This is a genomic window from Klebsiella sp. GN_Kp190, from assembly GCF_040061795.1.
GTDB lineage: Bacteria > Pseudomonadota > Gammaproteobacteria > Enterobacterales > Enterobacteriaceae > Klebsiella > Klebsiella michiganensis.
Genome location: NZ_JBEAFN010000033.1, coordinates 1 through 57342 on the forward strand (window position 1 = coordinate 1; position 57342 = coordinate 57342).

Annotated in this window: 51 protein-coding genes and 1 pseudogene (1 of these 52 only partly in view); 18 read left to right on the top strand and 34 right to left on the bottom strand. The window is 58.1% G+C overall.

What is annotated here, in order from left to right; all coding sequences use genetic code 11:
- The first annotated feature begins 358 nt into the window (after window positions 1-358).
- Window positions 359-2464, top strand: a complete 2106-nt coding sequence (cstA, locus tag ABLU67_RS20460) for a pyruvate/proton symporter CstA (RefSeq protein ID WP_046878153.1) — start codon at window positions 359-361, stop codon at window positions 2462-2464.
- A gap of 55 nt (window positions 2465-2519) precedes the next feature.
- Entirely contained in the window at window positions 2520-2717 is a 198-nt protein-coding gene (locus ABLU67_RS20465) for a YbdD/YjiX family protein (RefSeq protein ID WP_348852514.1), read from the top strand.
- On the opposite strand, the gene ABLU67_RS20470 is transcribed toward ABLU67_RS20465, so the two are convergent.
- The 3 genes and pseudogenes from ABLU67_RS20470 to ABLU67_RS20480 form a co-directional block, all read right to left on the bottom strand.
- Complete coding sequence (locus tag ABLU67_RS20470) at window positions 2714-3118, bottom strand: helix-turn-helix domain-containing protein (protein WP_004100084.1); 405 nt, start codon at window positions 3116-3118, stop codon at window positions 2714-2716. The two genes, ABLU67_RS20465 and ABLU67_RS20470, sit on opposite strands and share 4 nt — an antisense overlap.
- Entirely contained in the window at window positions 3099-3392 is a 294-nt protein-coding gene (locus ABLU67_RS20475) for a type II toxin-antitoxin system RelE/ParE family toxin (RefSeq protein WP_348852515.1), read from the bottom strand. Before ABLU67_RS20475 ends, ABLU67_RS20470 begins: the two co-directional genes overlap by 20 nt.
- A 186-nt stretch (window positions 3393-3578) precedes the next feature.
- Window positions 3579-4666, bottom strand: a pseudogene (locus tag ABLU67_RS20480) (oxidoreductase).
- A gap of 160 nt (window positions 4667-4826) precedes the next feature.
- Here ABLU67_RS20480 and ABLU67_RS20485 point away from each other — a divergent pair.
- The 4 genes from ABLU67_RS20485 (at window position 4827) to ABLU67_RS20500 (ending at window position 9771) form a co-directional block, all read left to right on the top strand.
- Window positions 4827-6329: a sugar ABC transporter ATP-binding protein gene (locus ABLU67_RS20485; protein ID WP_102803497.1), complete on the top strand. Its 1503-nt coding sequence runs from the start codon at window positions 4827-4829 to the stop codon at window positions 6327-6329.
- Window positions 6326-7324: an ABC transporter permease gene (locus tag ABLU67_RS20490; protein ID WP_049071013.1), complete on the top strand. Its 999-nt coding sequence runs from the start codon at window positions 6326-6328 to the stop codon at window positions 7322-7324. Before ABLU67_RS20485 ends, ABLU67_RS20490 begins: the two co-directional genes overlap by 4 nt.
- Before the next feature lie 144 nt (window positions 7325-7468).
- Window positions 7469-8533 (top strand): sugar ABC transporter substrate-binding protein, encoded by a 1065-nt coding sequence (locus tag ABLU67_RS20495; RefSeq protein ID WP_014228368.1) that lies wholly within the window; start codon window positions 7469-7471, stop codon window positions 8531-8533.
- Window positions 8530-9771: an LVIVD repeat-containing protein gene (locus ABLU67_RS20500; RefSeq protein ID WP_004848703.1), complete on the top strand. Its 1242-nt coding sequence runs from the start codon at window positions 8530-8532 to the stop codon at window positions 9769-9771. Before ABLU67_RS20495 ends, ABLU67_RS20500 begins: the two co-directional genes overlap by 4 nt.
- 116 nt (window positions 9772-9887) lie before the next feature.
- Here ABLU67_RS20500 and mtnK read toward each other — a convergent pair whose 3' ends face one another.
- Window positions 9888-11087 (bottom strand): S-methyl-5-thioribose kinase, encoded by a 1200-nt coding sequence (gene mtnK, locus ABLU67_RS20505; RefSeq protein WP_348852516.1) that lies wholly within the window; start codon window positions 11085-11087, stop codon window positions 9888-9890.
- A gap of 102 nt (window positions 11088-11189) precedes the next feature.
- On the opposite strand from mtnK, the gene mtnA reads away from it, so the two are divergent.
- On the top strand, window positions 11190-12218 hold the full coding sequence (gene mtnA / locus ABLU67_RS20510; RefSeq protein WP_014837785.1) for an S-methyl-5-thioribose-1-phosphate isomerase: 1029 nt from the start codon (window positions 11190-11192) through the stop codon (window positions 12216-12218).
- A gap of 46 nt (window positions 12219-12264) precedes the next feature.
- Here mtnA and ABLU67_RS20515 read toward each other — a convergent pair whose 3' ends face one another.
- From ABLU67_RS20515 to codB, 7 genes are all read right to left on the bottom strand, one after another.
- Entirely contained in the window at window positions 12265-13533 is a 1269-nt protein-coding gene (locus tag ABLU67_RS20515) for a histidine-type phosphatase (RefSeq protein ID WP_102803496.1), read from the bottom strand.
- A gap of 25 nt (window positions 13534-13558) precedes the next feature.
- The gene (locus ABLU67_RS20520) at window positions 13559-14920 is read right to left on the bottom strand and encodes an MFS transporter (protein WP_025106422.1); all 1362 of its coding nucleotides are present in this window, start codon (window positions 14918-14920) and stop codon (window positions 13559-13561) included.
- Between the two features lie 300 nt (window positions 14921-15220).
- Window positions 15221-16030: an inositol monophosphatase gene (locus ABLU67_RS20525; protein WP_032694342.1), complete on the bottom strand. Its 810-nt coding sequence runs from the start codon at window positions 16028-16030 to the stop codon at window positions 15221-15223.
- A gap of 121 nt (window positions 16031-16151) precedes the next feature.
- Window positions 16152-17141 (bottom strand): LacI family DNA-binding transcriptional regulator, encoded by a 990-nt coding sequence (locus tag ABLU67_RS20530; RefSeq protein ID WP_014228374.1) that lies wholly within the window; start codon window positions 17139-17141, stop codon window positions 16152-16154.
- Between the two features lie 145 nt (window positions 17142-17286).
- Complete coding sequence (gene codA / locus ABLU67_RS20535) at window positions 17287-18525, bottom strand: cytosine deaminase (protein WP_049101547.1); 1239 nt, start codon at window positions 18523-18525, stop codon at window positions 17287-17289.
- The gene (locus ABLU67_RS20540; RefSeq protein ID WP_009653171.1) at window positions 18522-19757 is read right to left on the bottom strand and encodes a PucR family transcriptional regulator ligand-binding domain-containing protein; all 1236 of its coding nucleotides are present in this window, start codon (window positions 19755-19757) and stop codon (window positions 18522-18524) included. Before ABLU67_RS20540 ends, codA begins: the two co-directional genes overlap by 4 nt.
- Window positions 19758-19759: 2 nt before the next feature.
- Window positions 19760-21022: a cytosine permease gene (gene codB / locus ABLU67_RS20545; RefSeq protein WP_348852517.1), complete on the bottom strand. Its 1263-nt coding sequence runs from the start codon at window positions 21020-21022 to the stop codon at window positions 19760-19762.
- 518 nt (window positions 21023-21540) lie between these two features.
- Here codB and ABLU67_RS20550 point away from each other — a divergent pair.
- Genes ABLU67_RS20550 through ABLU67_RS20560 form a run of 3 tightly spaced genes read left to right on the top strand, consistent with a single transcriptional unit; the run spans window position 21541 to window position 24698 of the window.
- Window positions 21541-22152 carry a methylthioribulose 1-phosphate dehydratase gene (locus tag ABLU67_RS20550; RefSeq protein ID WP_014837792.1) on the top strand — a complete coding sequence of 204 codons (612 nt, stop codon included), beginning with the start codon at window positions 21541-21543 and terminating at the stop codon, window positions 22150-22152.
- 24 nt (window positions 22153-22176) lie between these two features.
- A complete protein-coding gene (locus tag ABLU67_RS20555; RefSeq protein ID WP_102803494.1) occupies window positions 22177-23673 on the top strand; it encodes an FGGY-family carbohydrate kinase in 1497 nt (498 codons plus the stop codon).
- The gene (locus ABLU67_RS20560) at window positions 23670-24698 is read left to right on the top strand and encodes a 2-hydroxyacid dehydrogenase (protein WP_032748675.1); all 1029 of its coding nucleotides are present in this window, start codon (window positions 23670-23672) and stop codon (window positions 24696-24698) included. The genes ABLU67_RS20555 and ABLU67_RS20560 overlap by 4 nt, the downstream gene beginning before the upstream one ends.
- A gap of 38 nt (window positions 24699-24736) precedes the next feature.
- Here ABLU67_RS20560 and ABLU67_RS20565 read toward each other — a convergent pair whose 3' ends face one another.
- Genes ABLU67_RS20565 through ABLU67_RS20585 form a run of 5 tightly spaced genes read right to left on the bottom strand, consistent with a single transcriptional unit; the run spans window position 24737 to window position 30207 of the window.
- Window positions 24737-25681 carry a sugar kinase gene (locus ABLU67_RS20565; RefSeq protein WP_025106414.1) on the bottom strand — a complete coding sequence of 315 codons (945 nt, stop codon included), beginning with the start codon at window positions 25679-25681 and terminating at the stop codon, window positions 24737-24739.
- 11 nt (window positions 25682-25692) lie between these two features.
- Window positions 25693-26694 (bottom strand): ABC transporter permease, encoded by a 1002-nt coding sequence (locus ABLU67_RS20570; protein WP_004848729.1) that lies wholly within the window; start codon window positions 26692-26694, stop codon window positions 25693-25695.
- Window positions 26694-27680 carry an ABC transporter permease gene (locus ABLU67_RS20575; protein ID WP_102803492.1) on the bottom strand — a complete coding sequence of 329 codons (987 nt, stop codon included), beginning with the start codon at window positions 27678-27680 and terminating at the stop codon, window positions 26694-26696. The genes ABLU67_RS20570 and ABLU67_RS20575 overlap by 1 nt, the downstream gene beginning before the upstream one ends.
- Complete coding sequence (locus ABLU67_RS20580) at window positions 27677-29182, bottom strand: sugar ABC transporter ATP-binding protein (RefSeq protein ID WP_047725149.1); 1506 nt, start codon at window positions 29180-29182, stop codon at window positions 27677-27679. The genes ABLU67_RS20575 and ABLU67_RS20580 overlap by 4 nt, the downstream gene beginning before the upstream one ends.
- A 44-nt stretch (window positions 29183-29226) precedes the next feature.
- A complete protein-coding gene (locus ABLU67_RS20585) occupies window positions 29227-30207 on the bottom strand; it encodes a sugar ABC transporter substrate-binding protein (protein ID WP_004848735.1) in 981 nt (326 codons plus the stop codon).
- Between the two features lie 606 nt (window positions 30208-30813).
- Between ABLU67_RS20585 and ABLU67_RS20590 the strand changes: the two genes are divergently transcribed.
- Window positions 30814-33123 (top strand): molybdopterin-dependent oxidoreductase, encoded by a 2310-nt coding sequence (locus tag ABLU67_RS20590; protein ID WP_348852518.1) that lies wholly within the window; start codon window positions 30814-30816, stop codon window positions 33121-33123.
- 156 nt (window positions 33124-33279) lie between these two features.
- On the opposite strand, the gene ABLU67_RS20595 is transcribed toward ABLU67_RS20590, so the two are convergent.
- Both ABLU67_RS20595 and mtnC read right to left on the bottom strand, forming a co-directional pair.
- Complete coding sequence (locus tag ABLU67_RS20595; RefSeq protein ID WP_004848741.1) at window positions 33280-33822, bottom strand: acireductone dioxygenase; 543 nt, start codon at window positions 33820-33822, stop codon at window positions 33280-33282.
- Complete coding sequence (mtnC, locus tag ABLU67_RS20600; RefSeq protein WP_014837800.1) at window positions 33819-34508, bottom strand: acireductone synthase; 690 nt, start codon at window positions 34506-34508, stop codon at window positions 33819-33821. Before mtnC ends, ABLU67_RS20595 begins: the two co-directional genes overlap by 4 nt.
- A gap of 194 nt (window positions 34509-34702) precedes the next feature.
- On the opposite strand from mtnC, the gene ABLU67_RS20605 reads away from it, so the two are divergent.
- Window positions 34703-35848 carry a pyridoxal phosphate-dependent aminotransferase gene (locus ABLU67_RS20605; RefSeq protein WP_163520840.1) on the top strand — a complete coding sequence of 382 codons (1146 nt, stop codon included), beginning with the start codon at window positions 34703-34705 and terminating at the stop codon, window positions 35846-35848.
- Here ABLU67_RS20605 and ABLU67_RS20610 read toward each other — a convergent pair whose 3' ends face one another.
- From ABLU67_RS20610 to ABLU67_RS20620, 3 genes are all read right to left on the bottom strand, one after another.
- Window positions 35849-36478, bottom strand: a complete 630-nt coding sequence (locus tag ABLU67_RS20610) for a ParB/RepB/Spo0J family partition protein (RefSeq protein ID WP_047724253.1) — start codon at window positions 36476-36478, stop codon at window positions 35849-35851.
- Window positions 36463-37686: a DUF3440 domain-containing protein gene (locus ABLU67_RS20615; protein ID WP_224385070.1), complete on the bottom strand. Its 1224-nt coding sequence runs from the start codon at window positions 37684-37686 to the stop codon at window positions 36463-36465. Before ABLU67_RS20615 ends, ABLU67_RS20610 begins: the two co-directional genes overlap by 16 nt.
- 104 nt (window positions 37687-37790) lie before the next feature.
- Window positions 37791-38702 carry a LysR family transcriptional regulator gene (locus ABLU67_RS20620; RefSeq protein WP_048261238.1) on the bottom strand — a complete coding sequence of 304 codons (912 nt, stop codon included), beginning with the start codon at window positions 38700-38702 and terminating at the stop codon, window positions 37791-37793.
- An 869-nt stretch (window positions 38703-39571) separates the two neighbouring features.
- Between ABLU67_RS20620 and ahpC the strand changes: the two genes are divergently transcribed.
- Entirely contained in the window at window positions 39572-40135 is a 564-nt protein-coding gene (gene ahpC / locus ABLU67_RS20625) for an alkyl hydroperoxide reductase subunit C (protein WP_002894394.1), read from the top strand.
- Between the two features lie 169 nt (window positions 40136-40304).
- Window positions 40305-41870 carry an alkyl hydroperoxide reductase subunit F gene (gene ahpF / locus ABLU67_RS20630; RefSeq protein WP_004848755.1) on the top strand — a complete coding sequence of 522 codons (1566 nt, stop codon included), beginning with the start codon at window positions 40305-40307 and terminating at the stop codon, window positions 41868-41870.
- Window positions 41871-41946: 76 nt separating this feature from the next.
- Here the strand turns inward: ahpF and uspG are convergent, their stop codons facing one another.
- The 4 genes from uspG to dcuC all read right to left on the bottom strand — a co-directional run bounded on the left by uspG (window position 41947) and on the right by dcuC (window position 45401).
- Window positions 41947-42375 carry a universal stress protein UspG gene (gene uspG / locus ABLU67_RS20635; protein WP_004100140.1) on the bottom strand — a complete coding sequence of 143 codons (429 nt, stop codon included), beginning with the start codon at window positions 42373-42375 and terminating at the stop codon, window positions 41947-41949.
- 199 nt (window positions 42376-42574) lie between these two features.
- Window positions 42575-42985, bottom strand: a complete 411-nt coding sequence (gene rnk / locus ABLU67_RS20640; RefSeq protein WP_032748687.1) for a nucleoside diphosphate kinase regulator — start codon at window positions 42983-42985, stop codon at window positions 42575-42577.
- 155 nt (window positions 42986-43140) lie between these two features.
- A complete protein-coding gene (rna, locus tag ABLU67_RS20645; RefSeq protein ID WP_049084005.1) occupies window positions 43141-43935 on the bottom strand; it encodes a ribonuclease I in 795 nt (264 codons plus the stop codon).
- A 92-nt stretch (window positions 43936-44027) separates the two neighbouring features.
- A complete protein-coding gene (gene dcuC, locus ABLU67_RS20650; protein WP_014228392.1) occupies window positions 44028-45401 on the bottom strand; it encodes an anaerobic C4-dicarboxylate transporter DcuC in 1374 nt (457 codons plus the stop codon).
- A 296-nt stretch (window positions 45402-45697) separates the two neighbouring features.
- On the opposite strand from dcuC, the gene pagP reads away from it, so the two are divergent.
- Window positions 45698-46267 carry a lipid IV(A) palmitoyltransferase PagP gene (gene pagP / locus ABLU67_RS20655; protein ID WP_049084006.1) on the top strand — a complete coding sequence of 190 codons (570 nt, stop codon included), beginning with the start codon at window positions 45698-45700 and terminating at the stop codon, window positions 46265-46267.
- Window positions 46268-46462: 195 nt separating this feature from the next.
- Window positions 46463-46672: a transcription antiterminator/RNA stability regulator CspE gene (gene cspE, locus ABLU67_RS20660; RefSeq protein WP_004100146.1), complete on the top strand. Its 210-nt coding sequence runs from the start codon at window positions 46463-46465 to the stop codon at window positions 46670-46672.
- Window positions 46673-46736: 64 nt separating this feature from the next.
- On the opposite strand, the gene crcB is transcribed toward cspE, so the two are convergent.
- Window positions 46737-47120, bottom strand: a complete 384-nt coding sequence (gene crcB, locus ABLU67_RS20665; protein ID WP_025106403.1) for a fluoride efflux transporter CrcB — start codon at window positions 47118-47120, stop codon at window positions 46737-46739.
- Between the two features lie 91 nt (window positions 47121-47211).
- Here crcB and ABLU67_RS20670 point away from each other — a divergent pair, with 91 nt between their 5' ends.
- Window positions 47212-48000, top strand: a complete 789-nt coding sequence (locus ABLU67_RS20670; RefSeq protein WP_049079604.1) for a deaminated glutathione amidase — start codon at window positions 47212-47214, stop codon at window positions 47998-48000.
- 127 nt (window positions 48001-48127) lie between these two features.
- A complete protein-coding gene (gene tatE / locus ABLU67_RS20675) occupies window positions 48128-48331 on the top strand; it encodes a twin-arginine translocase subunit TatE (RefSeq protein WP_004130411.1) in 204 nt (67 codons plus the stop codon).
- Window positions 48332-48557: 226 nt separating this feature from the next.
- On the opposite strand, the gene lipA is transcribed toward tatE, so the two are convergent.
- The 8 genes from lipA to mrdA form a co-directional block, all read right to left on the bottom strand.
- Window positions 48558-49523 (bottom strand): lipoyl synthase, encoded by a 966-nt coding sequence (gene lipA / locus ABLU67_RS20680; protein WP_004848774.1) that lies wholly within the window; start codon window positions 49521-49523, stop codon window positions 48558-48560.
- Between the two features lie 187 nt (window positions 49524-49710).
- A complete protein-coding gene (locus ABLU67_RS20685) occupies window positions 49711-50664 on the bottom strand; it encodes a YbeF family transcriptional regulator (RefSeq protein ID WP_046876568.1) in 954 nt (317 codons plus the stop codon).
- Between the two features lie 137 nt (window positions 50665-50801).
- Window positions 50802-51446, bottom strand: coding sequence for a lipoyl(octanoyl) transferase LipB (lipB, locus tag ABLU67_RS20690; RefSeq protein ID WP_014228397.1), 645 nt, complete (start codon window positions 51444-51446; stop codon window positions 50802-50804).
- 100 nt (window positions 51447-51546) lie between these two features.
- Window positions 51547-51810, bottom strand: a complete 264-nt coding sequence (gene ybeD / locus ABLU67_RS20695) for a DUF493 family protein YbeD (RefSeq protein ID WP_004100153.1) — start codon at window positions 51808-51810, stop codon at window positions 51547-51549.
- A 106-nt stretch (window positions 51811-51916) separates the two neighbouring features.
- Window positions 51917-53116: a D-alanyl-D-alanine carboxypeptidase DacA gene (gene dacA / locus ABLU67_RS20700; RefSeq protein ID WP_014228398.1), complete on the bottom strand. Its 1200-nt coding sequence runs from the start codon at window positions 53114-53116 to the stop codon at window positions 51917-51919.
- Window positions 53117-53259: 143 nt separating this feature from the next.
- Window positions 53260-54360, bottom strand: a complete 1101-nt coding sequence (rlpA, locus tag ABLU67_RS20705; RefSeq protein ID WP_025106399.1) for an endolytic peptidoglycan transglycosylase RlpA — start codon at window positions 54358-54360, stop codon at window positions 53260-53262.
- 10 nt (window positions 54361-54370) lie between these two features.
- A complete protein-coding gene (mrdB, locus tag ABLU67_RS20710) occupies window positions 54371-55483 on the bottom strand; it encodes a peptidoglycan glycosyltransferase MrdB (protein ID WP_004100156.1) in 1113 nt (370 codons plus the stop codon).
- A protein-coding gene (gene mrdA / locus ABLU67_RS20715; RefSeq protein WP_004130417.1) for a peptidoglycan DD-transpeptidase MrdA crosses the window boundary here: on the bottom strand, window positions 55483-57342 show its 3' portion. Its footprint extends 42 nt past the window's final position; only the last 1860 of its 1902 coding nucleotides appear in the window; its start codon lies beyond the right edge, outside the window — the gene reads right to left on this strand; its stop codon occupies window positions 55483-55485. Before mrdA ends, mrdB begins: the two co-directional genes overlap by 1 nt.

Consider the following 57342-nt stretch of genomic DNA (forward strand, 5'->3'; position numbering starts at 1 on the left):
CGGTAGCCCGGGTAAGGCGTTTACGCCGCAACCCGGGGATACGCCGGGATGAATGTATCGGTGCGGCTTCTTCCCGGGTCGCGCTGCGCTGACCGGGCTACGGGTTCACCGTCGTCTGCGGACCGGTAGCCCGGACAGGCGCGTCAAGCGCCGCCTCCGGGGAAGCAGGATGCGATGCAGTGACAGATTATCCCTCCCCGTTTTCATCCATTTTCCTGCCAGAAGTGATCTCGCTTGCAATGTGAGATAAATCCTTGCCGTCAGGCGACATCTGCAACGTTTCAAAGTTGTTAAAACTTCCATTGTGTTCTAGAAACAACTTGTAACATCCTGATTACCCTACCTGTGGAACACAATGATGAATAATTCAGGGAAATACCTCATCTGGACACTGCTCTCCGTTATCGGAGCCTTTGCCCTGGGCTATATCGCGCTAAACCGGGGTGAACAGATTAACGCGCTGTGGATTGTCGTCGCGGCAGTCTGCGTCTATCTGATCGCCTATCGCTTTTACGGCCTGTATATCGCTAAAAACGTGCTGGCGGTCGACCCGACGCGCATGACTCCGGCGGTGCGTCACAACGACGGCCTCGACTACGTTCCAACCGATAAGAAAGTGCTGTTCGGTCACCATTTTGCGGCCATTGCCGGCGCGGGGCCGCTGGTTGGTCCGGTGCTGGCGGCGCAGATGGGCTATCTGCCGGGAATGATCTGGATCCTCGCGGGCGTGGTGCTGGCCGGAGCGGTACAGGACTTTATGGTGCTGTTCGTCTCCACCCGTCGCGACGGACGTTCGCTCGGCGAGCTGGTGAAAGAGGAGATGGGCCCGACCGCCGGCGTACTGGCGCTGGTAGCCTGCTTTATGATCATGGTGATTATCCTCGCGGTACTGGCGATGATCGTGGTGAAAGCGCTGACCCACAGCCCGTGGGGGACTTACACCGTGGCCTTTACCATCCCGCTGGCGATTTTCATGGGGATCTATATTCGCTATCTGCGCCCCGGGCGCATTGGCGAGGTGTCGGTGATTGGCCTGGTGATGCTGGTGTTCGCCATCATTTCCGGCGGCTGGGTAGCGGAAAGCCCGACCTGGGCGCCGTGGTTTGACTACACCGGCGTACAGCTCACCTGGATTCTGGTGGGCTACGGGTTTATCGCCGCGGTGCTGCCGGTCTGGCTGCTGCTGGCGCCTCGCGACTACCTCTCCACCTTCCTGAAAATCGGCACCATCGTCGGTCTGGCGATTGGTATTCTGATTATGCGTCCGACGCTGACGATGCCGGCGCTGACCAAATTTATCGATGGCACCGGCCCGGTATGGAGCGGCAGCCTGTTCCCGTTCCTGTTTATCACCATCGCCTGCGGCGCGGTTTCCGGCTTCCATGCCCTGATTGCCTCCGGCACGACGCCGAAGATGCTGGCTAATGAAGGCCAGGCCTGCTTTATCGGCTACGGCGGCATGCTGATGGAGTCCTTCGTGGCGATTATGGCGCTGGTGGCGGCCTGTATTATCGACCCGGGCGTCTACTTCGCGATGAACAGCCCAATGGCGGTGCTGGCTCCGGCGGGCGTGACCGATGTGGTAGCGTCGGCGGCGCAGGTGGTGAGCAGCTGGGGCTTTACCGTAACCCCGGATACGCTTAACCAGATTGCGACCGAAGTGGGGGAACAGTCGATTATCTCCCGTGCGGGCGGCGCGCCGACGCTGGCGGTGGGCATGGCCTATATTCTGCACGGTTCGCTGGGCGGCCTGATGGACGTCTCCTTCTGGTATCACTTCGCGATTCTGTTCGAGGCGCTGTTTATCCTGACCGCGGTGGATGCCGGCACGCGCGCGGCGCGCTTTATGCTGCAGGATCTGCTCGGGGTGATTAACCCGAGCCTGAAGCAAACCAGCTCGCTGCCGGCGAACCTTCTCGCCACGGCGCTGTGCGTGCTGGCGTGGGGCTACTTCCTGCATCAGGGCGTGGTTGACCCGCTTGGCGGCATCAACACGCTGTGGCCGCTGTTTGGTATTGCCAACCAGATGCTGGCGGGGATGGCGCTGATGCTCTGCGCGGTGGTACTGTTTAAGATGAAGCGCCAGCGCTATGCCTGGGTCGCGCTGCTGCCGACCTCCTGGCTGCTGATCTGTACCCTGACCGCGGGCTGGCAGAAGTCGTTCAGCACCGATACCAAAGTGGGCTTCCTGGCGATTGCCAACAAGTTCCAGGCGATGATTGACAGCGGCAATATTCCGCCGCAGTACACCGAGTCGCAGCTGGCGCAGCTGGTGTTTAACAACCGTCTGGATGCCGGGCTGACCATCTTCTTTATGGTGGTGGTGGTCGTGCTGGCGCTGTTCTCGATTAAGACCGCGCTGGCGGCGCTGAAAGAGGACAAACCGACGGCGAAAGAGACCCCTTACCAGGCGATGCCTGCTGATGCTGATAGCCTGGTGACCCAGGCGAAACGCGCCCACTAAGCCATGACGTTATCGCCCTCTTTTGCGAGAAGGGGGGCGATGATGGGAGTTGAAAATGTTCGATAACCTTTCGAAAGCCGGAAAATATTTAGGCCAGGCGGCGAAAATGATGATCGGCGTCCCGGATTACGACAACTACGTGGAGCACATCCGCGCGACCCATCCGGAACAAACGCCGATGACCTATGAAGAGTTTTTTCGCGAGCGTCAGGACGCGCGCTACGGCGGTAAAGGCGGCGCGAAGTGCTGTTAACCCTCTTTCGGCAGATACAGGCTGATCTGCTCCTGGGTGCAGCCGTATATTGCCGCCAGCTTTTCGCGGGTGCGCTTTTGCGGGCGGGAATCGATAGCTTCTAGCTGGGATACCGCCGACTGGCTAATCCCGAGCTTATTGGCCACCTCCTGCTGCGACAGGCCGCGCAAAATGCGCCAGGCCGCCTGCAGGCTGACTTTCTCTTTATCCATGATGTCGCAGACGTCACCCGGCAGCATCACGTTGTCGTAGATATCGTGTTCTACCGGAATATCTTCAAGATCGGCTTCCGTTTCATCATCCAGCTCGGCTAGCTGCAAACACATCTGGAAGTATTCGTCGTAGGGGATCACCGCGTACTGCGCTTTCCCTTCATCATCCTTAATTATCTGAACAGCCATATGGCATATTCTCCTCATGCAAATAGGTTGTTGAGGTTCTGCGCTTAACGGACACGATAAACAGGTCGCTCAGCGTCAGCCCCTGACGTGTGAAAATGACCCGATAATCCCCTACCCGAAGACGGTAATGATTCTCTGGTTTAGATAACTTTCTGACATCGGGCCGAGGAGCCGTACGGTCACCTAAATCAGCTAGCCTGCATTTGATTCTCTGCTGATAGCGATAATCGATATTTGCCAGTGCCTTTTTTGCCACTTTTGACCAGATGAGCATGCTATGTACCTCCACTGTACACCTCAGTTGAACATAAGAAAATAATAAGTTTATAAGATAAGTTTGTTATTTTCTTATGAGGGTACCCTAACGCAGAATCGTCTTCTGGCGAAGGCAGAAACATCGGCTTTGCGAGGCGGCTCGAAAGCGCCTCCGCCGGGCGGCAGAGGCGAATAAAACGGGGGATTAACCGGCGAAACGTTCGACCTTCTCAAACGCCGCGCGCAGGGTTTCGACGTTCAGTTCAACCGGCAGAAAATGGATGGACTCCACCGGGCGCAGGGTATGGGCAATCACCTTATCCAGCTGTTCGCGGTTGTTGATGTCCACCTCCAGCGCCGCCAGCGTAGTCGGCAGATTAAAGCGCCGGTACGCCTGCACCAGCTGCGCCAGCACGTCGTCCTGGCCGAGCAGGGCGCTCTGGACCAGAATGCCGTAGGCGACTTTGGTCCCGTGAAGATACTTCTCGGTCTGCGGCAGTACCGTCAGCCCGTTGTGCACCGCGTGGGCGGCGGCGACGCGGGTATAGCGCTCGCCCAGCCCGCCGACCATACCGCCGCCGGCGATAACCGCATCCACCACGTCGCGAAACGCCTGGGTCAGCTCGCCGCGCTGCTGGTCGGCCAGCGCGGTTTCGCTGCTTTCCAGCAGAACATCGCGGATCGCCAGCGCGCCGTTGATACCCAGGCGCACGGTGAGCGGCAGCGTCTCCGGCTGCGGAGCCAGCACCACCGCTTCATACCATTTCGCCAGCGTATCGCCGATGCCCGCCAGCAGATATTCCGCCGGCGCGTTAAGAATAATGTGCGGCTCCACCAGCACCAGAAAGTTGGCGTCGTCGAAGATTTCAAACTGCAGCGCCTGACCGGCATCGTTATACCACACCGACAGCGGCGTCCACGCCGCGCAGGTGGCGGCGATGGTGGGGATGGCCACCACCGGCAGGCCGAGGCGACGGGCCAGCGCCTTCGCGGTATCGAGCAGCGCGCCGCCGCCCACGCCAATCACCACCGATCGATCGTCGCCGGATGCGCGGGCCAGCTCGCTGACGTCGCTTTCGCTGCAGTGGCCTTTAAATAATATTTTTTGGCGCCAGGCGCGTTAAACGCTGCCGGCAGGAAAGCCTGCGCGCCCGCGATAGCCCGCTCGCCGTAAACCCACACCGCGCGTGAAAGCTGTTCTTCGCTGTAAAAATCCTGCAGCCGGGCAAGGCTGCCGGGATGGGAATAGTAGTTGGCGGGGCCGGGGACCACGCGGATATCGCTGTGACTCATCAATGTTGTCCTTGTGCTGTTTCGCTAACCCGATGTTATGTCTGGACATCCGGATGGCTAATATTATTTCGCTTTATCTTATGCCTTTTATGCATTTGTCAGTCAAGGAGAGCTATGAAAAATTCGTTAAATCAGAACATTAATCGACAGGGTGCAGGGGATGACCGGCAATCGCCTTGAGATGCAAAATATTAGCCTGGCCTTTTCCGGCTTTCGGGCGCTCAGCAACGTGGCTTTCACCCTGACGGGGGGATCGGTGCATGCGCTGACCGGCGCCAACGGCGCGGGTAAGTCCACGCTCATGGCGGTGCTGTGCGGCACGCACGCCCATTACGAAGGCGAGGTGGTGATTAACAACCAGTCGGTAAGCATTCGCTCGCCGCGCGATGCCAAACTGCTGGGGATCCATCTGGTGCAGCAGGAGGTTGACGTGGCGCTGGTCCCGGGCCTGAGCATCGCGGAAAACATCATGCTCGACAGGCTGGCGGAGCCGGGGATCGCCTTCCGCTGGGGGCGGCTGCGCCAGCTGGCGCGCGAGGCGCTGGCTCAGCTTGACGTCAGCCTCGACGTACGCCGCTCCATCGACAGCTGTACGCTGGCGGAAAAACAGCAAATCCTGCTGGCCCGCGCGCTGTCGCATCACTGCCGCTTTCTTATCCTCGATGAACCGACCGCGCCGCTGGACCAAAACGAAAGCGAGCGCCTGTTTGCGGTGGTTCGCCGCCTGCAGCGGCAGGGCATTGGTATCGTGTTTATCTCGCACCGCATTCATGAATTAAAAGCGGTCTGCGACACCCTGACGGTGCTGCGCGACGGCCGGCTGATTGAGAGCGGGCCGATGGCCGACCTGAGCGGCGAGCAGATCGTCGAGAAGATGCTCGGGCATGAGCTGAGCGATATCTTTCCGCCGAAGCGGCCGCCGCATAGCGATGAGGTGCTGCTACAGGTTGAAGGGCTGCACGACGAAGGGCTGCTGCAGGATATCTCGTTGCGTCTGCGCAAGGGGGAGATTCTGGGGATCGCCGGACTGGCGGGCGCCGGGAAAACCGAGCTGTGTAAGGCGCTTTTTGGCGCCAGCAAAAGCCGTTTGACCCGCGGCGAACTGAACAGCCAGCCGTGGCGACCGCGCGACCCGGCGGACTCGGTGGCGCGCGGTCTGGCGCTGGTGCCGGAAGAGCGGCGCAAAGAGGGCATTTTTATCGAAGAACCGGTGGCGATGAACCTGGCGGTCAGCGCCGATAGCAGCTTCTCCCGCTGGAGCCTGTTTGGCCATCGTCAGGCCTGGCGCTGGGCGGAAGAGATGATCGCCCGGGTGGGCATTCGGACATCGGGTCCGGCGCAAACCCTGCGCCGTCTCTCCGGCGGCAATCAGCAAAAAGTGGCGATAGGCAAATGGCTGCGCGGCAACGCCAACGTCCTGATTTTCGATGAGCCGACCAAAGGGGTCGACGTCAAAGCCAAAACGGATTTATTCAATGTGATCGACGGCCTGGCGCGGGAAGGCAAAGGGGTGATTTACGCCTCGGGCGAATTCGCCGAGCTGGTCGGCCTGTGCGATCGCATCTGCGTGCTGTGGGACGGGCGCATCGTGGCGGAAATTGCGGGCGCGGAGGCCCGGGAAGAGAACATTCTTTATTACTCCACCGGAGGAGCAGCAGCGTGAGTAAGGCCCTGGCAGTTAACGCGACGGTATCGGGCCGTCAGCGATTTTTCGATTTTCTCTACAAATGGGGCATGTTGCTGACCGTCGTCCTGCTGATCGCCGTTTTTGGCCTGGCGTCGGACAACTTCCTCGACCCGTTTAACATCATCAACATCCTGCGTTCCATCGCCATCGTGACGGTGATCGCCATCGGCGTATCGATATCGCTGACCATCGGCGGTTTCGATTTGTCCGTGGGCTCCACCGCCTCGCTGGCCAATGCGCTGGTGATTTCGCTGTTTGTCTGGCACGGCTTCGGCACCACCGAGGCGATCCTTATCACCCTGGCGCTCTGTACCTTAGTGGGGCTGTTTAACGCGTTTCTGATCGTGATCCTGCGTATTCCCGACATGCTGGCGACGCTTGCCAGCCTGTTCGTGATTCAGGGCGTGGCGATGACCTACAGCTACGGCGGGTCGATCACCGAAAACATGGTGCTGCCGAGCGGCGATATGGCGGAAGGCGCGATTCCGGCGGCGTTCGGTTCGCTGGGGCAGGTGCCAACGATAGTGATCATTATGCTGGTGGTGACCGTTATCGCTCAGCTGGCGCTCTCTTTTACCACCCACGGACGGCGGATGTACGCCATCGGCGGCAACCCGGAAGCGGCGCGCCTCTCCGGCCTGCGCATCACCCGTTACAAAGTGGCGGCGTACGTCATCGCCTCTCTGCTGGCGGGGCTCGGCGGCATTCTGCTGGCGTCGCGCATCGGCTCATCGCAGGTGAACGCCGGCGGCGGCTACCTGATGGATGCGGTGGCGGCGGCGTGGATTGGCTTCTCGCTGGCCGGTTCCGGTAAGCCGAACGCGCTCGGTACGCTGGTGGGGGCGGTCATTTTAGGCGTGCTTTCCAACGGCCTGGTGATGCTCTCGGTGCCCTATTACGCGATGGACATTATTAAAGGGCTGGTGCTGGCTGGCGCGCTCGCACTGACTTATTTTCAGCGCCGCATCTAAAATTTTACCCGTCATTCTTCAAATTGCAGGTGTGTTGGCTGCGTTCACTCACCCGAATCACTTACTTATGTAAGCTCATCGGGATTCGTTTACTTGCCGCCGTCCTGCAATTCGAATTATTTAGGGTAACAAAAAGGAAACACTATGAAAAAGATAACATTTTCACTCATCGCGCTGGGGTTGTTCAACGCTGCAGCGGCCTTTGCTGAAACCCCGACGCCGCTTCCGGCTGCCATTGCTGAACACAGCGGGCCGATTCGCATTGCGGTGATCCGCAACCTGGGCTCCGACGATAACACCACTCAGTTTGTCTCCGGAGCGATCCAGGAGGGGAAAAAGCTCGGCTTTAAAATCAGTACCTTCCTCAGCAACGGTGATGACGCCAAATTCCAGGACTTCGTTAACCAGGCGATTAGCCAGAAATACGACGGCATTATCCTTTCTCAGGGGCGCGATCCCTACGCCACCGCGCTGGTGAAAAAAGCGGTGGACGCCGGGATCAAAGTCTCGGTTTTCGATACCGCGGTAAACGGCCAGATCCCGGGCGTCACCGTCACCCAGCAGGATGATGCTTCGCTGACCGAGCTCTCCTTTGGCCAGCTGGTGAAAGATTTCAACGGCAAAGCCAATATCGTCAAACTGTGGGTCGCGGGTTTCCCGCCGATGGAGCGCCGCCAGGCGGCCTACCAGACGCTGCTTAAACAAAACCCCGGCATCAAAGAGCTGGAATCCATCGGCGCGGTCTCTTCCGACGTGCAGGGCGATACCGCCAACAAGGTCGGCGCGATCCTGGCGAAATACCCGAAAGGTAAAATTGATGCAATCTGGGGAACCTGGGACGCCTTCAGCCAGGGCGCCTATAAAGCGCTGAAAGAGAACGGCCGCACCGAGATCAAACTCTACAGCATCGACATTTCCAACCAGGATCTGCAGCTGATGCGCGAATCCGGCAGCCCGTGGAAGGTGAGCGTAGCGGTGGATCCGAAGCTTATCGGCGCCACCAACGTGCGCCTGATCGCCAATAAGATTGCCGGGGAACCGACGCCTGCGACCTACGACTTTAAGGCGGCGGCGATCCCGCAGGCGCTGCTGGCGGCGCAGCCGGGGGCGGTTAACGTCGCCTCGCTGGGTAAAATTATCCCGGGCTGGGGCCAGACCGAAGACTTTATCGCCCCGTGGTTCGCTACCCTGGAAGCGAAAAACAAATGAGTGTTTTGCCAACACCAGAATACAGCCGCAATATGCGGCTGATCGGGCATAGCGATCAGGGGGGACGCCCGGACGGCGTTCAGCTGATGGTCCATCGTGGTTTTGCCTATATCGGCCATATGGTCTCGCAGGGCTTTTCCGTGGTGGACGTGCGCGACCCTAAACATCCGCAAACGGTCAACTACATCGCCGCGCCGCCCGGTACCTGGAACGTCCATTTACAGGCGCACGATGATCTGCTGCTGGTGATCAACGCCCGGGATTTGTTCGCCGATGCCCGCTTCGCCGACGAGAAGGTGTACTACACCCGTTCGGTGGGCGAGACGGTCAGCGACGTACGGGATAGGGGCTGGAGCGCCGGGCTGCGGATTTTTGATATTTCCACTCCGGATAAACCGCGAGAGATCGCTTTTCTGTCGCTTAACGGCATCGGTATCCACCGAATCTGGTACGTCGGCGGACGCTGGGCCTACGTTTCCGCGCTGATTGACGGCTTTAGCGACTACATTTTCCTGACTATCGACCTGGCCGACCCGCGCAAGCCGGAGGTCGCCGGGCGCTGGTGGCTGCCGGGGATGAACCAGGCGGCGGGGGAGACCGCGCAGTGGCCGGAAGGTAAGCGCTATGCCCTTCATCATGCGATTATCGCCGGCGACACCGCCTACGGCAGCTGGCGCGACGGCGGCCTGACCCTGCTCGATGTGCAGGACCGCACCCAGCCGAAGCTGATTAGCCACCGTAACTGGAGCCCGCCGTTTGGCGGCGGCACCCACACCGCGCTGCCGCTCCCGGATCGGGATCTGCTGGTGGTGCTTGATGAGGCGGTGCTGGATAACCAGCAGGATGGCGAGAAGCTGATCTGGCTGTTCGACATTCGCGACCCGACGAATCCGGTGAGTATCGCCACTTTCCCGCAGCCGGACGAAGCTGACTACGTGGCGAAAGGGGCGCACTTTGGCCCGCATAACCTGCATGAGAATCGTCCCGGCAGCTTTGTCAGCTCAACGCTGATTTTCGCCACTTATCAGAACGCGGGCGTTCGCGCTTACGATATTTCCAACCCTTATCGACCGGTGGAAACCGGGGCGCTGGTGCCCGCCGCGCCGGCGAAAATGATGGATACCCGCCCCGGTCGCCCGCGGGTGATCCAGTCCTGCGACGTGTTCGTCGACGCGCAGGGAATTATTTACAGCACCGACTATAACGGCGGGCTGTCGGTGATTGAGTATCTGGGGTAGGGGATTGTGGGTTGTTGCCTTCCCGGGTTGCGGCGTAAACGCCTTACCCGGGCTACCGGATCGCAGCCCGTAGCCCGGCTAAGCGCAGCGCGAGCCGGGAAAGGCTGGACGGAGATTCAACCGTACTGGCGAATTCGCGCAATCAGCTCATCCACGCTGTCGATACGCCCGGCAATCACAATCAGCGCTTTACCCAGCGTGATAGCGTGGCGCAGGCATTCATGGCGCATGGCGTCGTCCGGGATAGCGTCGATATCCGCCACGTGCGACAGCCCGACGCTGCGGCGAATCAGTTCGGTGCCGCAGAAGCCCACCGCGTCGGCCCACACTTTCTTCAGGAACGCGGAGGCATAGCCGGGCCAGGCCAGCGCGGCGTCGCGGGATCTCTCCGCCGCCAGCGCCTGAAAACGCTCGGCAAAGGTGGTCCAGAACTGCTGGATATCGCTGAGGCGCTGTTCGCGAGCGGCGGCGGCATCGCGAATGCCCAGATGCCCCGGCAGACCGCAATAGTTGAGCAGCAGGTTGCCGATGGCGGTGCCGATATCGAAGCCAATCGGGCCGAAAAAGCCGAACTCGGCGTCGATGGCCTTAAAGCTGCCTTCGGCGACGAAAATCGAGCCGCTGTGGATATCGCCGTGCAGCAGCGCTTCGGCATGGGAAAAGAAGCGATGCTTGAGCGCGGCCACCGCCAGCTTCAGCTGGGCATCGTCGCGCAGGGCGGCGACATCGGCTTCCAGCGCGGCTGGATAGCTGTTGCGCTCGTGAACCTGATACGGGTCGTTAAAGAACAGATCCTCGGTGATTTCGCACATCTCGGGATTAATAAATTGCGCCACCTGGGCCTTTTTCTCGTGAGGAGGCAGATAAAAGTCGCTGGTGTGGAACAGCGTCTGGGCCAGGTATTCCCCCAGCTGGCTGGCGGCCTGGGGGTAGTAAACGTTGTTGATCAGCTCCCCGCGCCAGATGCGGTGATCGGAGAGATCTTCCATCACCATCACCGCCAGCTCGGGATCGAAATGCACAATCCGCACCGTGTGTTGCGGGCAGTGCTGATAGTGAGCCACCAGGGTTTGTGCTTCAAGGCGCGCGCGGTCAAGGGTCAGCGGCCAGGATTCTCCCACGCAGCGCACGTAGGGCAGCGCCTGCTTAACGATAATCCGGCTCACGCCCCTGATATCGAAAATTTTAAACACCAGGTTGAGGTTGCCGTCGCCCACTTCCTGTGCGGACACCAGTTTTGACGGATTGTCGATACCGCCAAATTGTTGGGCGTAAGCCACCGCATCGCTGGCCGTGAAAGTATGGTATTGCGACATTGCCTCGATCCTCAAAATTCTGATTAAGCCGTTCAGACGTCTATACTTCTGGATTTCATCCTGACACAATGTGATACAACAACGCAACAGGGATTTAACTAAATGCAGACACTACAGACCACCAGCCTGCGGGTAAGCGAAAATCAGCTCTTTATTCTTGACCAGCAGGCTTTACCGCAGGAAAAACGCTGGCTGGCGGCGGATAACGTGGCGCTGCTGGTGGACCATATTCACGCCCTGCGGGTACGCGGCGCGCCGCTGATTGGCCTGTCGGCCAGCCTGCTGCTGGCGCTGCTGGCGCAGCGCGGCCTGACCCGCGAGGCGCTATCTGAGGCGCTGGAGACGCTGCGCGCCGCGCGTCCGACGGCGGTAAACCTGATGAATAATCTGGATCGCATGAAGCTGGCGCTGGCGGAGGAGCGCTTTCCACAGGCTCTGGAAGCGGAAGCGCTGCGCCTGATCGAAGAGGATAAACAGCTTTGCGCCAGCATCGCCGAGGCGGGCAGCGCGCTGGTGACGCCGGGCAGCCGCCTGTTGACCCACTGCAATACCGGCGGCCTGGCGACGGCGGGCGTCGGCACCGCGCTGGGGGTGATTGCGCTGGCGCATCAGCAGGGAAAGGTGGCGAACGTCTGGGTGGATGAAACGCGCCCGCTGTTACAGGGCGGACGTTTGACCGCCTGGGAGCTGGGTGAACTGGGCGTGCCGTATCGGCTGATTACCGATTCGATGGCCGCCAGCCTGATGGCGCAGGGCCAGGTCGACGCGGTTTGGGTGGGCGCTGACCGTATTGCCGCCAACGGCGACGTGGCGAATAAAATCGGCACCTATTCGCTGGCGGTGCTGGCGAAGTATCATCAGATTCCCTTTTACGTGGCCGCGCCGCAGACTACCCTGGACCGCCATTGCCCGAACGGCGCGGCAATCCCGATTGAGCAGCGGGCGGCTGCCGAAGTCACCGGCGTCGCCGGCAGCTTTGGCGCGGTGCAGTGGGCGCCAAAAGAGGCTGCGGTTTACAATCCGGCGTTCGACGTCACGCCCGCGGCGTTAGTGAGCGGCTGGGTGCTGGACAGCGGCGTGGTGACCCCGGAGCAGGTCGCCGCCGGGGCGTTTGCGCCAGAAAAGGCCTGAACCTGAGCGAAAAAGGCGAAGCGACCTCCCTCGCTTCGCCTTCAACTTATGGCAGCACCATCTCTACCGCCGGAGCGGACTGCCGGTCGATATGCTTGCCAAGCGCCGTCAGCGCCGCCTGGTACGGGCACAGCGTCCCGACGGCGGTGGTCCGGCAGCCCGCCTGATGCCACTCCTGGCGCAGCAGCGGATGCTGGCTATCCGGCGTTTGCAGGCGGCGTAAATCGTCCAGACTTTGCGCCTGGAAGTAAACGCGCAGGTAGCGTTTTCCGCTATGGGTGTCGCGCCAGCGTTCCAGTACCAGGCTGCTGCCCGGCGGGATATTGCCGCGGCTGTACCCCGGCAGCTGCCAGCTAAAGTCCATTAATGTACGCACCATGGCGATATTGGTATCGTGCGCCACCAGCAGCAGCCAGCGCACGTTCGGCGCGGCGCCCTCTTTTACCCCTTCGAGCATGGCGTTGAGCAGAATCGAGCCGCGTTTTTGCGCGGTATAAAACACATCGTTGCTCAGATCGTAGTTCTCCGTCAGCAGCGGCAGCAGGGCGGTGACCTGGCTGGCGCGGGTAATATTGCCCCACGCCAGCTGGCTGAGAGGCAGGTTCTCGCTCCAGCCCAGACGCAGCGTCTCAACCATATTGGCCATCACGCTCAGCCCGCTAATCGAGGTTTTGCCGCTTTTGCTCTGCTCCACCTGCCACGGCAGGTCAAATACCGGGCAGGGCTTATCGGGCGCGCAGACGGCGTTTTTCAGCAGCTGAATCACCGGAGCCAGCGCCTGCCGACGCTGCGCCAGATCGCCGGCCGTCTTCTTCACTTCCGCCAGCTGGCGGGCGGGATCGGTTTGCGTGGCGGCAAATTTATCGGTCTGAAACAGCGGGTCGGCGTCGCCGCTGACGTGATGAATCATTACGCCGCAGCCGGGAAAGGCGCCGTCCACCAGCGCCTGGGCGGTGGCCCGCGTGCGCTGCAGGGGGCTGGCGCGCACGTAAATCTCTCCACTCGCCGGACAGCCCGCCGCCAGTAGTCCGAGCTGACGATAGCGTGCGCCTTCATCACGACCTTTATTGACGACGGCGGCATAGCCGTGGCCGGTCAGCTCGCCGTCGTGAGTGGTCCACTGCGTCCACGGACGCTGGGTCGCGGCTTCGATGGCCTCCCGGTTGCCCTCCGTCGGCGGACGAATGCCGTGGCGGCTGAGCTCAACCACTTTTTCCAGCGTAAACTGCGCGGCGGCGTGGCCCGGCGCGGCCAGCAGCGGCAGGGCGCAGGCGAGCAGCAGGCGTAGCAAAACCTGATGTCGTACAGGCATCATAAAATATTCCTTATAAGTTAAAAGGTTATGACGAGAATGAGGTCTGACGCTCTGTCGCGTGTCGCCTGGCGACAATCGCGGCGGTGGTAAAACAGAATAGCGCGGACATCAGGCCGGTGCCTACCCAAAACAGCGATAGCGTACTGAAGTCATACAGCGTTTTGCCATTTTCGATTATCGATGTTTTATCGATGATGATGCCGGTCAGAAACTCGCCGAGTCCCGCCCCCGCGTAGCTGGCAATACCGATGGTGCCGAGCGCGGCGCCCGCGGCTTTACGGGACGAAATATCGACGGCGATCAGTCCGCCAAGGAAGCAGGTCAACGCCCCGATGGTAGCGCCGAAGATAATCATCGCCAGAATATCGGTGTAGTAGCCGTGCGGCGACCAGAGCATCAGCGCGAAGCCGGCGGTGTTGAGCAGGCTGATAAAACCGGCCATCACGCTGCGGTTGCGCGGGAAGAAGCGGTCGGAGAGCATCCCGGCGATAATCGTTCCGGCAATACCCGCGATAGCGTTGACCCCGATAATCCCGGACGCTTCGAGAGTAGAGTAGGCTTTATCCTGCTCCAGGAAGAAGATCCCCCATGAATTCACCGCGTAGCGGTCGATATACATAAACGCCGAGGCCAGCGCCAGCGCCCACAGGGCCGGGTTGCGCAGCGCCAGCAGCTGGTTTTTAAACACCGAGCCGCGGGCTTCCGTCTCCTCCTGCGGTTCGTCGCGAATCACGTTGATTGACGGGAAGCCGCAGCTTTGCGGCGAGTCGCGCATAAACAACAGCATCAGCACCACCCCGGCGGCGCCGAGCGCGGCGGTCGACAGATAGCCCATCTGCCAGCCGAATCCGGCAATCACCGCCGCGATCACCATATAGGTCATCGCTTCGCCGATGTTATGCGCCGTCGACCAGATGGCGTAAAAGGTGCCTCGTTCTTTACAGCCGTACCAGCGCGCCAGCGATACCACGCACGGACCGACGCCCATCGACTGCGCCCAGCCGTTAATCCCCCAGAAGATAGCCAGCAGCATGGCGTTGCTGGTCATCCCCATCATCAGGTTCATCCCGGCGCTCAGCAGCAGCCCAAGGCTCATATAGCGCACCACGTTGGCATGATCGGCGATAAAGCCGTTGACCAGCTTGCCGATGGCGTAGCTGAAAAACAGCGTTGAGCCGATCATGCCCAGCTCCGTCGGGGTAATGCCAAGCTCCACCAGCGCGCTTTTGGCGACGGTGAACGACAGCCGGCAAACGTAGAACGTGACGTACGCCAGGGTCATGGTAATAAAGGTTTGCCAGCGCACGCTGCGAAAGCGCCGCTCATCGAACTCTCCGCCCGCTTTGGGCGGCGAAGCGCGAAAAAATGCGATAATTCTTCCAGACATAATGGTATCTCCGAAGGTCGGAGGCCTGACTGATTAGTGTGGTTCGTCCATGAGGTTTAACCCGTCATACTTCAAGCTGCATATGCGTTGGCTGCGTTCGTTCACCCCAGTCACTTACCAGAGTAAGCTCCTGGGGATTAATGAGAGGCTCCTGCCTCTCACCGGAGGCCAGCCTTCGGCTGGTCAAATTCGTTCCCGACGAATTTGTCGCTCACTTGCCGCCTTTCTGCAACTCGAATTATTTAGGGTTGATTGTCGTTGTGTAGAGTACATAATCAGATAAAGCCTGACCCGATGCGGTTAAGGTAAGGGGTGACAAAGCATGTTTTTTAATTGTGGATAGAGCGTCTTGCTGGCCAGCAGCAGCGGATTACCGTGACGAATCCCGTCGTTTGCCAGGTAGTCGTTGCTGAGGCCGCCCGCTTCGCGCATCAGCACCAGCCCCGGCAGCCCGTCCCACGGGTTCATATGCGGTTCGTAGTAGCCGATAAGCCTGCCCGCCGCCGCCCAGGCGCTCATCAGCGCCCCGGAGCCGTTGCGGATAAACATCCCGCCGTCGCTCAGCAGCGCATCGAGGAAGGGCAGAAAAACCGCAGGCGTCACGCGGTGCGAGGTGCCGACGCCCATCACGCCCTCTTTGACCGTCGCTGCCGGATGCGGCGCGATAGGCGCATCGTTAAGCCACGCGCCCTGGCCTTTCAGGGCGTGGAACAGCTCGCGATGGTTGGGGTCGTACACCACGCCGATAACCGGTTCGCCGTCTGCAATGATGGCCAGCGACAGGCACCAGGTGTGCAGGCCGTTAAGAAAACAGCTGGTGCCGTCGATGGGATCGACAACCCACAGCACGCGCGCGTCCGGCATCTGCGTCCCGCTCTCCTCGCCGAGAAAACCGTCCTGCGGGAAGGCGTCGGTAATGCGCTGCTTAACAAACGCTTCGACCCGTTTATCGGCGACGCTGACCACGTCCTGCAGATCGTCGCCTTTATGATCCACCGTCAGCCGGTCGCGCTGTTGATAGTATTCGAACGCCAGTTCAGCACCGGCCTTCGCCAGTTCGCAGGCTAAACGGTAGCGGGCCTGCAGTTCATTTGATTCCAGTGATTTCATCATAACTCCCTATTTTGCACACGTGTGCAAATTGCCTGAAAAAAACGGCCCCGAAGGGCAAAATGAGTGTGGATGGATTAAAAATATTATTCTGTGATCGCTCCGGCATAAAATGAATTTTTCATTTCGCGCTTTGACGAACGATCAGTTTCACCGGCACTTCGCGATGGCGTGACGGCAGGCTGAATTTGGCGATCCGCGTGACCAGCAGATCCACCGCGTGGTGGGCGAGCAGGGCGGTATTCTGCTGCACGGTAGTCAGCTGATAGGGCTGCCAGTCCGCCTGGGGAATATCATCGAAGCCGATAATCGCCGGTAGCGAAGCGGCGGGGTTGTCCGCCCGCAGGCCGTCCAGCGCGCCGAGCGCCAGCATATCGGTGGCGCAGAACAGCGCCTGCAGCTGCGGATGCGCGGCAAGCAGCTGCCTGGCGGCGGCAAAGCCCGCCTGATAGCCGCTGCTGTCGCAGAAGTGCGCGGCGACCTCCATACCCTGGGTATGGGCAACAAACGCTTCGTAGCGCTGGCGGGTGCTGAAGTTATCCAGGCTTTCGCCGATAAACCCGGCCTGGCGCCACTGGCGCTGGGCAAACAGGTCGGCCACCAGCTTCGCGCCCTGCGCGTTGTCGCTGCACACGCGATCGCAGCCGGCCAGCTCGGCGTGGCGGTTGATAAGGGTCACCGGGATTTTTCGCTCCAGATACTCCTCCGCCAGCGACAGCGGCGGCGCCCCGGAGGTGATAATGACCCCCGCGACGTGATAGCTCAGCAGCTGCCTGAGCGACGGGGCGAGCTGCTGCGGATCGTCGGCGTTCATCAGCAGCGGCATAAAACCGTTGAGCGCCAGCTGGTGGACCAGCGGCGACAGCAGCTTGCTGCGGAAGGGGTTATCAAAGCCGGCGGTGACGATGCCGATAAAATTGCTGCTGCCGGTGTTCATCGTGCGGGCGATAATGTTGACCTGATAGCCCAGCGTTTCCGCCGCGGCGAGGACCTTCTGGCGGGTTTTTTCCGCCACCGATGCGCCGGGCGTAAAGGTGCGGGAAACCGCGGAACGGGAGACGCCAGCGAGTCGGGCAACGTCCTCTGCCTTAATCCATTTTTTTTCGCTCATAGTATCAGGGTACGGGTTATCCTCAGTGAGCCCGCGCCGACGCTGGAACCCATGGCCGGCACGGAAAAAGTCGTTAAAAGGTACCACATAAATCCCCGGGCGAGCAGTGGGTTGACGCGGCATCGCGGCCGCGTCAACGTCAGGCTTATGCCGGATAGCGAATCTGCTCCGCCTGGCGCTGCAAAATAACTTTGCCGTGACGAATGGAGGTCAGCACTTTGGCCTGGCGGCGCAGCGCGTCGTAGTCGTTTTCCGCATCGAGGATCAGCAGGTTCGCCGGGCGTCCTTCGGCAATGCCGTAGTTGTCGCCGAGGCACAGGGTGCGGGCGCTGTTATCGGTAATCAGATCGAGGCAGCGCTGCAAATCTTCGTATCCCAGCATATGGCAGATATGCAGCCCGGCGTCGAGGATGCGCATGATGTTGCCGTTGCCCAGCGGGTACCACGGATCCTGAATGGAGTCCTGGGCAAAGCAGACGTTGATCCCGGCGCGGTCCAGCTCTGCCACCCGCGTCACGCCGCGGCGTTTCGGCCAGCTGTCGAAGCGCCCCTGCAGGTGAATGCTTTCGGTCGGGCAGGAGATAAAATTGATGCCAGACGCTTTAAGCAGACGGAACAGCTTCGAGCAGTAGGCATTGTCGTAGGAGCCCATGGCGCAGGTATGGCTGGCGGTGACCTGCGCGCCCATGCCGCGCACCCGGGCCTCTTCCGCCAGCACTTCCAGAAAGCGCGACTGCGGGTCGTCGGTTTCATCGCAGTGCACGTCCACCAGGCAGCCGTGGCGCTCGGCCAGGTCCATCAGAAAAACCAGCGAGCTGACGCCCTTATCGCGGGTATTTTCATAGTGCGGAATGCCACCCACCACGTCGGCGCCCATTTCGATGGCGCGGGTCATCAGTTCGCGTCCGCCGGGGAAGGACTCAATGCCCTCCTGCGGGAAGGCGACGATCTGCAGATCGATAAGATGGGCCGCCTCTTTTTTCACTCTCAGCATCGCCTCAAGCGCCGTCAGGGAAGGGTCGGTGACATCAATGTGGGTGCGCACGTGCTGCACGCCGTTGTCGCGCAGCATGCCGATGGTTTTCAGCGCCCGCTGGCATGTATCTTCGACGGTGACGCTCGCTTTGCGCTGGCTCCAGCGGGCGATGCCCTCAAACAGGGTACCGCTCATATTCCACTCCGGCTCGCCCGCCGTCAGGGTGGCGTCAAGATGGATATGCGGTTCGACGAACGGCGGGATGACCAGCTTTTGCTCAGCGTCGATATCGTCGGCGTCAGCCGCCTGCGCCGCGGCCTGCGCGGTGATGCTTTTAATCAGGCCGTCCTGTAAGTCGAGGGTATAGAGCGCTTCTTGATGGCGCAGGCGCGCGTTGATAATTTTCATGGTTGTTCCCGTAAATGATTTTGCGACATACGCCAGATCGCTAAGGCGACCGAGGCGTTGAGATGAAACTGCGGGTGGCTGACCGGATAGCCGGTCAGCTTTTCAATACGCTGAATGCGTTGATGCAACGTGTTGCGGTGAATGCCCAGCCGCTCGGCGGCTCTGACCACGTTGCCGCTCTCCTGAAGCAGCGTTTCCAGGGTCTCCATCAGCAGCCAGGGACTTTTGCGATCCGGCTCAATCAGACAGCCGAGGGTGTCGTGCATAAAGTCGCTCAGCAGCGCGGGGTCGCTAACGGCGGAGAGCAGCTTGATAAACCCCAGCTGCTGGTAGTCGCTGATGCGCTGGGCCGGACGCAGGTTATCGCTGAGGTCCAGCGCCTGACGCGCCTGCGACAGCGCGCGCTGATATCCCTGCAGCTGCTGCACCGGCGCCGAAAGGCCGCACAGCAGCGATAGCCCGTCGTCGCCCTCCGCCAGCGCGATCAGCCACGCCTGGAGCCACGTTTTTTGCTGATAAAACTCGCCTTCCTCATCCGGAAGCAGAAAGAGAAACATATTGCTGCGCTCGACCAGCGGAAAGGGATTGCCCTGCTGATTGAGCTGCTGCTGCAGCCGCTGGCGTACGGTGCGGCGGGCCTGCTGCAGCCAGGCTTCGGCCTGCTCCGGCGGAAACTGGCGAAACAGGCGCGGTATCCCCTCAAGGCGCAGCGCCGCCACCCGCAGCGGGCGGGTAAAATCCAGCTGCTGGTGGAGCGCCCGCTGATGCAGGATTTGCAGGTCGGGATAGTCGCCGGTTAACAGCTGCAGCAGAATATCGCGCTGCGATTGCAGGGCGTTTTCGCTGCGCACCAGCGCGGTACCGATGCGTTCGGTCACGATCACCATTTTCAGCAGATAGGGCTGTTCGATCAGCGGAATGCCCAGCTCGTCGGCCAGCGCAATCAGGCGCGGCGGGATCGCCTGAATGTACGCGTCGCCGGTGAGGATCACCATCCCGGCGATCCCGCGCTGCTTGCCCTCCATCAGCAAATGGATCAGGTTTTCTTCATCGCGGGGATGGTTGATCCCGGTGATAAACACCAGCTCCCCGCCCATGATCCATTCGGCGATATTTTCATTTTCCGCCACGTAGTACCAGCGAACCGCCAGCTGCAGCCCCTGCTTACCGGCGCGCAGGCGCATGGCGGAGAGCCCCTCCAGGGCGAGGATTTCGCTGACCGTCAGGCTCACGGCTACTGCTCCGCGACCGAATCAGCGGCGGGCTGACGTTTGCTCAGACGCGTCAGCGCGATATAGACCAGCGCGGAAACGGTAATGCCAACCAGCGGGGCAATCCACGGTGACAGGTAAGCCACCACCGCGCCCACCGCGTAGGCGCTAAGACCCAGCCAGTTAAAGCGCGGCAAACGGGCGGTGTGCAGCAGCGGATAGCGGCCGCCGCGATAAAACCAGTAGTCGGCGAGGATCACGCCGCCGATGGGCGGAATGATGCTGCCCAGCAGCACGAGGAAAGGGATCAGCATTTCATACATACCGCCAATGGCCAGCAGAATGCCGACCCCGGCGGCAACCACGGTCAGGGTGCGGCGACGCTCGCTGCGCAGCAGATGGCAGGCGGCGGCCGAGACGTTGTAGATCGTTGGCCCCTGAATCGTCAGCAGGTTGAGGCACAGCATTATCACCGCGGCGACCGACAGCCCCTGCAAAATCAGCACTTCCACGATATCGGCCTGCTGGTAGACGATGGCGCACCAGGCGCCGGCGATAATCATCAGCCCGTTGCCGATCAGGAAGCTGCTCATGCTGGCGACGATGGCGGTGCGGCTGGAGTTGGCCAGCCGCGTCCAGTTCGTCGCCTGGGTCGCGCCGCTGGCAAAGGTGCCGAATACCATGGTAATGGCCGCCGACCAGGTCATGGTTTCACCCGGTTCGATTTGGGTCATCGCCTGCCAGCCGCCGGCGTGATGGGCGGCAAGGTACATCGACACCACCAGCAGAATAAACATCAGCGGTACCGATACGCGCGACAGCGCATCCAGCCCCTTATAGCCCACCAGCGCGGTGACGCAGAACAGGATGCCGAACAGGATCATCAGCGGAATCGTCATCGCCGCAGGCAGGGCGAGGATTTTGACCAGCGAGATGGCGACCGTCGCGGTTCCCCAGGCGTACCAGCCCAGCTCGGCGAAACCGAGAATAAAATCGGCGAGCTTGCTGCCGATTTCACCGAAGCAAAAACGGCCCATCAGCACGGTATTTAGCCCGCTGCGCGCGGCAATCCAGCCGAGCGAGGCGGCGTACAGGGCCAGCAGAAAGTTACCGATAACCGCAATCCACAGCAGGTTAACGATGGAGAAAGAGACGCCAAGCTTGCCCCCCGCGAACATGGTGCCGGTGAAAAAAGTAAAGCTGAACAGAACCATCGAGATGGAAAAAACGCCCTTGCGCCCGGCGGCGGGCACTTCGACGAGCGGAAAATCATTGCTGTTTGACATGGTGGAACCTCTGAGTGGCTATCCAAATAGCGATGGCAGAGGGGTAGCAAGAGGTGTGCCAGAAAAAGCGGGGCAGGGGTAACACAATGGGGTGGGCAGTATGCACATAAAACGGCGTTAAACGGCCGTTGTTTGCCATAAATGTGTGCACAGTGCCATGTTTTGCACCGCCGTGGGGCAGTGGGATGTGACTCCTGCCCCCGCATTTTGTCGGACGACGGCTGGCGTCTTACCCGACCTGGGGGGCAGGTCAGAATCGACAAATGATGCCAATTTTACGCCGTTTCCCGGCGGCACGATCCCCCATCTTTTTAACCGCCCGCAGGCGGTAATTTTTGCGTCATGAAAATGCTCAGTTGTATTGTTGTTAAAAACAGTAATTTCATATGCTTTTCTGATATAACCATTATCAATGTAAGTCTTTCCTGAAATATTGTTCGCTTACGCCGGCGGTGTTAGTATCGGGTAAATAGCCATTTAGACGGCTAAATACAACATCGCTAAACTAAGGAACTGCTATGTGGCAAGAAAGACTCGCGCAACTGGTCACCACCTGTCATTGGATCGGCGCGAAAGGCTGGGCACCGGCCACCGGCGGCAATATGTCGGTGCGTCAGGATGAGACCTGGTGCTGGCTGAGCGAGTCGGGGCGCGATAAAGGCAGCCTGACGACGGAGGATTTCCTGCAGGTGGAGATCGCCAGCAATAAAGCGCCTTCCGGACGTAAACCCTCTGCTGAAACCGGCCTGCATACCCTGGTGTATCGCCTGTTCCCGGAAGCGAATGTCGTGCTGCACGTGCATACCGTCAACGCGACCGTGCTGTCGCGGATTGAAAAAAGCGCCACCCTGGCGCTGCAGGGCTATGAGATGCAGAAAACCCTGACCGGCCAGCACAGCCATCTCGATACCGTGCCGGTCGCCATTTTTGATAACGACCAGAATATCGATGCCCTGGCGGCGCGCATTGAAGATTATGCGCAGACCCACCCGCTGCGCTACGGCTTCCTGCTGCGCGGCCACGGCCTGACCTGCTGGGGCAAAGACATTCACGAAGCCCGTCGCCAGCTCGAAGGACTGGAATTTTTGTTCGAATGTGAACTGATGCGCCGCCGCTACGAGCGCGACTAATTTCTCTTCACCAACGGGTCAGGCATGGATTTTTATCTCGGAATCGATATCGGCACCTCGCGCGTGAAAGCGGTGCTGTTTGATGAACGCTTTCAGGCGTGCGCCAGCGCGGCGCAGAACACCGGCCCGCGGCTGTCGGCCAACGGTCACGCCGAGCAGGATATGGCCCAGCTGTGGCAGTCGGTGGTGGCGATTTTACGCGATATCGCCCGGTATCCGGCGCTGCAAAGCGGGCGTTTACGCGCCATCGGCCTTGCCGGGCAGGGCGAAGGGGTCTGGCTCAGCGACGCCGAAGGCGAACCGGTCGGGCCGGGTATCCTGTGGAGCGACACCCGCAGCCGCGACCTGATGAGCGAACTGCTCAGTCGCCCCGGTTTTGACCGTCGCTTCTTTGACGATACCGGTACCCATCTGCAGCCCTGCAATACCAGCATGCAGCTGTGCTGGCTCAAGCATCACCAGCCGGAGCGGCTGGCGGCGGCCCGCTATCTGTTTTTCGCCAAGGACTGGATCCGCTTTCGCCTCACCGGCGTCGCGGCGCTGGATCTTACCGATGCCAGTACCTCTTTGCTGAATCAGCAGAGCGGAAAGCTATCCACGGTGGTGCTCAATGAGATGGGCCTGGCAGATTTACAATCTCTGTTCCCACCGCTGCTGGCGCCGGACGTGCAGGCGGGCGCGCTACGTGAAGAGGTCGCGGCGCTCACCGGGCTGCCTGTGGACACGCCGGTGGCGGCCGGCGCGCTGGATGTGTGCAGCGCGGCGCTGGGCTGCGGCGCGGTCAACGATGGCGATATTTATACCATTCTTGGCACCACCTGCTGCACCGGTATCGTCTGCCACGGTCGCCAGACGGTCAACGAGGGGACGCGCTACGTCACCCATACCGAAGCGGGCAGCTTTATTAACCTTTTTCCGATGCAGGCCGGGACGCCGAACATCGACTGGCTCCAGCAGCAGATTGCGCTGGAGCCGGATTTACAGCAGCTGGAACAGCATATCGCCAGCGTTGAGCCCGGCAGCGGCGGCGTCTTCTGGCAGCCCTACCTCAACGGCGAACGCGCCCCGTTCTTTAGCCCCGAGGCGCGGGCCGGTTATTTCGGCATTAGCCAGCACACCACCCGCGCGGAGTTGCTGCGGGCGGTGTTTGAAGGGCTGGCTTACGCTATCGTCGACTCGCTTCAGGGCTACCCGCAGGGCGGCGAACTGTACCTGACCGGCGGCGGCGCGGCTTCGGCAACCTGGCTGCAAATCATTGCCGACTGCACCGGCAGAACGGTGGTTTCCAGTCCTTTCAACGAGCTTAGCGCGCGCGGCGCGGCGATTCTGGCGGCGCGCAGCGTCGATGCCCTGAGCCGCTATCCGGCGCTGGAGCAGACCCGCTATCGACCCCATCCGCAGGCGCACAGCCGCTACGCCGCGCTCTATCCGGTGTATCGACTGCTGCGCGAGCAGATGCTCCCGGTGTGGCAGGCCCGCCGCGAGGCGCTTCAACGTATTTCTCAGGAACAACGCATATGAAAATTGTTTTTACCGCCGAACACGCCGGCGACCTCAGCGCTTTTCAGCAACTGGGCGAACTGCGGGTAGAAGGCTGGGCGCTGGGCAAGCCGAAGCTGAGCGCAGGCCAGCTGATCGAACTGGCCCACGACGCCGAGGTGCTGGTGACCAGCTACGATGAGGTGACGGAAGCGGTGATCGCCGCCTGCCCGCGTTTACAGGTGATCGCCTGCACCCGCGCCAATCCGGTGAACATCGATACCAAAGCCGCCCAGGCGCGCGGTATCCGCGTGCTCTATACGCCGGGGCGCAACGCGGACGCCGCCGCCGAGCTGACGCTGGGGCTGATGCTGAGCCTGGCGCGGCATATTCCGCAATCCCACGCGGCGCTGAAGCGCGGCGAATTCACCCACGCCGAAAACGCCGCGCAGGCCACCCAGAGCGGGCTGCGCCGCGATGTAGTGTGGGACGTTAGTCCGCAAAGCCCTTATGAAGTCTTTAAAGGCAGCGAGCTGCGCAACAAAACCCTGGGGCTGATTGGCTACGGTAATATTGGCCGCCGGGTGGCGCGTATCGCCCGCGCCTTTGGCATGGCGGTACTGGTGGTGGACCCGTTTGTCGCCGCCGAGGATATCAACGAACCGGGGTTGCAAAAGACGACCCTTGAGGGGCTGTTCCGCGAGGCGGATATCGTGAGCCTGCATCTGAGCAGCGGCCCGCACAGCGATGGGCTGGTGAACGCGCCATTGTTGAACAGCATGAAGCCGGGCGCGCTGCTGATCAATACCTCGCGCGCGGCGGTCGTGGACGAAGACGCGCTGATTCACGCGCTGCGCCACGGCCCGCTGGGCGGCGCGGCGCTGGATGTCTACCATCGCGAGCCGCTGTGGCGCGACCATCCGTTTGTCACCGAGTTTGATAACGTGATTATTACGCCGCATATCGCCGGGGCGACGCGGGAGAGCATTGCTAAACATACGGCGATGATTGCCGCCGACCTCCAGCGCTATGTCGCCGGAGAGCCGCTGCTTTATCAGTGGCGTTAAGCCGCGCTTGCCGCCGCGCAATGCGGCGGCGAAGCTTGTTATCCGCGACGGTGGGTCGCCATAAACTCCTGCGTATGCTGCCAGTCCACCACGCCGGCATCCGATCCCATGCCGGTCGCCACCAGCGCGGCGACGGCGGAAGCCACCTCGCACGCCGCTTTGACGCTTAACCCCCGGGCCAGCGCGGCAATAAAGCCGCCGCAGTAGCTGTCGCCGCAGCCGGTCGTATCCACGGCATCGACCCGGAACGGCGCGATATGCTCGACGGCGCCGTCGCGGGTCAGCAGCCAGGAGCCGTTTTCGCCGTCCTTCAGAATGCAGGTTCCGACGCCAAGCGCAAAGAAGACGCGGGCAATCGCTTCCGGCTGGGTCTCCCCGGAGAGATACGCCGCTTCTTCAAGGGAAGGCATAAAGTAGTCCACCGACGGCAGCAGCGGGCGCAGCAGATCCAGGGTGCGCGCGTCGGGGGCGATTAAATCAAAGCTGGTGGTGACGCCGCGGGCTTTCGCCGCCCGCAGCAGCAGCGCGCTTTGCCCGCTATCCATCGCCGCCAGCAGGCCGGTGCCGCCGTGGTGCAGGAACCGGCAGTCGAGGATCGCGTCAAACTCTTCTTCGCGGATAAAAAGCGCATCGGAAGCGCCCCGACAGTGCAGCGCCGGGCGCTCGCCGTTGGGGCGGATGGGCAGGATCGTCGCCGACGTTTCCTGCTGCGCCGTGCGCTGGACCAGCGAGCAGTCGATCCCCAGACGCGCGTAGCTGGCGAGGATAAAATCGGCTTTTTCATCTTCACCGAGGCAGGCCACCGCGGCGGTGCGAATGCCCAGCTTCGCGGCATTAATATTGGCTCCGGCGGCGGTTCCGGCGGGGTTAAGACGAATTTGTTCGATAAAGGCTACCCCGCCGCGCGGCGGGATGTCGATCACCGGGCGACCGGCGATATCAAGAATAGTCAGGCCGACAAAGACGGCGTCAAAAGCTGCCATAGGTGCTCCGCTTAACGATGGGTCTGGCGCAGACGCGCCTGCCAGAAGGAGAGGGCCAGCGCGACCACCAGAATCACGCCCACCAGCGCATCCTTCACCAGGTAGTTCAGCCCCATCAGGTTCAGGCCGTTATCAATAATCGCGAGAAACAGCACCCCGCCGAGGGTGCCGGCGATGCTGACCCGGCCCAGCCGGTTAAAGGCGGTGCCGATAAAGACCGCGGCGATGGCGTCCATCAGGTAGGCCTGGCCGGCCAGCGGCGTAAACTGGCGCAGGTTGGCGGAGAGAATGACGCCGCCGACGGCGCACAGCGCGGAGGCCGCCACCAGCACCCACAGCATGGTCCGGCGGTCGCGGATCCCGGCGATACGCGCCGCTTCGCCGTTCTGGCCGATAGCGCGCACGTACTTGCCAAACAGCGTGCGTTCGGTCAGCAGCCAGGCTACCAGCCACAGCGCCAGCACAATCACCACCGGCGTCGGAATACCGGCGATATTGCCGACCGCCAGATCGTGATACTCCGGCGCCATCCGGCGGTAGGAGATAGAGCCGCCGCCGTCGGTATAGATACGCTCGGCGCTGCTGGCGATAAACCAGGTGCCGAGGGTGGCGAGGAACGGACGAATCTGGCAGACAAGGATCAGAAAGGCGTTCAGCAGGCCGATAATCACCCCGCCGAGCAGCGCGCAGCCCACCGCCGCCTGCCACGGCAGGTGCCAGGTCTTCAGCGCCACCAGCGCAAAAGCGGCGCCGAAATCCAGCGCCACGCCGACGGAGAGGTCAATCGCCCCGGCGCTAACGATAAGGGTCATCGCCATCGCCACGATCAGCAGAATCGCGCTGCCCTGCAGCAAATTGGCCCAGTTATCGAAGGTCAGAAATACCGGGTTCGCCCAGCCGAACAGGGCAATCGCCAGCAGGGTAATGACGCCGAATCCTGCTCGCGATAGCCACGCCAGCGGACCGCTGCCGGTTTGCCCCGTTGAGGGGGTCTTGAGCGTCAGTTGGCTCATTAATGGCCTCCTTTATGTCTGACCGCCGAAGCTGCCAGCACCACGAGGATCAGGCCGCCTTTGATCGCGCCCATCCAGAAAATATTCACTCCCAGCAGGCCGAGCCCGTTAGAGAGCGCGTTGACCAGCACCGCGCCGAGCAGCGCCCCCCAGATGGTGACCACGCGCCGCCGCGAGAACGCCGCGCCGATAAAGGTCGCGAGGACGGTTTCCAGCAGCAGCGGCGTCGCCGTGCCGCTGGAGCTGCCTGAGCCCTGGCTGAGCAGCGGCAAAATCGCCAGGCCGGCGGCGATGCCCGCCAGCAGCCAGACGATAATGGTCAAACGGCGAACGTTGAGTCCGCTCATCTGCGCCATATCGCGGTTACCGCCCACCGCCTGTAAATGCTGGCCGAAGCGGGAGTGGTGGAGCAAAAACTGAAACAGCGCGAATACCGCCAGCAGATAGATCAGCGGCCAGGGAATGCCGAACAGATCGTTATCGCGAAAGGCCACCATCAGCGGGTCGCTCACCGCGATGCGCCGCTGGCCGGTCAGCAGGTCGGTCAGCCCGGTGAAGGCCACCGAAGTTGACAGGGTCGCCAGCAGCGGCGGCAGGCCCGCCGCCAGCACCAGCGTGGCGTTGACGGCGCCGCAGGCCAGGCTAACGGCGAGCAGCAGTAACAGCAGCGCCAGGTAAGGGGTGTTCCACTCCGCCATGCCGAGGCTGAGCAGCGCGACGCCGAGCACCGCGATGGCGGGCAGCGACAGGTCGATGCCGCCGGAGACCACATCATCGCCGCCGACGGCAATCACGCAGACCAGGCCGAAGCAGAGGATCGCCAGCGGCACGCTTTGCACCAGCATCATGCTGATATTTTGCCAGCTTAAAAAGAAAGGCGACTGCAGGCTGAGCCAGACCAGCAGCGCAAAAAAGAGAATCAGGGGAAATTTTTCGATAAGCGTCGTGATGCCCGGAAGGGGGCGGCGCTGGATACCTGCACTCATACCTGTTGTTCCTGTCCACCGTTAATCGTCACCAGCAGCGCGTCCAGCGTCAGCCCCCGGGTCGGGAGATTGGCCACCAGCTCGCCGCGCCACATCACCAGGATGCGGTCGCAAAGGCCCAGCAGCTCCGGCGCGTCGCTGGATGAGACCAGTACGCCGCGACCGCGATCCGCCAGCTCGCGGGTGCGCTGATAAATATCGCGGCGCGCGCCGATATCCACCCCGAGAGTGGGTTCATCAAGAATAAAAAGCCGCGCATCGGTGCCCAGCCAGCGGGCGAGAATCGCCTTTTGCTGGTTGCCGCCGCTCATAAAGCGCACCGGAAGCTCCGGACGGCCGGGGCGGATAGAGAGCTGGTCGATCCAGCTGCGCGCTTTTTCCAGCGCCCGGCCGCGGTGCTCCCAGCCGAAAGTGGCGGTCTCCGGTAGCGAGGCCAGATTGATATTGTCGGCGGTGGTGAAGGGGAGAATCAGCCCCTGATGGCGGCGGTCGCGCGGCACCAGGGCCAGTCCGGCCCGGGTTGCCTGATACGGCGTCCGCAGCCGCTTCGGCTGGCCGTCAACGCTTATCGTGCCGCTGCGGGCGCGGCGTAGCCCGTAAAGCAGATCGATCAGCACGTCGCGCCCGGCGCCCAGCAGTCCGGCGACGCCGACGATCTCTCCCGGCTGAATATCAAAGGTAATATCGCGTAACTGCTGCCCGTCGCTGAGATGGCGAACCGACAGTACCGGGGCAGCGGCATCGACCTGATGCGCGCTGCTCTGGCGCGGGGTATAGAGCTGTTCGATATCGCGGCCGACCATCATTTTGATCAGCGCGTCGGTATTCTGCAGAAGCGCCCGGTCGGGGTAGCCGACCACCTCGCCGTTACGTAGCACCGTGCCGCGATCGCAAAGGGCGGCGATTTCGTTGAGATAGTGGGAAATGTAGAGAATCGCGATCCCCTGTTCCCGCAGGCGCAGAATCGCGGAGGTGACCAGGCCGGCTTCCTGCGCTTCCAGCGGCGCGGTGGGTTCATCGAATACCACCAGCTTTGCCGCGCCGTCGATCAGCGCTCTGGCGATTTGCACCAGCTTGCGTTCGGCGAGGCTGAGGTCGCGGATCAGGCGGCGGGGATGAATATCCAGCTGCCAGCTGTCGCGGAAAAACGCCCGGGTGGCCGCGTTCATTCGCCGCCGGTCCAGCGCGCCCCAGCGGGTGCGGTACTCCTGGCCGAGAAACACCGATTCCGCCACCGTAAAGTGCGGGATCAGGTTGAGTTCCTGGTGAATAACGCGGATACCCAGCGCTTCAATCGCCGCGGGATTGCCGAGCGGCAGCGGCGCGCCGTCAAGGGTGGCGCTGCCGCTGTCGGCCCGGTAGACGCCCGCGAGGATTTTTATTAGCGTCGATTTTCCCGCGCCGTTCTCGCCGATCAGGCCGTGAATTTCACCGGGATTCAGAAGCAGCGTGACCGCATTTAATGCAGTCACGTTGGCAAAGCTTTTGCCGATCTGGTTCATCGCCAGACCAGCGGCGGGGTTAACCCCGCCGGAGGATGGAGTGATCACTGCAGTTCGCCATATCCCAGCTGTTTGTAGACCGCTTTTGCCTCCTGCGGGCCTTTCACCGGCACCACCGGAATAAAGGTCTGCAGGGGCAGCTTCTGTTTGTCGAAGTAGCGCGCGACGTTATCGGCGGAGGTCTGGCCGATCAGGTGCGGCTGCTGGGCGACGTTGGCGACGAACGGGCTGCCCGGCTCGGCCATGATCTCCAGGGTTTCCGGGCCGGCGTCGATCGCGGTGACCTTGACGTCTTTATCGCGGCCGGTCTCTTCCAGCGCCTGGACAATACCGATAGCCGGCTGATCCCAGCAGGCGACATGGATGGCGTCGAGTTTGCCTTTTGGATACTGGCTCAGCAGTTCGAGGGTTTTCTTACGCGCATCTTCCGGCGAGTTGGCAAACTGCTCGGCCAGCTCCGGTTGAATAATGTGAATATCCGGATAATCTTTGAGGACATATTTCCACTGGTCATAACGAATGCCGCAAATACGCAGGGAGCTGGAGAATGCGTTAAATACCGCAACGTTGCCTTTGCCGCCCAGTTCATCGGCCATATAGCGACCAATGGTCGATCCCAGGGTGTAGTTATCGGAGGTGGTGTTATTGACCGAATATTTTGAAACGTGGTCTACGGTAAATACCGGAATGCCGGCATCGCGTAGCGCTTTGAATTTAGGCTCAACGGCGCTGTCGCCCAGAATACTAATTACCGCATCGACCTTGCGCGACAGTAAAATATCGTGGTTATTCGCATGAACCTGGTTATCGCGGCCGCCATCGACGCCGATCACTTTACCCCCCAGTTTCTCTACCTCTTCGGTCGCACCCTTATAGGCTTCACGATCCCAGAAGTGCTGCGTCCCGACCACGGCGACGCCGATAGTTTTTCCCTGAAGTGATAAGGCATCCGCCGCCAGAGCGTTGACGGAGGCGAGCGAGAGCAGGCCCAGCGCGATGGGCAATAATTTCATTTTCTGCGACATTCTTATTATGGTCCTGTGATGGAGGTGGCTGTGCGGAGCAGTAGCATGACAACAACAGCCACACAATCTCAAATACAAAATATGTCTAAGTTATACCCGTTATACTTCAAGTTGCATGTGCGTTGGCTACGTGCGTTCACCCGAATCACTTACTTGAGTAAGTGATTCGGGACTCTCTTACTTGCCGCGTTACTCGGCCTGCGGCCTCACCCCTTACGGGGCCAGCGCAAGCGCTGTTCAAAGCGGTTAACCGTTTTGTCCTGAAACTTGAATTATTTAGGGCATATTAACGATGTTATATCGCAGATTTGCCTGAGGAAAACGTAAATTTGTTATCTGTAACCTGAAAATATTTCATGATGCAGCTTAATCCCTTTTTATTTTGTGGGCTTAATTTGCTTGCAACTCTTATTTATTCAAATAAAGATTGCTGCTTAATTAAAATTATTCTGTCGCTGTAATATATCGCATCCTGGAATGGCGTAGAGCTATTCTGCGTGGAAAATCCTTTCTCTGTAGCAGATTGTATGGTGATACGTATTTTATTCCCAGGATTCGCACGCTTTATTATGGCGGCCTTTATCGGGTGAGAAGAAAACAGGCAAGATGAAAAAACAACATAATCTGACCGTAATGCACTGGGGAACCTGGCAGGTCCAGGCCCGTGACGGCAACATTGAGGCGGTGACGCCGGTGCCCTGGGATAAAAATCCCTCACGTATTGGTCAGTCGCTCCCCGATGCGGTCACCAGCAAGACGCGCATTCACCGTCCGGCGGTGCGTGCGGGCTACCTGCAAAATGGCCCGGCTTCGCGCGAGGGGCGCGGCAAAGAGCCGTTTGTTGAGGTGAGCTGGGAGGTGGCGCTCGATTTACTGGCCCGCGAACTGAATTCGGTCAAAACGCGCTGCGGCAATGAGGCGATTTTCGGCGGCTCCTACGGCTGGGCCAGCGCCGGCCGTTTTCACCACGCGCAAAGTCAGCTGCACCGCTTCCTCAAGTGCTTCGGCGGCTATACCGCCAGCACCAACACCTACAGCAGCGCGGCGGGCGAGCGCATCCTGCCGCATATTCTCGGGCCGCTGAGCCCGCTGCACCGCCAGCATACCCACTTTTCCGAGCTGGCGCGCGAATGCCAGCTGTTTGTCGCATTCGGCGGCCTGCCGCTGCGTAATGCGCAGGTCAACGGCGGCGGCGCCAACGACCATATGCTGAAATACTGGCTGGAAAAGATGCAGGCGCAGGGGACGCGCTTTATCAATATCAGCCCGGTGCGTAATGACCTGAGCGCCGTGGAGAGCGCCGAGTGGCTCGCCGTCCGTCCGGGAACCGATACCGCGCTGCTGCTGGCGCTCTGTTATGTGCTGATTAATGAATCCCTCTACGACAGCGGTTTTATCGCCAGCCATACCGTGGGTTTCGCGCCCTATCGCGCCTACCTGATGGGGGAGAGCGATGGCGTCGCAAAAACGCCGGAGTGGGCGGCGGCAATAACCGGTATTGAGGCGCAGCGGATTGCCGCGCTGGCGCGCCAGATGGCCAGCCAGCGCACGATGGTCAATATCTCCTGGTCGATTCAGCGGGCGCGCCAGGGCGAGCAGGCCTACTGGGCGACGGTGGCGCTCACCGCGCTGCTGGGGCAAATCGGTACGCCGGGCGGCGGACTGGGGTTTGGCTACGCCTGCACCAATCTGGCGGGGGCGACGCGTAAGGCCTTTTCCGGGCCGCGCCTTCCCGCCGGAGAGAACGCGGTAAACCAGGTGATTCCGGTGGCGCGCCTTTCCGATATGCTGCTGCATCCGGGCGAGGCATACGAGTTTGACGGCCAGCATCTGCGCTATCCCGACATCCGCCTCGTCTACTGGGCCGGCGGCAACGCGTTTCATCATCATCAGGATATTAACCGCCTGTGTGAAGCCTGGCGGCGGCCGGAAACGGTGGTCGTTCATGAACAGTTCTGGACCGCGCAGGCCAAATTTTCCGATATCGTTCTGCCGGTCACCACGTCGCTGGAGCGGGAAGATATCGGCAGCGGCGGTCACGACGGTTTTATGATCGCCATGAGCGCGCAGATCCCGCCGGTGGGCGAAGCGCGCGATGATTACGCCATCTTCTGCGACCTTGCCGAGCGGCTGGGCTGCGGCGAGCGCTTTAGCGAGGGGCGTGACGCCGGGCAGTGGCTGCGGGAGATCTACGAAGCGTCGCGGCCGCGCGCGCGGGAAGAGGGGATCGCGCTGCCGTCGTTTGATGAATTCTGGCGGCAGGGGGTGCTGGAATACAGCGCGCCGGAGAAACCGCAGGTTTTCCTGGCGGATTTTCGCGCCGACCCGCAGCGCTATCCGCTCTCTACGCCTTCCGGCAAGATCGAACTTTTTTCCGAAACCATCGCCGGGTTTGGCTATCGCGAGTGTCCCGGCCACCCGTGGTGGGATGAGCAGGAGGCGGCCTGGCAGCGGCAGGAGGCGGCGCGCTGGCCGCTGCATCTGCTCTCCAGCCAGCCGCGCACCCGCCTGCACAGCCAGTACGATCACGGCAGCGTGAGCCGGGCGACGAAAATTCAGGGGCGCGAGCCGCTGTGGATGCATCCGCAGGATGCGCAGGCGCGGGGCATCAGCGAAGGCAGCGTGGTCAAGGTCTTTAACGCCCGGGGAGCGATTCTCGCCGGCGTGCATCTCAGCGAGCAGATTTTGCCGGGAGTGGTGCAGATGTCGACCGGCGCCTGGTACGATCCGCTGGACCCGAATGAAAAAGGCTCGCTGGATAAGCACGGCAATCCCAACGTGTTGACCGAAGATCGCGGCAGCTCGCGGCTGGGGCAGGGCTGCAGCGCCCAAAGCTGCTGGGTGGAGATTGCGCCGTGGAGGGACGCGCTGCCGCCGGTGACCGCTTTCGACCCGCCGAGGTTTATTGGCGCTTAGGCGCAGAGAATCGCCAGGCGGCGGCTGGCGCCTTGCCCGGCTTACAGGATCATCGCCGTTTGCGGGTCGGGTAGCCCGGACAGGCGCGTTACGCGCCGCCTCCGGGAAAGCGCCTTGAGAGTGATGATAAGCCTGTTCACCCGTTGAATCGCGGCGTTACGCCAGCCGCGGGTAGGCGCTGGCGATATCGTCGCCGGTAAACTGGGCAATCCAGCCTTCCGGGTTGTCGAAGATGCGGATGGCGGTGAAGTTGGGCTCCGAGCCCATATCAAACCAGTGCGGCGTGTGCGCCGGAACGGAAATCAGGTCGTTCTTTTCACAGAGCACCTGGAATACCTCGTCGCCAATATGCAGGCAAAACAGGCCGGCTCCCTCGACGAAGAAGCGCACTTCGTCTTCTCCGTGGGTATGCTCGTTGAGGAATTTTTCCCGCAGCGCCTCTTTCTGCGGATTATCCGCACGCAGGCTGATCACGTCCCAGCTCTGGTAACCCTTCTCAGCCACCAGCTTATCAATCGCATGCTGATAGGCGGCAATAACCGTTTCTGAAGCTGGCGCCGCGCCTAAATCGCGGTCGGCCTGCCAGCGCTCGAAGCGGACGCCTTTGGCGTTGAGCTGCTGCTGGATCTCTTCGGCGTTCGTGCTGTGCCAGAGAGAGTTTTGCGGGTCTTTCACGGAAAAAATGGTTAATGCGCTCATGCTGGGATCTGCTCCGGATGAATATCGTCAAAACGCTGAACCTGCGGATGGTGGCTGGCCGGGTCACGGTCGCCGCGCACCAGCTGTAGGGTGCGGAAGCCGGCCTCTTCGGCGGCATCCAGCTCCTGATGGATATCGGACAGGAACAGAATGGCGGCAGGAGGCTGTCCCAGCTGCTCAGCAATATTGCGGTAGGACTGCGCTTCGCGCTTGGCGCCTACCAGGGTATCGAAATAGCCGTTAAACAGATGAGTAATATCACCTTCGTCGCTGTAGCCAAATAACAATTTCTGCGCGGCGACAGAGCCTGAGGAATATACATATAAATCAATACCCTGTGACTTCCATTTTTCCAGCGACGGCAGGACGTCAGGATACAGGTGGCCGGTGAAGTCGCCATTGACGTAGCCTTCGCGCCAGATAATCCCCTGGAGCGCCTTGAGGGCGGTGGATTTGCGGTCTTCGTCCATAAAGGCGAACAGGGTAGCGATAAGCTGCTCGACGCTGGCCGCCGGTTGGGCGATCTCTTCGCGCAGGTTATCGAGAATGGTCTTTACCGGATCGACAAACTGCTGGGCGGTCACGAAGCCGGCCAGGCGTTCGCGAGCGTACGGGAACAGGACGTTGTGGACGAAGCGAATGTCGCTGGTGGTGCCTTCAATATCGGTCACGATAGCGCGGATCATGAGTTCTCCAGAGTGAGCGGTAGGTCGTGCTGACGGTGGCGTTGTGCTGCTCGCTGTTTTCCACTCATAAGCATAAGCGAAATAACATTATCATTTAGACGTCTAAGCGTCTTGATTGCCAAATATTAACATCGTGTTATAGTGGCTTCAACAACAGCATCACAGACGGTACAAAAAGAATGAGCAATAAGCCACTGATTCCTGAGAGTAAACTTCCTTCACTGGGCACCACGATCTTTACCCAAATGAGCGCTCTGGCCCAGCAGCATCAGGCGATTAACCTGTCGCAGGGGTTCCCGGATTTCGATGGTCCGCGCTATCTGCAGGAGCGTCTGGCGCATCACGTGGCGCAGGGGGCGAATCAGTACGCGCCGATGACCGGCGTGGCCGCGCTACGCGACGCCATCGTCGATAAAACGGAAGAGCTGTACGGCTACCGTCCCGATGCCAACAGCGACGTGACCGTTACCGCCGGCGCGACGGAAGCGCTCTATGCGGCGATTACCGCGCTGGTACGTTCCGGCGACGAAGTCATTTGCTTTGACCCTAGCTATGATAGCTACGCCCCGGCGATTGAGCTGTCGGGCGGCGTGCTGAAGCGCATTGCTCTCCAGCCGCCGCATTTTCGCGTTGACTGGCAGCAGTTCGCCGCGAGCCTCAGCGACAAAACCCGGCTGGTTATCCTCAATACGCCGCACAACCCGTCAGCGACGGTATGGCAGCGGGAAGATTTTGCCGCGCTGTGGCAGGCGATTGCCGATCGTGAAATCTATGTGCTGAGCGATGAGGTTTACGAACATATCTGCTTTGCCGCCGAAGGGCATGCCAGCGTGCTGGCGCATCCGCAGCTGCGCGAGCGGGCGGTGGCGGTCTCTTCGTTTGGCAAGACCTTTCATATGACCGGCTGGAAGGTGGGCTACTGCGTGGCGCCTGCCGCCATTAGCGCCGAGCTGCGTAAAGTGCATCAGTATCTGACTTTTGCCGTCAATACGCCCGCTCAGCTGGCGATTGCCGATATGCTGCGCAGCGAGCCAGAGCACTATCGCCAGCTGCCGGCGTTTTACCGCGAGCGGCGGGACCTGTTTATTGATGCGCTGCGCGCCAGCCGTCTGGAAATTTTGCCCTGCGAAGGGACCTACTTCCTGCTGGCGGACTACAGCGCGGTCTCCGATCTGGATGATGTCAACTTCTGCCGCTGGCTCACCACCGAGATCGGCGTCGCGGCGATCCCGCTGTCGGTGTTCTGCGCCGATCCGTTCCCGCATAAGCTGATACGCCTGTGCTTCGCCAAACAGCCAGCCACGCTGCTGGCTGCGGCGGAACGACTGTGTCGTCTGTAGTTATTTAACGGTCCACGCCTGAGAAAATTGACGGTCGCCGAACATCTCCACCAGGCCGTTGATTTGCTTCAGGCGCAATACTTCGTCTGAGTCCATCCCTAACTCTTTGCCGATTTTCTCGTCACACCAGCCGAGATGCGCCAGCTCCTGGACGATTTCCGACATCGCATGAATCTGATGACGTCCGCGCGCCCGGTTGTGGCGGATGGTGGCGGCCATCAGAGAATCACGCCCGGGGCTGCTCTTTTCCAGGCAGGTGACGGGAAGGTAGCCTTTCAGCCGTTTCTTCAGCGCCGCTCTGCCGCTCGCCAGCTCATGACGGTGAAAACCGTCGATAATGGAATAGCGCTCCTGATCCTGTTTCACTACCACAATGGGCTGCGTGAAGCCGTCCGTTTCCAGCGAGGTGAACAGCAGGCGTTTTTCCGGTGGAGCAAGGTTATTTGGGTTGTAATCATTAGGCAAAACGGCGTCCTGTTTTACCCACAATACGCAGTCAACCGGTTGTGATTTGAAGGGGCTATATTCATGCAGAATCTGGCGAAAGGCGTTAAGCGCAGTAATCTTTTCCTCTTCATCTTCCAGCGATTGTAGATAGCGTTCGAGATCCTGGATTAATTGTCGTTGCATAGTATTCCCCATTGCTGGCGCTTTTTATTCATCCGTTCGCGATAGCGTTTATATTGCGTCGCTTTGGTCGGGCTGAAAGAGAGCTGGCGGCACCAGTAATCATTGTTCAACAGAACCTTACAGATGCGCCGCCAGGACGGGACGTCTTTCGAGCCAATATCCGCCGGTTGCGTGTCCGGAATATCCATCATTCCCTTTTTTTGGTACCAGTGAAGATAGACGGCGATTTTATTGCGGTAATGTTCCGCCGTTTTCTCCGGCATGCTGTCGAGTAAAAACAGGGCGAAGCTTTTCCAGGTATGATGCGCGGGTTTATCCAGCTTACGATGGCCATAGAACTGATTATCGTGACCGGCGTAGACCCCGCCGCAGTGGACGCCGCTGACGCGCTGGCACATGACGGCCCAGCGTTCAGGCTCCAGCACATGGTAGAGCCACAGCCCCTGGCGCTGCTCCGGGCCAAAGGGTTCGCAGATACGCATATAGCGCAGCGGAACGCCCGCCTGATACATCAGGTTATAGAGCGGGTTGTAGGAAAGGCCGCTTTTACCGAACCAGGTCCAGATATCGGCGGTTTTCCAGTCGTAGATAGGGTAGATGTACCACGCGTGTCCGCCCGGCGCGGAGGTGGTCCAGGGTTTATCGTCGGCGAAGCGAAGCTTGCGCTGCGAGGAGATGGTGATAAACCGATTTAACGATTCATCGGCGCGGATGCCAATCATTATCGCCGCGGGACGATTTCGCGAAAACCAATCGGCAAATTCGCGAACGAACGTTTCAAAACTCATGCCCGATTGATAAAACGGGAAAAAGCCGGGATCGGTAATCGCGTCCTCTGGCGGTTGGCGCACCCAGCGCGCGCCGGGTTCCCAGCACTGCCATTCGGGATGATATTGGGTCAGAGAGTTCTGGGTGGTGAGAGGCAACGCGACCCAGAAAAATTGCTCAATAACGTCGCGATACTCTGCGCGCATCTTTTCACAATGCGCAATGGTGCAGGAGAACTGCGCTTCCCAGTCGACAAACAGGACGCAAATCTTTTTGCCTGTACGGCGGGCCTGCTGCGCCGTGAGATGCAGCATGGTTGTAGAATCTTTACCGCCAGAAAAAGAGACGCAAATACGGGAGAAGTTTTCCATTACCCATTCTATTCGCTGCTGACTGGCCTGCAGAACGGACTCGGGTAATGGAAGTTTTATAAAAGACACAGCCATTATTCCTTTAATTCTTAAAGATACTGTGTACTTATATCATATTTATTTCTTAATCAAGCGATTAGTTATCATTCATCAATTAAATCAAATGGCTTAAATTATTCAATAATATTATTCTTTTCGCACTCGTCGATAAAGTTTGCAAAGTTCGGGTCGTCAAGGTTTACCCGATTGTAAATCATATAAATAGCGATGGAGGGGATCTTAAATGGCGTCTCTATAATTTTAAATTTATTATGGAAACTGATGTGCTCTAAAATACAGGTAGGCACAAAACCAATAATATCAGTTTGCTGAATAACATTAAGGATAGCGGTGTATGAGTCGCTACTGAAAGAAATTTTTCTATCAGAAAGTATGCCGGCAGCCTGGCTTTGAAAAGACTTCGTTCCCTGATCGTTACAAATATAATAAGTAAAGCGCTCCTGCAGTATGGCTTTCGTCGTTGTTAGCAATGCCAGCCGTGGATGATTTTCGCTACAAACCAGTGAAATGTCCAGCTCCTGGATACGTTTACACACCGTGGCTCGCGATGACAGGGGGGTGGTGCTGAATATCAGGTCGGCTTTACGGTAGGCCAGCAGGCTTTCTACCGACTCTCCTGACGCCAGCAGGTCATGATGTTCAACGTGAAGGTTTGAATCATCTAATAACATATGGATCAGGCTGGTTGTTTTAGGGGTAATAAAAAGCTGCGGCGCATAAACAACCAGACGTTTCTTTAATTCAGAACGATTGGTGAGATAAATAGTTTGTTCTAATTGATTAAGATTTTTTTCAAGATGATGGTGGAGATTAACCCCGACGGTGGTAGGCGTAATTCCTTTACCTGAACGAACGAATAGCGGGTCATTCAGCTGGGTGCGTAGCCGCTGTAGCGACTGACTGACGGCAGAAGGCGTAATGAATAGCGTTTCCGCCGCTTTACTGATGCTCAAATGCTGGTAAATGCATTCGAAAATAACGAGTAGGTTCAGATCAAATTTCTTGAGATCGTAAAGATTAGCCATTATCAACGTCCTGTTAAGCTGGCGGTATGGAAAATAGGTGACTATATGTCTGTATTATATTCATTGTGTGAATATTTGTTTCTTATTATTTAATGCAGGCGCTGTTATTAAGTTTATCTAAATATATACCAGCGTTGCGCATTCTACCAGATCCTTTTGTGTACCGCTGAAGGCAGGGGAGGAGGTCATTTATAAATACTTATCTTGCCCCGCTTATCATCTGTAGTTTTTCTTTAAGGGGAAGCCCGAACGCTTGTTGAAGTCTATTGGGTTATTCATATTATAAATTACTGATCCGCGTGTGGCACTGAGGGTGTTCATCAACCGCGGGCGGTAATTAAATATTTTTATTCTCCGGCTTTCGCTGGTCCTGCGGGCAAGTATGGCAATTGGAAGAGCGGCAGTGGTGACCGTCTGCATCGCGCTAACGCGGGAAACATGTCAGAAAGAACGGGCGTTTCGACATGATGATGCCCGGTGAAAACACCGGGAAAAGTAGGGCTAGCGGTAAAACCTATTACAGCCATAGGTAAGACCTGCCGCCGCGCGGATTGCCCTTTCGTTCAGCGGGTGATGTAATCCCTTAGCTGTTACATTAAGGTGTAGAGCGCAACACACTGCCAGCTACTGGCGCTGAACCTACCTGCGGGTGTTTCAGGTAACGGGGCCGCCTGCTAGGGCGGCCTTTTTACTTTTCAGCGCATATAATGCGAAACGCGGTAGAAGATTGCCATCGCGTTGACAGGTTCACAAAGTTGTCTTGTTCCGGTTGTTAGATAACGCTTATTGATTCGATAATGCAAACGCATTGGTCGAGTCAGGAAAAATTCGTTAACTTAGACCTCAACGAAAACACGGAGGAAGTATAGATGTCCTTAATTAATACCAAAATCAAACCTTTCAAAAACCAGGCGTTCAAAAACGGTGAATTCATCGAAGTTACCGAGAAAGATACTGAAGGCCGCTGGAGCGTCTTCTTCTTCTACCCGGCTGACTTCACCTTCGTTTGCCCGACCGAACTGGGCGATGTGGCAGACCACTACGAAGAACTGCAGAAGCTGGGCGTAGACGTTTACTCCGTCTCTACCGACACTCACTTCACCCACAAAGCGTGGCACAGCAGCTCTGAAACCATCGCGAAAATCAAATACGCGATGATCGGCGACCCGACTGGCGCCCTGACCCGTAACTTCGACAACATGCGTGAAGATGAAGGCCTGGCAGATCGTGCCACCTTCGTTGTTGACCCGCAGGGTATCATCCAGGCTATCGAAGTTACCGCTGAAGGTATCGGCCGCGACGCGTCTGACCTGCTGCGTAAAATCAAAGCAGCTCAGTACGTAGCTTCTCACCCAGGCGAAGTTTGCCCGGCTAAATGGAAAGAAGGTGAAGCGACTCTGGCTCCATCTCTGGACCTGGTCGGCAAAATCTAAATTTCCATCGTCTTTCACGCCAACGCAGCTATGGCGTGAAAGACTTGGGAAATTATTTCAGTCATGGGCGCACCGGCGCCCATTTCATTCCAACACCATGATGCAAGCGTATTCAGGCTGCCCGGACGAGGCCGCTTGCATGATGATGTTTTAAGCCCAGGAGATAAAAATGCTCGACACCAACATGAAAACCCAGCTCAAGGCTTATCTTGAGAAGCTGACCAAACCTGTTGAGCTGATTGCCACGCTGGATGACGGCGCTAAATCGGCAGAAATCAGGGAACTGCTGGCTGAAATTGCTGAACTGTCAGATAAAGTTACCTTCAAAGAAGATAACGGCCTGGCGGTGCGTAAGCCGTCATTCCTGATTACCAATCCCGGCTCCAGCCAGGGGCCGCGCTTTGCCGGCTCTCCGCTGGGACATGAATTCACCTCTTTAGTTCTGGCTCTGCTGTGGACCGGCGGTCATCCGTCAAAAGAAGCGCAGACCCTGCTGGAGCAGATCCGCAATATCGACGGTGATTTTGAATTCGAAACCTACTATTCGCTTTCATGCCATAACTGCCCGGATGTGGTTCAGGCGCTGAACCTGATGGCGGTACTGAACCCGCGCATCAAGCACACGGCGATTGACGGCGGAACGTATCAGAATGAAATCACCGAACGCAACGTGATGGGCGTACCGGCGGTATTTATGAACGGTAAGGAATTTGGTCAGGGTCGCATGACGCTGACGGAAATCGTTGCCAAAGTGGATACCGGCGCGGAAAAACGCGCGGCGGAAGAGCTGAATAAACGTGAAGCCTATGATGTCTTAATCGTTGGCTCCGGCCCGTCCGGCGCAGCGGCAGCCGTTTACTCCGCGCGTAAAGGCATTCGTACCGGCCTGATGGGTGAACGCTTTGGCGGCCAGGTGCTGGATACCGTTGATATTGAAAACTATATTTCCGTACCCAAAACGGAAGGCCAGAAACTGGCTGGCGCATTAAAAGCGCACGTCAGCGAATACGATGTTGATGTGATCGATTCTCAGAGCGCCTCCAGACTGATCCCGGCGACGGTTGAAGGCGGCCTGCATCAGGTTGAGACCGCTTCCGGCGCGGTGCTGAAAGCGCGTAGCGTTATCATTGCCACTGGCGCGAAATGGCGTAACATGAACGTGCCGGGTGAGGATCAGTATCGTACCAAGGGCGTGACCTACTGCCCGCACTGCGACGGCCCGCTGTTTAAAGGCAAGCGCGTGGCGGTTATCGGCGGCGGTAACTCCGGTGTGGAAGCGGCAATCGATCTGGCTGGCGTTGTTGAACATGTTACTCTGCTGGAGTTCGCGCCGGAAATGAAGGCCGACCAGGTTCTGCAGGATAAAGTCCGCAGCCTGAAAAACGTCGATATCATTCTCAACGCGCAGACCACGGAAGTGGTGGGCGACGGTAGCAAAGTCACTGGCCTGCAGTACCGCGACCGCGTGAGCGGCGATGAGCATCATGTTGCGCTGTCGGGGATCTTCGTGCAGATCGGTCTGCTGCCGAATACCAACTGGCTGGAAGGCGCGATTGAGCGCAACCGCATGGGTGAAATCATCATTGATGCGAAATGTGAAACCAACGTGAAGGGCGTTTTCGCTGCCGGCGACTGCACGACCGTTCCGTACAAACAGATTATTATCGCCACCGGCGAAGGTGCGAAGGCGTCCTTGAGCTCGTTCGATTACCTGATTCGCACTAAGACTGCATAATTCATAATAAAGTAAGACTAAACCTGCACAGCAAAGAGGCTACCCTGGGGTAGCCTCTTTTTTTACCTTACTGCCGCTACCTGACCACCATCACCGGAATATGCGCATGGCGAATCACGCTTGAGGCGTTGGAACCCAGCAGATGGGTGCTGATTGAAGGGTTGCGGGAGCCTATCACCACCACATCGGCTTTAATTTCATTGGCCAGTTCATTGACCATATCGCGCACGTTGCCAAAGCGGACGTGCATTTTGATTCGCGACGGGTCAATGCTGAAATGGCCGGCCATCGTTTTCAGGCGCGTTTCTGCTTCATGCTGCAAATGCTCTTCAAAGCGGCGCAGATCGGCGGTAAAACGACTCATCGTGAAGCTTGATGAACCGGGCAGTACGTGGAGAAGATGGATAACCCCGTCCTGCTGGGCTAAAAACTCCGCATGGCGAACGGCTTTATCGCTTAACTCCATTTCAAAGACATCAACGGGCATAATGATGGTTTTATACATATGCATTCCTCCTTGTTCGTCTGCTTTTATATCAACACATTATAGGAAAGTATTGTGCCATTCAGGTCGCAAAATTGTCAGAACGGTACGAGGGCGGCGTAAAAGTTTGTCAAAAGAGAGGAGAAGAGCGAAAGATGCAGAAAGAGGATGCAGTAACATCCTCTGGATAAAGCGCGAAACGCTTCAGGCAGCGGGGAGATTAACGGTGGAAATCGCCAGCGGCCTCCGGCTGATACAGCAATTCCAGCACTTCAAGGTGCGTTGAGGTGCCGCCCGGTAATTCCCAGTGAATGGTGCTGCCGACTTTGAGGCCCAGCAGGGCTGCGCCAACCGGCGCCATCACCGAAAGCTGGGTGGCGCTATCCGTGACCTGCGCCGGGAAAACCAGCGTGCGGATGCGCTCTTCACCGGTGGTTAAATCGCGAAATCTGACCTGGCTATTCATGCTGACAACATCATGCGGCATGGCTTCCGGGGCCAGCATCTGCGCGCGGTCGAGCTCGTCATTCAGCGCGTCCGCTACCGGTGAGTTGGCGAAAGCCGGTTGTTCCAGCAGCCTGTCGATGCGTTCTGCATCCAGTTCATTAATGATAATTGCGGGTCTGGTCATCTCATACTCCATGTTATCCAGGAACCTGTCCGTAAAAGAAAACCCTCACCGAAAATGGCAAGGGTTAATGTCCTCTCATCATACTGAGACTTGCTGGTGGTTTGAAGTGATTAAACGCACATTCATCAACGAACCATAGCGAAGTTGTATGAAATCTAGCCGGCTTTATCCAGCAGAAATTGCTTACCGCAGTTCCCCGGATGGGGTTGGGGTAAGAATGAATCAGCGGAGAGAGGGGCATTAATGGCCGCGGCTTTGATGGAGATTTGCATCTCAGTCAGATAGGCGGGGTTGCCGTTGCAGGTTAACTTGAAAGCCCTGACGTTCTGTTTTCCATAGGCTTCAGCAACCGCGGCGTTGAAGTCATCCCGGCTAACGGTTTGCCCATAGTGCCTGGCCAGGAAAGCGCCCAGATGGCTCTGTTTGATCTCGCCGTTCAGGCGCACCATGGTGCCGAAATAGTTGTCAGGATCGAAACCAAAGCAAACGCCATGCTTGGCGTATTCATAACGTTCGAGACATGAGTTACCGCCCGAACCCGGCATCACGCCGTTAAGCTTATTGGCCATTTCCAGCGAGAGCCCGGTTTCAGCCGCCCGACATTTTTGCCCGGCTTTTGCTTCCGGCATATTGGGAACAGGGCGGGTCGCACAGCCAAAGCGCATCCAGCGGCGCTCGTCCACCCCGCGCACGGCAATAGATTTTGGCAGGCTCGGCCACAGGCCGTGAACGGTGAGAAAATCGGCTTTATTGCTGAGTTCCTGCTGCAGGCGGCACTCTTCCGGTTCGCTGCGGTTTCGGTCTTGCATACTTTGGCAGAACCCCGTTTGCCAGGAGAGAGCCAGCACGTAGCGGTCAAAATCACCGTATTGCGTGGCGATCAGCGGATCTGCGCTGACCTGGGCGGCGCTGAGCAAAAGGGCAATGGCAACGAAATCCTTCCTGAACATTTTTATTCCTGATGACAAATGGTCATTGATAACATTGAGTTATTAAAGCATAAAAAAGGCGCCAACAGGCGCCTTTTCACACGGTTTCAGCGTTAGCGGATTGCGCTGCCGGGAACCAGAACTTCGGTGGCGATAATCACCACTAACAAACCAACCAGCACCGGGACAGAGGTCCGTTTCACCACTTCGAACGGCGAAATTTTTGCCATCCCGGCCACGGCGACCACCACGCCGGAGACCGGAGAAATGGTTCGGCCAAGGTTAGATGCCTGCAGCATCGGGATCGAGAGATAAGCCGGATTGATGCCGGAAGAGTGCGCCAGCTTCGGGATCATCTCAACGAAAGCATAGAAGGGGGCGTTACCGGAACCGGTGGTCATCGCCGCCAGCATGGTCAGAATGACCAGCACCAGCATCAGAATGATACTGGCGGAGCCGAACGACGTGGCGATAGAGATCAGACCGTTAATAAAGCCAATGGTACTCAGACCCTGAGCAAAGACGCCGGCGGCTACCAGCAGCATCACCACACCGGCAAACGCGTCAGCCATGCCGCGATACGCCGCTTCCAGGCCATTGAACACATTTTTGGTGTTAAAGCCGCGGCAGAATTCCAGAACCGCCGCCAGCAGCATGCAGAGCACAAGAATGGTGATGATGTGCAGCTCCGGGCCCCATTTTCCGTCGAAAATCAGTACGCCGATTATCGGCGTAAACGGCAGAATGGCGTAGAAAGCGGGGGCGGTCGTGGTTATCTCGTTTACATCGAGCATTTCATGGGCGACGTTTTCTTTTTTATCCAGGTAGCGCTGCCAGAAAAAGTGAGCGATCGCCATGCTGATAATGGCCACAATAGAAATAGGCAGCGTGGTTTTAAAGGCAAAGTCAATCAGCGGCATTTCGGCGGCTTTGGCGGCCAGCACGACATCCCCGGAAGTGGGGGAGAGAATAATCGCCGCCGGAGAAGCGCAGATAGCGGCGGCAGCGCCGCGGCTGATGCCCACATTGACCATCACCGGGAACAGTGTCGCCATCAGCAGTACTCCCAGACCGGTAGCGGAGGAGACGGCCAGCGACATCAGGCAGGCAACGAAATAAGCGGCGATCATCAGTAGATAGGGGGAGTTAATGAAGCGCAGCGGTTTTGACGCCAGCTTCACCACCATGTCATTGGCGCCGATGTGCGTCATATAAGTCGCGAAACCGCAGAGCATCATGATCATCATGCCGAGGTCGCCGCCGCGGCTCATCAGCAGTATCTTAATATATTCAACGATATCGGTTGCTGAATAACCGGTGCTCTTTGCGTCGCCTGGTAAAACCTTATGCCCCATCAGCGCGCTGGCGATGAGTAATACTAAGCCACCGACGAACAGCACGCCGGTGGCGGAATAGCCTTTAATGATATAGCGGGCGACGCCCACAATGACCACAATCCCAATCAGGATCTCTACTAGCGTAAGCATTCTTTTACCCTTAAACCATTAACCCAAAGAATCTACTAATAAATGAAGCGAAGAAAAAATTTAGTGAGGGAATGTGCCTAAAAAACGGGCAAAACTCGCTGACGCAAATCAATAAATCGATGAGAATCCCTGTCAGGCAGTAACATGCCCGCCCGGTCAAAGCCTGGACGCGAGAGATTTTCAGATTTTTTGCACCGGATAAATCAAGAGTTTGCCTAATACCGTTAAGGTAGTATTAAGATTATCTTTGTTATCTTACTCCGCTTTAAAAATGATACTGGTAAGAGAAAAGTGTAATGCGACGTCGATTTATAGGGTTGTTTCTGGGATGCCTGGGCCTGCTGCTATCATCCACCTCCGCTAATGCATCGTTTAGTTCGACGCTTCGCGACGGCTACAATACGCTGAGCGATAACGTCGCGCAGACCTGGAGTGAGCCTGAGCACTATGATCTTTATATCCCCGCGGTGACCTGGCACGCCCGTTTCGCCTATGACAAAGAGAAAACGGACCGCTACAACGAACGTCCCTGGGGCGCCGGCTTCGGCGTCTCGCGCTGGGATGATAAAGGGAACTGGCATGGCATCTATTTGATGGCCTTTAAAGACTCTTATAATAAGTGGGAGCCTATCGGCGGCTATGGCTGGGAGAAAACCTGGCGTCCCTTAGCAGACGATAATTTCCATCTGGGTTTAGGCTATACGCTTGGCGTGACGGCGCGCGATAACTGGAACTACATCCCGATTCCGGTCGTGCTGCCTCTGGCTTCTATCGGTTACGGCCCGGCCACGTTCCAGATGACCTATATCCCGGGCACCTATAACAACGGAAACGTTTACTTTGCCTGGGCGCGCATTCAGTTTTGATGCGATTTTTTATAGCAATAAAAGAGATAAGCGGACTGTCTTGTTGAAAAACAATGACTAACGTGAGCCCGGTGCAAAAAGATAGAGACTTTTATCACTTTTTAGCAAAGTTGCGCTGGACAAAAGGTACCACAATTGGTGTACTGATACCCGACACAGTATTAGTGTCGATTTTTTCATATAAAGGTAATTTTGATGTCTAAGATTAAAGGTAACGTTAAGTGGTTTAATGAGTCCAAAGGATTCGGTTTCATTACTCCGGAAGATGGCAGCAAAGATGTATTCGTACATTTCTCTGCAATCCAGTCCAACGGTTTCAAAACTCTGGCTGAAGGTCAGCGCGTAGAGTTCGAAATCACTAACGGTGCCAAAGGCCCTTCTGCTGCAAACGTAATGCCTATCTAAGCAACGCGTCAGTAGAATATAAAAACCCGCTCATGGCGGGTTTTTTTTTGCCTGCGGTCAGGGGCTAGCGGCTGGCCGCATGTGAAAACAGCCAGAACGCGGTGGCCGTCATGGCAAATGAGCCTAACAAGTTGACCAGTACGTTGAGTAACGCCCAGCTAAAGCGCCCCTGCTGGAGTAGAAACACCACTTCGGCGGAAAACGTGGAGAAGGTGGTCAGCCCGCCGCAAAAGCCGGTGGTGATAAGCAGCTTCCACATCGGATCGATATCCGTCAGGCGGTTAAACCATGCCAGCCCTGCGCCGATAATAAAAGCGCCCAGCAGGTTAGCGGTGAGCGTACCAATGGGGATAGCATGATGCATAGGGTTAAACTTCATACCCAGCCACCAGCGCAAAACGCTGCCGGTGCCGCCGCCAAGAAACACAGCCAAAAGGAGTTGCAACACGGTCATTCCCTGTTTATTGATCGAGACTAAACTTCGAGTGTAGCGCGCGAAAGACCTCACTGGCTATGACTAACCTGACGGGAGAGAAAAGATGCTTGTTGCTGCCGGACAATTTGCCGTAACGCCGGACTGGACGGAAAACGCGCAGACCTGCGTGAGCATGATGCGTCAGGCCGCGGAGCGGGGGGCTGCGCTTCTGGTTCTCCCGGAAGCGCTGCTGGCGCGAGACGATAGCGATGCGGACTTATCGGTTAAATCCGCCCAGCGCCTTGATGGCGGCTTTCTACGGCTCTTGCTGGCAGAGAGCGAAAACAGCGCGTTGACGACGGTGCTGACCCTGCATATTCCTTCCGGCGAAGGACGGGCAGCGAATACGCTGGTGGCGCTACGTCAGGGCAAGATTATTGCGCAATATCAGAAACTGCATCTGTATGATGCTTTCAATATTCAGGAGTCCCGGCTGGTCGATGCCGGGCGGCAGATTCCGCCGCTTATCGAGGTGGATGGGATGCGCGTCGGGCTGATGACCTGCTACGATTTACGTTTCCCTGAGCTGGCGCTGTCGTTAGCGCTCAGCGGTGCGCAGCTCATCGTGTTGCCCGCCGCGTGGGTAAAAGGGCCGCTGAAGGAGCACCACTGGGCGACGCTATTGGCGGCGCGGGCCCTGGATACTACCTGTTATATTGTCGCCGCCGGGGAGTGCGGGACGCGTAATATCGGCCAGAGTCGTATTGTCGATCCCTTAGGAACAACGCTTGCCGGGGCAGGAGAGCGGCCGCAGTTGATTTTTGCCGAACTTTCAGCTGATTATATTCAGCAGGTACGCGAGCGTCTGCCGGTGTTGCAGAATCGCCGCTTTGCGCCACCGCAATTATTATGACGTTTTTTTAAACAAGGCTTGATTCACCTTGTTACAGATTGCTATTGTGTCCGCGCGTCAAATAGCCGTTAATTGTATGCGTGTATGATGGCGTATTCGCAGCTTGTATTAGAGAAGAAGGTTAGCTATGGGTGAGATTAGTATTACCAAACTGCTGGTAGTCGCAGCGCTGATTATCCTGGTGTTTGGTACCAAAAAGTTACGCACGCTGGGTGGAGACCTGGGCTCGGCTATCAAAGGCTTTAAAAAAGCCATGAACGATGACGATGACAGTGCGAAAAAGACCAGTGCTGAAGAAGCGCCGGCACAGAAGCTCTCTCATAAAGAGTAATTCGCGACGAGTTTCCTGAACGAGGGGGCTCGCTACCGGCGGGGATAAACCGCGTCGGCAAAGAGGCTGCAGCGATAGCGCTGCGGCCTCTTTTGTTATTTGCACTGGGTTTTGACGAAAAAGATGCAACCAACTGTTACCGGGGTGGGATTTTTAGCGGGTAACGAAACGCATCGGCAGAACGGACCGCTGCGCTAAAAATATAACGCCGCGGTCGAGGCAGAGATTACTTCACTTCCATGCCTTTGGCCTGTAGATCGGCATGATAGGAGGAACGAACGAACGGCCCGCAGGCAGCATGGGTAAAGCCCATGGCCATCGCTTCGGCTTTCATCTCTTCGAACTCATCCGGGCTGACGTAGCGCTGTACCGGCAGGTGGTGGCGGCTCGGCTGTAAATACTGGCCTAACGTCAGCATGGTGACGCCGTGGCGGCGCAGATCGCGCATCACTTCTACGATTTCAGCATTGGTTTCGCCTAAACCCACCATCAGGCCCGATTTCGTCGGGATCTCCGGGTGGGCTTCTTTAAAACGTTCCAGCAGCTTCAGGGACCAGTTGTAGTCGGCCCCCGGGCGGACCTGGCGATACAGGCGCGGCACGTTTTCCAGGTTATGGTTAAACACGTCCGGCGGCGTCGCCTGAAGGATTTCCAGCGCACGATCCATACGGCCGCGGAAGTCCGGCACCAGGGTTTCAATTTTAATCGTCGGGCTTTTTTCGCGAATCGCGCTGATGCAGTCGGCAAAGTGTTGAGCGCCGCCATCGCGCAGATCGTCGCGATCCACGGAGGTCACCACCACATAGCGCAGCGCCATATCGGCGATGGTTTGCGCCAGCTTTTGCGGTTCGTTGGCGTCCGGCGTCACCGGGCGACCGTGGGCAACATCGCAGAACGGGCAACGACGGGTACAGATGGCGCCCAGGATCATAAAGGTTGCCGTTCCGTGGTTAAAACATTCCGCGAGGTTAGGGCAAGAGGCTTCTTCGCACACGGAGTGCAGGCCGTTCTTACGCATCGCTGCCTTGATCCCCTGGATACGGGACGAGTCAGCCGGAAGTTTGATTTTCATCCATTCCGGTTTTCTGAGCAGAGCTTCACGCTCAGTTGCCACGTTTTTCACCGGGATAAGGGCCATTTTATCGGCATCGCGGTATTTTACACCGCGTTCCATCACAATGGGTTTACTCATAGCGTGCGTGTTCCAGTTGCGAGTGACGAAGGAAAGCGAATCAATTCAAGTAAATGTTGCATTTATCAACTATTTTTGAATTAAACGCAGGCAGTATATCATTGATACGGGGCATAAAGCAGCCTGCTGGCCGGGCAAATTGTAAAATAGTTGTTGTTTTATGCTTTTCCCTCTCGTGCCTTATCGGCTAAAAAGCCTGACGAATCGTCTCTACGATCTCTTTCAGCAAGGGCTCCTGCGCGCTGAGCTTGTTATAGTGCAGCGCAATATCAATTTTTTCTTCCCGCAGCGGCGGGAAATCGAGCATCTTTAAGGGCCAAATCTTCTCGACCAGGGAAAACATTCCGGAAGTGATTAGCCCCAGCATATCGCTGTCGTTGACCAGGGCTGCTTGAGTTAACAGATTGTAGCTGCTGAAACCATAGCGGCGTTCGCCGAGATGCTCCTCCAGGTGACGCAGGATTGTCGTATAGCGCTGGCCTTCGGGCTGCAGGAGAGCGAATTCATATTGGCTCAGGTTTGCTGAGTTTGCGGGGAGCGCGAGGACCGGATGCCCTGCCCGGCAGAAGATATGTACGCTATCCTGAAATAGCACATGGTGCGTAATCGCCTGCCCGCTGTGGGGGAAGCTATCGACCAGCAGGTCAACCTGACGCTGGTTTAACTGGCTGGCCGCGTCGGTAATGGCGACGTTGTGCAGCAAAATCTGGGGAAAGACGCTCCGCAGCTTTTTGGTGATAACCGGCATGATCAACGCGCCGATAGCCGGGGAGGTGGCAACGGTTATTACCCGTTCCCGCTGCGTATTGCCGGTTAAATCCAGGGCGTTGAGAAACGCCTCCATCCCCTGGCTGATATGCTTATGCAGATGCGTGGCGTAGGCCGTTGGCGTCACGCCCTGGCCCTTGCGAATAAAGAGCGGGTCAGGGAAGAGGGCACGCAGTTTGTTCAGGGACTGACTAATCGCCGACGGCGTGATATTCAGTATTTTTGCCGCGTTGACGATACCGTTATGGACGTAAACAGCTTCAAAAATAGTGAGTAAATTGAGGTCTATGTTGCGCAAAATGCGAAACATCTGCCGATCGTAGCGATCGTCAACTCGTTCGGTTGGTACGCTCTGAGCGTTATTTTCTTCCACTCTGTATTTCCGCTAGTGATGATTAGCACCATTATAGCGGCCACAATTATTTTATTAGTGATAATTGATTGCAAAAATAAAGGCTTAATCGCGCCTGAGGGATAAATGTGACGTCCCGCAGTAGCGGGACGTGATGGCTAGCGGCCTTGAAGATATTCCGCGGGTGGATCGTTGAGCAACGCCAGCAGATTGGCGGCCAGGCGTGGAGACACGGTCTCCGTACGGGCATCGGGCAGCCACTGGCGCATCTGGGTCATCTCCATTCCGGCATAACCGCAGGGGTTAATCCTCAGGAACGGTGACAGATCCATGTTGATATTCAGCGCCAGGCCGTGGAATGAGCAGCCTTTGCGAATGCGCAAGCCCAGGGAGCAGATTTTTCGATCGCCCACGTAGACGCCGGGGGCGTCGGCTCGCGGGTGCGATTCAATACCGTACTCCGCCAGGGTATTCACAACGGTTTGCTCTAACAGCGTAACCAGCTCACGTACGCCCAGCTTGCGCCGTTTCAGGTTCAGCAGAACGTACATCACCTGCTGTCCGGGACCATGATAGGTGACCTGTCCGCCGCGATCGCTCTGAATAACGGGGATCTCGCCGGGAACCAGAACATGTTCGGCCTTTCCGGCCTGACCCTGTGTGAACACCGGGTAATGCTCTACCAGCCAGATTTCATCCAGCGTGGCATCGTCGCGGGTGTCGGTAAATTCATGCATTGCCTGCGAGACAGGTTCGTAAGGTTGCAGGCCGAGCTGGCGGATGAGGATTTTATTGTGCTGCAAAACAACGTCTCCGCAGAGAGAGAATGATTTGAGTGGGGCAGTATATCACAGCGAGAAAGCGAGAATGACCCGGCGTGGATGCCGGGTCAGGGGAAGAGATTTACAGCACCATCCGAACGATTTCAATATTGCCCAGCTCTTCGTAGAGGGTTTCTACCTGCTCAATATGGGTTGCATTGATGGTAATAGAGACAGAGTGGTAGTTGCCTTTGCTGCTGGGTTTTACCGTCGGAGAGTAATCACCTGGTGCATGGCGCTGTACCACTTCAACCACCTGGTCAACCAGCTCCGGCAACGCCTGTCCCATTACTTTGTAAGTAAATGGTGTAGGGAATTCAAGCAGTTCGTTAAGTTTGGTTTTCATGTCAGCTCCGGTGTTACAACAAAAAATAATAACTCCCACGACGTGTGGGAGTTATCAGGATACCTAGTATATGGGGATGTAAATCACACTTTCAAGTGGTCGATTTTTAACCAAACCAGTGATGGAACATTAATTTAATGTAATCAATGATTTTACCGAAGAAATTGCCTTCCGGGATTTCCTGCAGTACGACCAGCGGGCGCTGATCGATCGTTTTGCCATCCAGCTGGAAGTTAATGGTGCCTACCACCTGATTTTTCTGCAGCGGCGCGTGCAGCTCAGCGTTATTCAGCACGTAGCTGGCTTTCAGATCTTTCATGCGACCGCGCGGGATAGTCAGATAAACATCTTTATCCACGCCGAGCGAGGCGCGATCGGTATCGCCAAACCAGGCGGGCTCAGAAGCGAACTCTTTACCGGCTTTAATCGGATTAACGGTTTCAAAGAAGCGGAAGCCCCAGGTCAGCAGCTTTTTGCTTTCAGACTCGCGGCCTTTGTAGGTGCGGCCGCCCATCACGGCGGAGATCAGGCGCATCTGGCCTTCGGTTGCCGACGCCACGAGGTTATAGCCCGCTTTGTCAGTATGGCCGGTTTTAATCCCGTCGACGTTCAGGCTGTTATCCCACAGCAGCCCGTTGCGGTTGAGCTGACGAATACCGTTGAAGGTAAACTCTTTTTCTTTATAGATGGTGTATTCATTCGGGACATCGCGGATCAGCGCCTGGCCGATAAGCGCCATGTCGCGCGCGGAGCTGAACTGACCATCGGCATCCAGGCCGTGTACGGTCTGGAAGTGGGTGTTTTTCAGACCAAGGGCGTTAACGTAGTTGTTCATCAGGCTGACGAAGGCATCCTGGCTGCCGGCGACGTAGTCGGCCATCGCCACGCAGGCGTCGTTGCCGGACTGCAGGTTGATGCCGCGGATCAGCTGCGAAACCGGCACTTGCATACCCGGTTTAAGGAACATCAGCGAGGAGCCTTTAAAGACCGGGTTGCCGGTCGCCCACGCGTCGTTACCCACGGTGACCAGATCGGACTCTTTAAACTTGCCCGCTTTCATGGCCTGACCAATCACGTAGCTGGTCATCATTTTGGTCAGGCTCGCCGGGTCGCGGCGGGAGTCGGCGTTGTTTTCTGCCAGGACTTTGCCTGAGTTGTAATCGATAAGAATCCAGGATTCGGCGTCAATCTGCGGGGCGCCTGGGATCATCGTTTTGATATTCAGGTCATCGGCGCGGGCAGCGGAGGACAGCGCTGCCACGGAGAGCGCCGTAACGAGTAAGCGAGCGGTAAAAGAGGTCTTCATGGTCTGAACAACGGCATCCGTGATGGAGTTAAAAAAAGTGCCTTACTATAACAAACGCACTACGAACCAGCATCCGACATTGCGCACGACTTTGTTAATGACTTTGTCATGCGCAACGAGCAGGGGAGGCGGGTGCGATGCCTTTAGTTGGCGCGAGTAATAAATGACTGCAGCTGAGCTTCGCTTTGCAGACGCTGTTGAATCGTGCTGGCCTGCGCTTTGCTGCTGAATGGGCCGAGCTGAATACGCCATACCGCGCCGTTTTGCGTGACGCGGCCCGGGACGGAAAATTGCTGACTCAGACGCTGCTGGTACTGCTGCGCGCGGGCCTGGTCGCTGACGGCGCCGACCTGTACGACGAAATCGCCGCTGGCGCTGGCCGCTGCGGCAGGCGCTACGGCAGCGGTGGCGGCCACGGCGGGCGCAACGCTGCCTTGTACTGAACCCGGGGCGGTAACTGGCGCGCTTTGAACGACAGGCTCGCTGCCTTCCAGCACGCCATTATTCAGCGGCGTCGGGGCGCCGAGGAAACCGCCGCTGTTGACCGGCGCGCCGGTGGCGTCTTCCGGCTTCAGCGTTGAATTACTGATGGCGTGCACGTCAGTTTGCGCGGGTTGACTCATTGCCGCGCCGCTGTCGCCGTCAAGATTCGGGCGGGCGGGCAGCGCGTAGGTCTGTTTGGCTACGGTGGTACAGGCCATACCCGGACCGGAAAGCGAGCCGTCCGGTGCGACGACGATCGGGTCGATGCGCACTTTGGTATTGTTCGAGGTATTCAGACGATCGGCTGAGGCGCGGGACAGTGAAATCACGCGATCGTTACCGTAAGGCCCGCGATCGTTGATGCGCACGACGATCATGCGGCCGTTCGCCAGGTTGGTGATCCGCGCGTAGCTTGGGATCGGCAGCGTAGGATGGGCCGCGGTAAGCTGCGTGGGATCGAACGCTTCTCCCGATGCGGTCAGATTGCTGTTAGGCTCGGCGTCGTAGATGGCTGCGAAGCCTGCCTGGGTGAAGTTAGACGGATCCTGGACGATTTTGTAGCTTTTGCCGTCGCGTTCATAATCCTGATTCGCCGTGGCGTTAGGCGTTTCGTACTGCGGATCGGCGCCGCTAATCTCCACCGTTGGGCCATTGCAAACGGCCGGCTGTGGAGTGCTGACCGTTTTCTGTTGAACGTCTTCACTCGAACATGCCGCCAGCAGCCCTGCTGCTATGCAGATCCCCAGCCATTGCTTACGCATCGCGAACCCCTTACACGCTTTTCGACAACATTTTTCTGTGAGTATGGATCGACATGACGATACCAAACCCGGCCATCAATACGATTAGGGCAGAGCCCCCGTAGCTGACCAGCGGCAAAGGTACCCCCACCACCGGTAAAATACCACTTACCATACCAATATTTACGAAGACATAAACGAATAAAATCAACATTAAACCACCGGCCATCACCCGGCCAAAGGTGGTTTGCGCCTGGGCGGCAATCCACAACCCGCGCATAATCAGCAGAATATAGAGCGCCAGCAGAATCAGCACGCCGATCAGCCCCAGCTCTTCCGCCAGGACGGCAAAGATAAAGTCGGTATGGCGCTCAGGCAGAAACTCCAGCTGCGACTGGGTTCCGTGTAGCCAGCCTTTTCCACGCAGTCCGCCGGAGCCGATGGCGATTTTTGACTGAATAATGTGGTAACCCGCGCCGAGCGGATCGGTTTCCGGGTCGAGCAGCATCATTACGCGCTGGCGCTGATAATCATGCATCAGGAAGAACCAGAGGATGGGAATAAAGGCGGCGACCAGCACCACGGCAATACCAATCAGACGCCAGCTCAGGCCAGACAGAAAGAGGACAAACAGACCGGACAGGGCGACCAGAATCGAGGTCCCGAGGTCAGGCTGCGCGGCGACCAGCAGCGTAGGCAGGAAAATCAGCACCAGCGCGATAGCGGTATTTTTCAGCGATGGCGGGCAAACGTCGCGGTTGATAAAGCGCGCCACCATCAGCGGTACGGCTATTTTGGCGATTTCCGACGGCTGGAAACGGACGATGCCGAGATCCAGCCAGCGCTGCGCCCCTTTGGAGATGGCGCCGAAGGCGTCAACCGCCACCAGCAGGATAATACAAAAGATATAGAGATAGGGCGCCCAGCCTTCATAGACCCGCGGCGGGATTTGCGCCATGACGATCATGATAACAATCCCCATGGCGATCTGGCCGATTTTGCGCTCCATCATGCCCATGTCCTGACCGCTGGCGCTCCAGATCACCAGCGCGCTGTAGGTCAGCAGCGCCAGCAGGATAAGCAGCATGGTGGGGTCGAGGTGGATTTTATCCCATAGCGATTTTTTATTCGGATTATCAGTCATTATTGATCCTCCCCAGCCGTTACCGCCGGGTTTTCACTCGGCAGATTGGTGTTGTTATCACCCAGCATTATATGATCGAGAATCTGACGCATAATGGTACCGACTGCCGGACCTGCGCCACCGTTCTCAAGAATAATCGCCACGGCAACCTGGGGGTTGTTGTAAGGGGCAAACGCCGTCATCAGTTTATGGTCACGCAGGCGTTCAGCGATTCTGTGCGCATTATAGGTTTCATTGGCTTTCAGGCCGAAGACCTGAGCGGTACCCGATTTGGCCGCAATTTTATACGGCGCGCTGGCGAAGTATTTATGCGCGGTACCGTTGCCGCGGTTGGCTACGCCAAACATCCCGTCTTTGGCGATTTCCCAAAAACCGGAGTGAATATCGCCGACCGGCGGTTCATGCGGCTGAACCCACGGCACAGGTTTGCCGTCCTCCACCGTGCTCTGCAGCAGGTGCGGTACTTTAACCACGCCGTCGTTAATCAGGATCATCAGCGCCTTGTTCATCTGGATAGGCGTCGCCGTCCAGTAGCCCTGTCCGATGCCGACCGGGATAGTATCGCCCTGGTACCACGGTTTCTTGAAGCGCTTGAGCTTCCATTCGCGGGTCGGCATATTGCCGGAGCGCTCTTCCGCCAGGTCAACGCCGGTATAGTGGCCATAGCCAAATTTGCCCATCCACTCCGACAGGCGATCGATGCCCATGTCGTAGGCGACCTGGTAGAAGTAGGTGTCGGCCGACTCCTCCAGCGCTTTGGTGACGTTCAGATGGCCGTGGCCCCACTTTTTCCAGTCGCGGTAGCGTTTATCCGAGCCGGGAAGCTGCCACCAGCCGGGGTCAAACAGGCTGGTGTTGCGGGTAATAACCCCGGCGCTGAGCGCCGAGACGGCCACGTATGGCTTAACCGTCGACGCCGGTGGGTAAACGCCCTGAGTCGCGCGGTTAACCAGCGGCGTATTGGGATCGTTGAGGAGTCCGGAGTAGTCTTTGCTGGAAATACCGTCAACGAACAGGTTGGGATCGTAGCTTGGCGTCGAGACCAGCGCGAGGATTGCGCCAGTGCGCGGGTCGGTGACTACGACCGCCGCGCGGCTGCCGGCCAGCAGCGTTTCAATGTACTGCTGTAGCTTCAGGTCGAGCGTTAAATAGATATCGCGCCCGGCCTGCGGCGGGACCTCTTTCAGCTGGCGAATCACGCGGCCACGGTTGTTCACTTCAACCTCTTCATAGCCGGTTTGCCCGTGCAGGACATCTTCGTAATAGCGCTCGATGCCCAGCTTGCCGATATCGTGCGTGGAGGCGTAGTTAGCCAGCTTCCCCTCTTTATCCAGGCGATCGACGTCTTTATCGTTAATTTTAGAGACGTAGCCGATAACGTGGGTCAGGGCGGAGTTATAGGGATAGTAGCGGCGCTTATAGCCTTTGACTTCCACGCCGGGAAAACGGTACTGGTTCACTGCGAAACGGGCGACCTGCACTTCGCTGAGGTTAACTTTCACCGGAATAGAGGTAAAGCGGTGCGAGCGGGCGCGCTCTTTTTTAAAGTTCGCCACATCGTCATCGGTGAGGTCGATAACATCGCGCAGCGCATCCAGCGTTTGCTGAACGTTGTCGACCTTCTCCGGCATCATCTCCAGCTGGTAAATCGTACGGTTGAGCGCCAGCGGCGTGCCGTTGCGATCGTAGATAATGCCGCGGCTCGGCGGAATCGGGACCAGCTTGATGCGGTTTTCGTTTGAACGCGTTTGATAGTCGGTGTAACGCACAATTTGCACGTTATAAAGGTTGGCGATCAGTACGCCGGTAAGCAGCAAAATCCCCAAAAAAGCGACCAGCGCCCGGCGCACGAACAGCGA

Excerpts from the sequence above, each read along its gene's own strand:
- ABLU67_RS20485 (WP_102803497.1), top strand. The coding sequence starts at position 4,827 with ATGACCGGCAATCGCCTTGAGATGCAAAATATTAGCCTGGCCTTTTCC.
- ABLU67_RS20585 (WP_004848735.1), bottom strand. The coding sequence starts at position 30,207 with ATGTCGCAGAAAATGAAATTATTGCCCATCGCGCTGGGCCTGCTCTCG.
- ABLU67_RS20590 (WP_348852518.1), top strand. The coding sequence starts at position 30,814 with ATGAAAAAACAACATAATCTGACCGTAATGCACTGGGGAACCTGGCAG.
- pagP (WP_049084006.1), top strand. The coding sequence starts at position 45,698 with ATGCGACGTCGATTTATAGGGTTGTTTCTGGGATGCCTGGGCCTGCTG.
- ABLU67_RS20550 (WP_014837792.1), top strand. The coding sequence starts at position 21,541 with ATGTGGCAAGAAAGACTCGCGCAACTGGTCACCACCTGTCATTGGATC.
- ybeD (WP_004100153.1), bottom strand. The coding sequence starts at position 51,810 with ATGAAAACCAAACTTAACGAACTGCTTGAATTCCCTACACCATTTACT.
- mrdB (WP_004100156.1), bottom strand. The coding sequence starts at position 55,483 with ATGACTGATAATCCGAATAAAAAATCGCTATGGGATAAAATCCACCTC.
- ABLU67_RS20595 (WP_004848741.1), bottom strand. The coding sequence starts at position 33,822 with ATGAGCGCATTAACCATTTTTTCCGTGAAAGACCCGCAAAACTCTCTC.
- dacA (WP_014228398.1), bottom strand. The coding sequence starts at position 53,116 with ATGAAGACCTCTTTTACCGCTCGCTTACTCGTTACGGCGCTCTCCGTG.
- ahpF (WP_004848755.1), top strand. The coding sequence starts at position 40,305 with ATGCTCGACACCAACATGAAAACCCAGCTCAAGGCTTATCTTGAGAAG.
- cstA (WP_046878153.1), top strand. The coding sequence starts at position 359 with ATGAATAATTCAGGGAAATACCTCATCTGGACACTGCTCTCCGTTATC.
- rnk (WP_032748687.1), bottom strand. The coding sequence starts at position 42,985 with ATGACCAGACCCGCAATTATCATTAATGAACTGGATGCAGAACGCATC.
- rlpA (WP_025106399.1), bottom strand. The coding sequence starts at position 54,360 with ATGCGTAAGCAATGGCTGGGGATCTGCATAGCAGCAGGGCTGCTGGCG.
- tatE (WP_004130411.1), top strand. The coding sequence starts at position 48,128 with ATGGGTGAGATTAGTATTACCAAACTGCTGGTAGTCGCAGCGCTGATT.
- dcuC (WP_014228392.1), bottom strand. The coding sequence starts at position 45,401 with ATGCTTACGCTAGTAGAGATCCTGATTGGGATTGTGGTCATTGTGGGC.
- cspE (WP_004100146.1), top strand. The coding sequence starts at position 46,463 with ATGTCTAAGATTAAAGGTAACGTTAAGTGGTTTAATGAGTCCAAAGGA.
- ABLU67_RS20555 (WP_102803494.1), top strand. The coding sequence starts at position 22,177 with ATGGATTTTTATCTCGGAATCGATATCGGCACCTCGCGCGTGAAAGCG.
- ABLU67_RS20570 (WP_004848729.1), bottom strand. The coding sequence starts at position 26,694 with ATGAGCCAACTGACGCTCAAGACCCCCTCAACGGGGCAAACCGGCAGC.
- ABLU67_RS20515 (WP_102803496.1), bottom strand. The coding sequence starts at position 13,533 with ATGATGCCTGTACGACATCAGGTTTTGCTACGCCTGCTGCTCGCCTGC.
- ABLU67_RS20565 (WP_025106414.1), bottom strand. The coding sequence starts at position 25,681 with ATGGCAGCTTTTGACGCCGTCTTTGTCGGCCTGACTATTCTTGATATC.
- lipA (WP_004848774.1), bottom strand. The coding sequence starts at position 49,523 with ATGAGTAAACCCATTGTGATGGAACGCGGTGTAAAATACCGCGATGCC.
- mtnC (WP_014837800.1), bottom strand. The coding sequence starts at position 34,508 with ATGATCCGCGCTATCGTGACCGATATTGAAGGCACCACCAGCGACATT.
- ABLU67_RS20670 (WP_049079604.1), top strand. The coding sequence starts at position 47,212 with ATGCTTGTTGCTGCCGGACAATTTGCCGTAACGCCGGACTGGACGGAA.
- ABLU67_RS20465 (WP_348852514.1), top strand. The coding sequence starts at position 2,520 with ATGTTCGATAACCTTTCGAAAGCCGGAAAATATTTAGGCCAGGCGGCG.
- ABLU67_RS20530 (WP_014228374.1), bottom strand. The coding sequence starts at position 17,141 with ATGAGCGAAAAAAAATGGATTAAGGCAGAGGACGTTGCCCGACTCGCT.
- ABLU67_RS20575 (WP_102803492.1), bottom strand. The coding sequence starts at position 27,680 with ATGAGTGCAGGTATCCAGCGCCGCCCCCTTCCGGGCATCACGACGCTT.
- ABLU67_RS20620 (WP_048261238.1), bottom strand. The coding sequence starts at position 38,702 with ATGGCTAATCTTTACGATCTCAAGAAATTTGATCTGAACCTACTCGTT.
- mtnK (WP_348852516.1), bottom strand. The coding sequence starts at position 11,087 with ATGTCGCAATACCATACTTTCACGGCCAGCGATGCGGTGGCTTACGCC.
- codB (WP_348852517.1), bottom strand. The coding sequence starts at position 21,022 with ATGTCAAACAGCAATGATTTTCCGCTCGTCGAAGTGCCCGCCGCCGGG.
- ABLU67_RS20525 (WP_032694342.1), bottom strand. The coding sequence starts at position 16,030 with ATGAAATCACTGGAATCAAATGAACTGCAGGCCCGCTACCGTTTAGCC.
- ABLU67_RS20560 (WP_032748675.1), top strand. The coding sequence starts at position 23,670 with ATGAAAATTGTTTTTACCGCCGAACACGCCGGCGACCTCAGCGCTTTT.
- ABLU67_RS20500 (WP_004848703.1), top strand. The coding sequence starts at position 8,530 with ATGAGTGTTTTGCCAACACCAGAATACAGCCGCAATATGCGGCTGATC.
- ABLU67_RS20580 (WP_047725149.1), bottom strand. The coding sequence starts at position 29,182 with ATGAACCAGATCGGCAAAAGCTTTGCCAACGTGACTGCATTAAATGCG.
- ABLU67_RS20610 (WP_047724253.1), bottom strand. The coding sequence starts at position 36,478 with ATGCAACGACAATTAATCCAGGATCTCGAACGCTATCTACAATCGCTG.
- ABLU67_RS20495 (WP_014228368.1), top strand. The coding sequence starts at position 7,469 with ATGAAAAAGATAACATTTTCACTCATCGCGCTGGGGTTGTTCAACGCT.
- ABLU67_RS20520 (WP_025106422.1), bottom strand. The coding sequence starts at position 14,920 with ATGTCTGGAAGAATTATCGCATTTTTTCGCGCTTCGCCGCCCAAAGCG.
- rna (WP_049084005.1), bottom strand. The coding sequence starts at position 43,935 with ATGTTCAGGAAGGATTTCGTTGCCATTGCCCTTTTGCTCAGCGCCGCC.
- ABLU67_RS20470 (WP_004100084.1), bottom strand. The coding sequence starts at position 3,118 with ATGGCTGTTCAGATAATTAAGGATGATGAAGGGAAAGCGCAGTACGCG.
- ABLU67_RS20475 (WP_348852515.1), bottom strand. The coding sequence starts at position 3,392 with ATGCTCATCTGGTCAAAAGTGGCAAAAAAGGCACTGGCAAATATCGAT.
- ahpC (WP_002894394.1), top strand. The coding sequence starts at position 39,572 with ATGTCCTTAATTAATACCAAAATCAAACCTTTCAAAAACCAGGCGTTC.
- codA (WP_049101547.1), bottom strand. The coding sequence starts at position 18,525 with ATGAAAATTATCAACGCGCGCCTGCGCCATCAAGAAGCGCTCTATACC.
- uspG (WP_004100140.1), bottom strand. The coding sequence starts at position 42,375 with ATGTATAAAACCATCATTATGCCCGTTGATGTCTTTGAAATGGAGTTA.
- mtnA (WP_014837785.1), top strand. The coding sequence starts at position 11,190 with ATGCAGACACTACAGACCACCAGCCTGCGGGTAAGCGAAAATCAGCTC.